The sequence below is a fragment of the Rhizobium sp. Root1203 genome (assembly GCF_001424945.1).
Lineage (GTDB): Bacteria > Pseudomonadota > Alphaproteobacteria > Rhizobiales > Rhizobiaceae > Rhizobium.
The window spans coordinates 56,958-114,485 of sequence record NZ_LMCW01000007.1 but is presented as its reverse complement, the minus strand read 5'-3'; the positions used below and the strand labels follow the sequence as shown (position 1 = coordinate 114,485).

The following is a 57,528-nucleotide window of genomic DNA, read 5'->3' as shown; positions in this document are numbered from 1 at the left end:
GTTTTCGAACGGAAAATCACCTGTTGCGTCGTAATGGGCGGCGCGCTCGGCAAAATCGGCGGCGAGACGCCGCGCCTTGTCCACCGGATCGATTTTTTCCTGAAGCATGGTCTTTTGGTCTCCCGGTTCAGGCCCTGGCGCGCTGGTCGAAAGCATCGATGTGACGGCGGTCGACCCAGTCGGCGATGTCGAAATCGGCGGCGAGGAAGCCGAAATCGCGCAGGAAGTCTTTGTAGTGGCCGATCGCGTCTACCAGTTCGGGCTGCAGGCCAAGGCCAAGGTGCTTGTGGATGTCAGGGCCATTGGCGGCGAGAACCTGCTCTTCCGTCGCGCCTGCTTCGCGCGCGACGAAGCGTCTCGTCTCATCAGGATGCGCCTCGGCCCAGGCGCTCGCCTTGAAGATCGAACCCAGCAGGCGCGCAACGAGATCAGGGCGCTCGTCGGCCAGCAGTTCGTCCACCGTCAGCACGCGCGGCGAGCCGGAATTGATGCGGATCTTTGGATCGGGGTGGAAGCCGAACTCGGCTACCTCTACGGCGCCGATCAGGTTGGCGACATTGATGCCCGCCGTGCCCTTCACATAGATGGCGTCCACGTCGCCGCGGATGAGGGCCGCAACCTCCTCGCCATAGGCCTGCCGGCGCTTCAATCCGAAAAGGGACCCGCCTTCCTGGGTTGAAAGCACGGAGTCCGGAAGCGCGATGTCGACGATCTCTACGTCGTCGAGCGCCATGCCCTCAAGCGAGAGGGCGGACAGCAGCCCCTTCAATGCGGTGGCTCGCATGAAGTCGACGATACCTTCCGGTCGGCGGGCGATGCCGAAGCGGCGGCCCTTCAGGTCCTTCGTGGTCTTGATACCTGTGTCCTGCAGGGTGATGATCGCCTGGAATTCATCGGTCCAGGTGATGCCGATGAGGCGTGTCTTGCGTCCTTCGGAGCGGGCGCGGATCGGCGGGACATTGCCGCCATGGCGGAACGACCAGTCGAGCGTGTGGTTGAAGTGGCTCTGGCGGATACTGCGATCGGGTGAATCGATGATAGATTTCAGTGTCACGCCGTCCTTGCGGAAATTCTCCTCGAGATAGCCGAGCTGTGCGGCAAGGCCGACGGGCGTCGGCACGGGGCAGCGCGTGTACCAGATTTCGGAAATGGCATTGCTTGTCATGGCGTTTCTCCTAGTGGCGCAGGCCGGCTTGCTTCATGAGGGGCAGGACGTCCGAGCCGAAGAATTCGAGGTCGTCGCGGAAGTCGAAGAAGCTGAGTTGCAGGCCGTCGACGCCGGCCTCCTTCAGTTTCACGAACTGATCGACCACCTGTTCAGGTGAGCCGATGACGCGGATATTGCCGCCGATGGCGCGGTAAGGATCCTGCGGGGCACGTCCCTTCCAGGCCTGCGCATCCGAGTTTAGCGACTGGAAGCCTTGCGGCGAGCGCTGATCGGCGTGGGCAACGATACGATCGGCGAGTTCCCACGCTTCCTTTTCGGTCGGTCGGCAGATCACCATCGGATTGAGCAGGGTGCGCACGGTGCGGCCGACGCCAATTGCTGCGTCCTTGACGCGCTTTGTGTGCGCCGGCAGCGATTCCAGCGCGCTGTCGATGTCGGCCCCCGTCGGACTGGTGATGAAGACGATATCCGAATAGCGGCCGGCAAAGGCAATCCCGGCATCGGAGCCCGTGGCGTTGACAAGGATCGGGCGGCCGAAGTTCGGCTTCGGCGTCACAAAGCCGCCACCGAGTTTCCAGCTGCTTTCTCCTTCGAAAGAGAAGTTCTCGCTGTCGCTCCAGAGGCGTTGGACGACCTCAAGGAATTCGGCCGCGAGTTCATAACGCTTGTCGTGCTCGATGCGCGGCCAGCCGAACATTTCGTGCTCGACCGCCCGGTGGCCGGTGACCACGTTGATGCCCCAGCGCCCGCCGGTGATATGATCGAGCGTCGCCCCGAATTTCGCCAGGTGCAGTGGATGCCACGGGCCGTACAGCACATGCATGGTCGAGATCAGCATGATCTTCTTGGTGAGCCCTGCCAGGGCCGCCGTCGATACGAAGCTGTCCAGCGCCTGGCCGTCGAAGACGCCGCCATAGCCGCCCTTGGGCAGCCATTGGGACAGTGCGAAGACCAGATCGAAGCCGAGTTCCTCGGCCCTCAGCGTCAGGGCCTTGTTGTAGTCGAAACGCCAGTCGGTCGACCGTTCAAGCGTCGATTGCGTCCAGCCGCCAGCCTGGATCGGCAGGAAGAGGCCGAGGAGAACCGGCTGCTTGAGCGCTTGCGACAGGGGGCTTTCAGGAAAATCGGTCGGAGCGGCGAATTTTGGCAGGCCGACGATCGATCCGGGTGGATGTTGAATGGACATGGATGGGCTCCGGTTTGCTGAACGATCAGGATGCTGCGACGTAGGCAAAGGCGAGGCTGCCTGCGACGCCTTCGCCACCCACCGTGTGATCGGAGATGCGCTTGTTGTAGATCGTCAGTTCCGGCTGGCTGACGATGTCGATCGCCGGGACATCCTCGACGAGGATCTGCTGGATCTGGCGCCACTGTTCGACACGCTTTGTCGGATCGACCTCGATGGCGGCCGCCTCAAGCAGTTCGTCGACCCTGGGGTTGCTGTAGGCCGCGCCGTTCGAGAACGGAACGCCCGGCTTGAAGTTCTTGCTCCAGTAGAGCCGCTGGACCCCGACCGTCGGATCGAAGAGGTTGCTCATGCCCTCGAAGGCGAAGTCGAAGTCGCGGTCGGTGTAGATGCGCTTCGTGTACGTCGCGAAATCCTGGCTGCGAACCGTGGCGTCGATACCGACCTTGGCCAATGCCTGGCGGATATATTCCGAGCCGCGTGGATAGGTTTCTCCACTCGGCACGTAGTCGAGATTGATGCGGGCGCGGATACCATCGGCGTCGCGCGGGTAACCCGCCTCATCGAGGAGCTTCTCGGCCGCGGCGAGATCGATCGGATAGGTCTTCAGGTCTGGCACGTACCATTTGGCGAGGTTGGGATTGATCGGGCCGGGGATTGCGGCGCCGTAGCCGTAGTTGATGGTGTTGAGGATGACGTTGCGATCGATCACATGGGCGAAGGCACGGCGCACCCGCACATCCTTGAAAAAGGGTCGCTCGAGGTTGAACTCGATGCGGCTCACTCCGTTCTGGTACTGATAGCCATTGGTCTCGAAAGCGAGCCCTTCGGCGCTCTGTAAACGCTCAAGATCGCTGAGCGGTACGGGCGTGGAAGGCGCGAGGTCGATTTCGCCGGTCTCGATCGCGATCGAGCGGGCGGCGGCATCCGGAATGAAACGGATGATCAACTGGTCGAGATAGGGGCGGGGCTGGTCCCAGTATTCGGGGTTGCGCTCATAGACGAGATGGCTGCCCCGCACCCATTCCTTGAACTTGAAGGGACCGGTGCCGATCGGCGCCAGATTGGCGGGGTTCTCGGCGACCTTGGTTCCCTCATAGACGTGGCGCGGCACGATCGGCGTTTCCGAGGCGGCAAGAGCCGTGATCAGATAAGGTGCCGGCTTTGACAGTTTGAGGATGGCCGTCAGTGCGTCGGGCGTTTCGATGTCGACGAGATTGAGGAAAGTGTTGCGCCCGCGCGGATGCACTTCCTTCAGCGTCTTAATCGAGAAGGCGACGTCAGCGGAGGTGAACGGCTGGCCGTCATGCCACTTCACACCCTCGCGCAGTTTGAAGGTATAGGTCAGGCCGTCGGGGCTGACGGTCCACTCCTTGGCAAGCAGCGGTTTCGGATTGAGCTCGAAGTCGTAGGTGAGAAGCCCTTCCGTCGTCTTTGGCGAGACGTAGACCGCATTATAGGCCGTATGGGCGATCGTTGTCAGGACAGGTGGCTCCGCTGCCAGAAGGAGCGTTGCCGTGCCGCCGCGTGTCGCGGCCGCCGCAAAGGCCGGAAGCCGTGCTGTTGCGGTGACGCCGAGCGCGACCGAGGCCAGGAGAAAGCTGCGGCGTGTGGGTGCGGGAAATAGTGACATCTTGTTCAACCCTCATGATCCAGGGCCGTTTCGGCCCGCTTCAGTGCCATTTCGCAGATCGATCCCGCTTTAGAGATTTTTTGCCCCATCACTGCTGTGAAGCGGCATTAAATTCTTTCAAGTCACGATATGCGGTACGATATTTCTAAAAGTTCGCTTTATAGCGATGCTGTTGGAATTATTTACCAATATGGATTTGACAAAACCCACAGAATTAGTCAACTACTAAGCGACAAGACGAGGTGAAATCTTTTCAGATCGCGAGGTAGGGCATGTCGGCTTACAGGCGGATCGGTCGAACGATCAGCAGGACGATCATTCAGGCTGTTCCTACAATGCTTGGGATCGTCATCTTGAATTTCTTCCTGTTGAAGCTCGCTCCAGGTGACGCCGCCGATGTGATGGCGGCGGAATCGGGTTCGGCGACGGTCGAGACGATGGCTGCGCTGCGCGAGCGGTTCGGGCTTGATAATCCGATCCTGGTTCAGCTCGCCAACTATCTAAACAACCTCGCCCATTTCAGTCTTGGCTTCTCGCCGCGCTATGGCATGCCGGTTGCCGATCTGATCGGTCAGCGTTTGCCGGGCACGCTTCTTCTCATGTTGACGGCCCTGGCGATCGCGATTGCGGTCGGTCTGCTGTTGGGTTCTCTGATGGCAGCCTTTTCCGGGCGTCTGCCTGACCGGATCATCTCCGTCGTTTCGCTGCTTTTCTATTCGATCCCCGGCTTCTGGATCGGCCTGATGCTGATCCTGCTCTTCTCGGTCAAGCTCGGCTGGTTGCCGAGCGGAGGTGACAGCACAATCGGTTCGCGGCTGACGGGCTTCCCTGAACTGCTCGACAGGGTACGCTATATGATCCTGCCAGCCACCTCGCTCGCGCTCTTCTATCTCGCGATCTACGCCCGGCTGACGCGTGCCTCCATGCTTGAAGTCAAGTCGCAGGATTTCGTGCGGACCGCGCGCGCCAAGGGTGTCTCGCCCTTCGTGCTGACGACGCGGCACATCCTGCGCAATGCTCTCATCCCAATCACGACCATGGCGGGAATGCACTTCGGGGGCATGCTCGGCGGCGCGGTCGTGGTCGAGACCGTCTATAGTTGGCCGGGCCTCGGCCGCCTTGCCTTCGAGGCCGTCATGGCACGCGATTTCAGCGTGCTGCTCGGCATCCTTTTGCTTTCATCCTTCCTCGTGATCGTCGCCAACGCGGCCGTGGACCTCCTGCAGGCGTGGATCGATCCCCGAATTGGAGCAAGCCGATGAACAGTCAGAAACTTGGAACACTGGCCGGCCGGGCGATCGACTTTGCGCCGCAGGCAAAGGCAGAGGCCAGTCAACCGGCTCCGCAAACGCCCAAGCAGCCACGCTGGACGCATATCCATGCGCCCGATGTGCGCGCCTCTGTTTCGGGCACGGCCTGGCGCGGCGTGCGCCGGGAGCTGAAAGTCTTCCTCGCCAACTACAACGCACTGTTCGGGACTGGCATCCTGCTCCTGGTCGCGCTGTCGGCGTTGCTTGCGCCGCTTCTCTACCCCGGCGATCCGCTGGAGATGGTGGCGCGGCCATTCCTCTGGCCCGGACAGAATGCCGCCTATCCGCTCGGCACGGACTCCATGGGGCGCGACGTGCTGGCGGGTATCGTGCATGGGGCGCGGATATCGCTGACTGTCGGGCTTGCGGCCACCGCGCTTGGGCTGACGGCGGGGATCACCATCGGTGCCGTTGCCGGATATTTCGGCGGCCTGATTGATGATGTGCTGGTCAAGTTCATCGAGATATTCCAGACCATTCCAAGTTTCGTGTTGCTTGTCGTTCTCGTCGCGATCGCCCAGCCGACGACGGGGACGGTGACCATTGCAATCGCGATCGTCAGTTGGCCGACGGTCGCGCGGCTGACGCGAGCGGAATTCCGTGCCATTCGCGAGAAGGACTATGTGCAGGCCGCGCGCAGCCTCGGCTTCGGCCACGCCCGCATAATCTTCCGAGAGATCCTTCCCAATGCGCTGCCGCCGCTGATCGTCACGTCGTCGGTGATGGTAGCAAGCGCGATCCTGATGGAATCGGCGCTCGCCTTCATGGGGCTTGGTGATCCCAATCGTGTCTCCTGGGGCTCGATGATCGGTGCCGGCCGCGATGTCATCCGCACCGCCTGGTACCTGACGGCGCTGCCTGGTCTGGCGATCGTCTTCACCGTGCTTGCGCTCAACCTGATCGGCGATGGCCTCAACGACGCGCTCAATCCGCGCTTTTCGGAGGATCGCTGATGGGTAAGCTTCTGGAGGTTTCCGATTTCTCTGTGCGCTTTGCGTCCGCCGAGCCTGTGAAGGGCGTCAGCTTTTGCGCCAATCCGGGCGAGATGCTGGCGATCGTCGGGGAATCCGGCTCCGGCAAGTCGCTGACGGCGCTCGGGCTGATGGGCTTGCTGCCGCAGCACGCACGCGCTGGCGGACAGATCCGCTTCGATGGCCGCGACCTCGTCGGTCTACCGGAACGGGAACTGCGCCGGATCCGTGGCCGCGACATCGCCATGATCTTCCAGGAGCCGATGACATCGCTCAATCCGGTGCTGACGATCGGCGACCAGATTATCGAGGTGCTGCGCATTCATGAAAATCTCAGCCGCCGTCAGGCTCGCGAACGCGCCATCGCGCTTTTGGACCTCGTCAGCATTCCCGAGGCCCGCCGCCGCATCGATGAATATCCGCATCAGCTTTCCGGCGGCATGCGCCAGCGCGTGATGATCGCGATCGCGGTCGCCTGCAATCCGAAACTGCTGATCGCGGACGAAGCGACGACCGCGCTCGACGTGACGATCCAGGCGCAGGTGTTGCAACTGCTCGATAATCTTCGCGCGCAGCTGAACATGGCCGTCATCCTCATTACCCATGATCTCGGTATCGTCGCGCAATGGGCCGATCGCGTCGTCGTCATGTATGCAGGGCGCAAGATCGAGGAGGGGCTGCCGGGCGAGGTATTCGAGAAACCATACCACCCCTACACGAAGGGCCTCTTGTCGGCCTCGCCGCGCCTGAAGGCCGATTACCACTACCGCGACGGGCCACTCTCGGAGATCCCCGGCTCGATTGTTTCGGCGGCCGGCGAAAAGGGCTGCTCGTTCCGGCCGCGCTGTCCAGTCGCGCGGCCCGCCTGCGCTTCCACGGTGCCGCAACTCATCGCACTTCCCGCCGGTCGGCAGGTGGCGTGCCCCTATGTTACAGCCATTGCGGAGAAGGCTCATGTCGCTTCTGTCGGTTGATCGGCTTTCTACCCATTACCCCGGGGCTTCAGGCACTGTCCGCGCTGTCGATGGCGTGTCGCTTGACATCGCCGAAGGTGAGACGGTGGCACTGGTCGGTGAATCCGGCTGCGGCAAGTCCACGCTCGGCAAATCACTGGTGCGGCTTGTCGATCCGTCATCCGGGAACGTCACCTTCAAGGGCAGGGACGTCACCGCCATGGCGGGACGCGAACTGCGGTCGGTTCGCCGCAGCATCCAGATGATCTTCCAGGATCCGTTCGCCTCGCTCAATCCGAGGCAGACGATACGCGCGATCCTGACTGCACCTCTGACGGTCCATGGCATTGGCGAGCGCACGCAACGCGAAGCAATCGCCGCGCAGATGGTCGCCCATGTCGGCCTACCGGCGGATTCGCTCGATCGCTTTCCACACGAGTTCTCCGGCGGCCAGCGCCAGCGGATCGGAATCGCTCGCGCCTTGATCCTGCAGCCGGAGCTCGTCATCTGCGACGAGCCCGTCTCGGCTCTCGACCTCTCGATCCAGGCGCAAATTCTGAACCTGCTGGTCGAGATGAAGACGGAGTTGTCGCTCTCCTATCTCTTCATTTCTCATGATCTCTCGGTCGTGCGCTACTTCGCCGATCGCGTGCTCGTCATGTATCTCGGTCGCATCGTCGAGAGCGCTCCAACGAGCGAGTTGTGGACGGGCGCCAAGCACCCTTACACGCAGGCTCTGCTTGCGGCAGTGCCCGATCCGTCGCGGCGCAAGCAGGCCGCGCCGATTACCGGTGACCTGCCGAGCCCGCACAATCCACCCTCGGGCTGCCGTTTCCATACGCGCTGTCCGCTCGCCACCGATATCTGCCGGGCTGAAGACCCGGCGTTCCGCCAGTTCGGCAACGGCCACGCCGCCGCCTGCCATCACGCCCAGTAAAAAGGAGAATACAATGGTCGACTATCGCTATCTCGGGCGCAGCGCGCTCAAGGTGTCACCGCTCAGCCTCGGAACCATGATGTTCGGCGGCCCGACGCCCGACGACGTCGCGTTCCGCATCATCGACAAGGCCCGCGAGCAGGGGATCAACTTCATCGATACAGCGGATGTCTATCACGACGGCAAGTCGGAAGAGGTTGTCGGCAAGGGCATCAAGGCGCATCGTGACCATTGGGTGCTGGCGACGAAGTTCGTCAACTCTCACAAGAAGGGCCCGAACCTTGGCGGCCATTCGCGCAAGTGGGTGATCGAGACAGTGGAGAATTCGCTCCGCCGCCTCAACACCGACTATATCGACATCCTCTATTTCCACCGTGCCGTCTTCGACGCGCCGCTGGAAGAGCCGGTGCGCGCGATTGCCGACCTGATCCGCGCCGGCAAGTTGCGCTACTTCGGTGTCTCGAACTTCCGCGGCTGGCGTATTGCCGAGATCGCCCAGCTTGCTGATGAACTCGGCATCGACCGCCCGGTGGCAAGCCAGCCGCTCTATAACATCGTCAACCGTACCGCTGAAGCCGAGCAGCTGCCGGCCGCCCATCACTACGGTCTGGGCGTCGTCTCCTACTCGCCGCTTGCCCGTGGTGTCCTGACCGGCAAGTACGAGCCGGGCAAGGAACCGGCGGCCGATACCCGCGCCGGTCGCGGCGACAAGCGGATCCTCGAGACCGAATGGCGCCCTGAATCGATTGCCATCGCTTCCGAGATTGCCGCCCATGCCACCCGCAAGGGGATTTCGCCGACCGAGTTCGCGCTCGCCTGGGTGCTGAACAACAAGCTGATCTCGGCCGCGATCACCGGTCCGCGCACGGAGGAGCATTGGAACAGCTATATCCGCGCGCTCGATGTCAAGCTCGACGCCGAGGACGAGGCGCTGGTCGACCGACTGGTCACAACTGGTCACCCCTCGACCCCTGGCTTCAACGATCCGAGCCATCCAGTCGAAGGCCGCGTGCCGCACAGCGCTGAAGGTGGTGCCGACAATGTCGTGCCGCTGACGCGCGCCGTCGCCTGATCATGACAGCCTGATCACAATACAGCGGATCCGCCGTGCCGGCGGATCCACCATCACTTTCTTTCCTTGGCCGTGAAGGTTCCCACATGCCGCATACCGCTCCTTCAGCACTGTCCGCCACGACCGCACCTGCGCAGGAGGGTGGCGATCGCTCGACGCTGCTCGCGAAGATCGCAACGCTGACGGCGGAAATCTCCAAAGAGGCGGCCAAGCGCGACCTGGAGCGGGAGCTTCCCTTCGAAGCGTTCCGCCTGTTCAAGGAAGCGGGGCTTGGCGCGCTGCGCATTCCCGCCTCGCTCGGCGGCCCCGGCGGTTCGGTTGCCGATTACATCGAGATGATCATGGCTATCGGGGCGGCTGACTCGAATGTCGCGCACGCGCTGCGCAGCCATTTCAACTTCACTGAAACCCTTGTTCTTACGCCCAACACGGCGATCGACCGCACGCAGCTCGGTCGCGTTTTGTCCGGCAAGCTTTTCGGCGGCGCGCATACGGAGCAGGGCACCAAGCGCCCGGGCGAAGTAACGACGCGGCTGACGAGATCAGGCGATCACTACCGTCTCAACGGCCGCAAATGGTATGCGACAGGCACGGCCTTTTCGGACTTCGCCTCCTTTAGCGCGAGGAACGACGATGGCGAGTTCGTGAGTGTTCTGCTGCCCGTCGACCGCCCCGGCATCTCCATTCTCGACGACTGGGATGGCATGGGCCAGCGGTTGACAGCAAGCGGCGGGGTCCTGCTCGAAGACGTCGAGGTCCTGCCGCACGAGATCTCCACGCGCGGGCTCAACACGCTGGTCGGTCGCCATACCTCGACCTTGCGGCAGCTTCACCTGGCGGCCTCGATGGCGGGCGCGGTGCGCGGCACACTGGCCGAAGGGACGGATTATGTGCGCCGGCAGGCGCGCTCGGCAGCCCATAGCGCGGCCGAAACCGCCGATGCCGATCCCTTCGTGCAAAAGATCCTCGGCGAGATCGCCGCCGGCTCCTTTGCCGTGGACACCCTGATCCGCGAAAGCGCGCGAGCGCTGGACCGGACGGCCGTTGCATTTGGTGCAAGTGATGCGGACAAGCTCGACGCCGCGCTGATCGAGAGCGCGCTGACGACGGCGCGCACGCAGATCGTCGCCTCGCAGATCGCGCTTGCTGCTGCCACCAGCGTCTTCGAACTTGGCGGCGGCTCCGCGACGTCGCGTCATCTCAACCTCGACCGTCACTGGCGTAACATCCGCACGGTGCTTAACCACAACCCGCTGCTGCACAAGGCCCGGGTGGTCGGCGACTTCTACATCAACGGAACCACGACGCACCTGGAGGAAGGCAAAGTCTTCTGAGACCTGCCGCGCAGCGATCGACACGGAGAAACCATGAGCAAGCTCGATATCGTCGATTTCCATACGCATTTCCTGCCTGAAGGCTGGGAAGTCTATCGCGCGCCGGGTCGCCCCCTCGATCCACTGTGGGCGCGGATTGGCACAAAGATCTCCGATATCGATGCGCTGATCGCCGACAGCGATGCGGCCGGTATCTCGCGGCGCGTGATTGGCGTTGCACTCTCCATGGTCGCTGCGCCGGATGCGGATTTCGGCGCGGTCAGCCGGAGGCTGAACGACGATCTCGCGGCGACGGTGGCGCGCCATCCGGATCGCCTCTTCGCTTTGGCGACCGTGGACGCATTCGACGGTGAGGCGGCCGCCGCCGAGGCGAGGCGCGCCATCATCGAGCTTAATCTGTCCGGCCTGTTTCTCGACAGTGCAAAGGGCGACAGACTGATCGACGCGCCGGAGGCTCGTCCTGTGCTGAGGGTCGCTGCGGAGCTCGGCGTTCCCGTCTTCCTGCATCCCATCAACCCCGAGCCGCTTACGACGCAGCTGTCCGGCCTTGGAAGGCTCGGCACCCGCCTGAGCCGCGGCACGATCAATGCGGCCGCCGCGATCTCGCTGGTGACGTCAGGCGTCTTCGAGGAGTTGCCGGACCTTCGGGTCGTCATCACCGCGCTTGGGGTTTTAGCGCTTGCGCTGACCGGCCCCTTCGGCGAACTGCCTTCCATTTTCACGAATGCACCAGCCGGGAAGCGACGTCATCTCTATATCGACATCATGCCCTCGGAGGCGCGGTTCATTCGATTCGTGACCAGCCTCGTTGGCGCCGATCATGTGCTGACCGGCAGTGACTGGCCGATCCTGGGGCACGACCCGACGCAGGACGGACTGGCTGCAGCCTTTCAGGCGGCTGGCCTGAGCGCGCGTGAGGCAGAGCTGGTTGCCAGCCGAAATGCCCTTGAACTGCTGAAAGGTCATCGCCGTAACCGGGACCGGCTGATCGCATAAGGCGCGTCCGCCCGTTTTCATAGCCCGACAGATCAAACCCCATCGACACCGGTGGGAGAGGAGGCCCATTGCGCATCGATCGTATTCCGCATCACTCCGTTGCCATCGTGGGTGGCGGCTTTGCCGGCGCGCTGACCGGACTCAAGTTGCTCGACCGAACCGAAGTGCCGCTGGCAATCACCATCATCGAACGGCGCGAGGAGCTCGGCCGGGGTATTGCCTACAGCACGACAGAGCCTGTCCATCTCGTCAACGGACCGGCGGAGATCTTCTCCCTCTATCCCGAAGATCCAGGGCATCTTTCGCGCTGGCTTGTAGAGAACGGCCCTGCCAATGGCTGGACGCCGCCTGCCGAGGTGAGTTCAAGCAGTCCGCCGCGCTATCTCTACGGCACCTATGTCCGCGACGAACTCGCTCGTGCGGTGGCCAACGCGCGGCTCGGCTCGACGTTGCGGCATATCCGGTCGTCGGCCGCAGCACTAGTGGCCGCGCCAAACCGGATCCGTATCACGACAACCAACGGCGCCGTCGTTGAAGCCGACGAGGCGATCCTCGCCCTTGGCGTCTTCCAGCCTGGCTTGTCGGCAGCCGAATCCCAGCTTGCCGGCTATCCGCGCTTTGCGGCCAATCCATGGGACGCACGCGCGCTCGATCGCCTGGTTGACTGCAATGAGATCCTGCTGATCGGTTCCAGCCTGTCGATGGTCGATGCCATCGCCAGCATGGAGGCGAGAGGTTATCGCGGGCGCTACCGCGTGATATCGCGCCGGGGCCAGTTCGTGGAAGGTCGCAGGACCGTCGAGGCGGCGCGCGACTTTCTGGCCGACGGCCCGTTGCCGGTCACCGCGCGCGAGCTGCTGTCGCGGGTCAAGGCGGAACGACGGGCGATTTCGGCCGATGGCGCGGACTGGCAAGGGCTGCCGCTGGCGGTCCGCCCTCACATTCTCTCGCTATGGCAGGGCGCGAGCGATCGAGAACGGCTGCGATTCACCAGGCATCTCAGAACGTTCTGGGACGTGACGGCACACCGCTCGGCGCCAGAAAGCCACCGGATCGTCGAGAGCGTCATTTCGGAAGGGCGGCTGGAGCACGGCCGGGCCCGTATCCTCGGCTTCGCCGTCGAAGGCAGCGGTATCGCCGCCAGGCTGAAGGCGAGGACGAGCGTCGAGACAGCGTCGTTCGACGGGGTGATCGATTGTCGTGGCCATCAGTTGCATGATTGGCGCCGGATCTCCGATCCGTTCGTGAAGAGCCTGCTCGCAAGCGGTGAGGTTCGTCCTCACAGCACCGGCTACGGCATCGATGCGACGCCGGCGGGCGATCTCCTCAATGAGGAAGGCCTTGTTCACCGCAATCTGAGCGCCATCGGGCATCCCCTGCGGGGCGTTGCTTGGGAATCGAGCTCGATCACCGAGCAGCGCGCTCAGGCGATCTCCCTTGCCGATCGCATCCTCGCGAAATTCACGCCGATCCGCGTCGCCTGATCTTATTTCTGAAAGCAGAAAGGGGCGCCTCGAGACGCCCCTTTCCTGTGCAGGGCTGGCCGCCGCACCTCAGCCTTCGCCGTCCTTGATGTAGACGTCCGCGAAGTTGGACTGTACGCCCTCGGCCCCGATAGTGTGATTCTTGACCCGTTTGTTGAAGACGGTGACGTTTTCCAGGGCAATCAGATTCACGACCGGCACTTCATCGGCAATGATCTTCTGGAAGGCAGAGAATTGCTGCTTGCGTTTCACATCATCGATCTCGACGGATGCGGCTTCGAGCAGCTTGTCCACTTCCGGGTTGGCATAGTGGCTGGCGTTCGAAAAGGGCAGGCCGAGCTTGAAATTCTTCGACCAGTAGATGCGCTGCACGCCGAGCGTCGGATCGAACTGGTTGCCGAGATATTCCGCCGTCACGTCGAAGGCGCGGTCGGTATAGACCTTCTTGATGTAGGTGGAAAAATCATAGGAATCGATCGTGGCGTTGATGCCGATGCGCGTCAGGTTCTGCTTCAGATATTCGGCGACCCGCTTGAACCCGTCATTGTAGGAATTATGGGTCAGCCGCAGGTTGAAGCGTACACCGTCTGCGGCGCGCTTGTAGCCAGCCTCGTCGAGCAGCTGCTCAGCGGCCTTCAGATCATAGGCATAAGGCTTGATCGAGGGATCGAGATAGCGCGGCAGGAAGGTGCTGATCGGGCTCGGCGAAACGTGGCCGTAGCCGTACCAGACGGTGTTCAGGATGACGTCGAGGTCGATCGCGTGGGCGATTGCGCGGCGAACGCGGACGTCCTTCAGATACTCGTTGTCGAGATTGAAGATCAGCTGCGTCTGGTCGCCCTTGGTCTCGTAACCACGTGAATCGATGCCGATGTTCGGTAGTGCCTTTACGCGTTCAAGATCGCTCAACGGGATTGGATTGTCACCGCCGATATCAAATTCACCGGTTTCGAAGCCGGCTGCGCGGGCTGCGCCATCAGGCACGAAACGAACGACAACCTGGTCGAGATAGGGCTTGCCGGCGTCCCAGTACTCCGGGTTGCGCTCCAGGATGATGTGCGATCCGCGCACCCACTCCTTGAAGACGAACGGCCCCGTGCCGATCGGTGCGCCGCCATTCGGATTGGTCGGCACGTCGGCAATCTTCACGCCGTCATAGACGTGCTTGGGGACGATCGGAGATTCTGCAGCGTAGAGCGCACTGAGGAGATAAGGTGCCGGCTTGGAAAGCCGGATCACGGCGGTCAGCGGGTCCGGCGTTTCGACCTTGATGACGTTGGCGAACGTGCCGCGCCCACGCGGGTGGACCTGTTTGAGAAGCTCGATGGAGTAAGCAACATCATCCGATGTGAAGGGCTTGCCATCATGCCACTTCACGTTCGGGCGAAGCTTGAAAGTATAGCTAAGTCCGTCGTCGCTGATCGACCATTCAGTGGCAAGCTGCGGCTTCGGCGTCAGGTCGAAGTTGTAGGTTAAGAGACCTTCGGTGATCTTCGGGCTGACCTTCTGGGTGCCGCCCGCTGTGTGGGCGAGCGCCAGGATCGTCGGCGGCTCCGGCTCGACAATGAAGTTCAAGGTCCCACCCTTTGTCGGCGCCGCAGTCTCGGCGAAAGCGGTGAAAGGGACCAGCGCTGTGAGGCCCGTCGCGGCGAGAAGCTTGTTGAGTTGGCGTCTGCTGATGTCCATGAATACCCCCTGAATTGCAATGGGACGCCTCCATCGAAGCGTGTCCCCGCAATCATCGGGCAGCGTGGTGCAAAACCGGAAGAATGTTTTTCTCCGCGTCTGGCAAAGGAAATCTTCGCGTCGGACACAGGGCTGATTTCATTAATCTACCAAAAATATAGACAATTTTTGAAAATGAGTTTTTGCATCCATGATCCACGCCTCCGGCGCAAGAAAATGTTCCGCGCGCGGGATTGGACGCAATACGCGTTCTCGTCTTCAGGTGCGGGTTTGTGGTGCTATCGCCCTATGAGCACCTTTGCCGACACGCGTAGAAAAGCAATCCAGCCCACACTTGCGCGGCTGCCACCGCTGACATCGCTGCGAGCCTTCGTCGCGACGGCGCGGCATTTGAATTTCGTGCGCGCCGCCGAGGAGTTGCACGTCACCTCGGCGGCTGTTGGCCAGCAGATTCGGCTTCTTGAGGATTACCTCGGTCAGCCGTTGTTCGACCGTGTCCGTGGCCAGCTGCATCTGACCCCGGCGGGGCTGGGGTTGGTGCCGGGCCTGACGGGCGCCTTCGACGCTGTTCTCGCCGCGGTGGCCCAGTTCGTTCAGAGCGATCATGAACAGCCGATCCGCATCTCGGTGGCTCCATCCTTTGCCAGCAAATGGCTGATACCCCGTCTCGATGCACTTCGACGTGCGGCCCCCGGCCTGGAGGTTCTGGTCGATGCGTCGACGCAGTTGACCAACCTCGATGCGGGCGATGCCGATTGCGTGATCCGCTACGGCAGCGGGCAATATCCCGGGCTTGTCGTCGATCATCTCTTCTCCGAAGCCGTGCTGCCAGTCTGCAGTCCGGAGTTCGCCGACGCCCAAGGGCTATGGGGCAATCCGCGCGCTATCGAACATGTGCCGCTGTTGCATGAAGAGGGAGCTGAGCACGATCAGTCCTTTCCTGATTGGGCCGGGTGGCTGCGCGCCGCCGGACTTTCCTATTATCCGTCCCAAGGCGGGTTCCGGCTCAACCAGTCCTCTCTCGTCCTTGATGCCGCTGCCGCCGGACAGGGATTGGGACTTGGCAAAATCAGGTTGGCGGAAGCCGAGATCCGCTCAGGGCGCCTAGTCAGCCCTTTCGGCGTCCCGCAACCGGTCAGTTCATCCTATTTCTTCGCCACCACTGCGCATGCGGCGCGGCAGATGCGTGTCGATCTGTTTCGCGAATGGCTGCTCGCCGAAGCGCGCGCCCTGCAGACGATGGAAGAGATCATCATGCGGCGCACCCGGCCGGCCGCCGACATGATGGCGGCCGAGTGAACTCTTCCTGGAAATCGGGCTGCGCTATTTGAGATGAAACCCCAGCCTGCGTACGACGGCTGCAAGCACGTGCCGACCCTTCAACGCCTCGGGGGTGCCGATGCGGTGGCGAACCTGATCGGTCCAGTCGACCGATGGCATGGCCTGCTCCGCCTGGAAGTTTTTCAACGCCTTGTTGTAGCTGACAAGATCCCGCGTGCGTGCGTCGCCAGCATATTGCTCGCGGTGTAGAACCGTCGACTGCGGCAAACGCGGTTTCACGCCGGCAGGCTGTGCCGGGTCGGGAAAGCCGACCGTCAGGCCGAAAACCGGGAAGACGCCTTCCGGCAAAGCCAGTTCTCGCGCCACCGTCTCCGGATCGTTGCGGATCGCGCCGATGTAGCAGGTTCCCAGTCCCAGCGATTCAAGAGCGACCACGGCGTTCTGCGCGGCGAGTGCCGCATCGATCACGCCAAGCAGAAAGCTCTCGGTGTAGTCGAGGCCTTCTCCCGCCGAGCCGCCTTGCGCGGCGATCGCACGCGGCCGGGCAAGATCCGCGAGCCAGACGAGCAGGAGAGGTGCCTCGGCGATCTGGCGCTGGCTGCCGGCAACGGCATTCAGCCGGCTGCGACGATCGGGGTCCTCAACGGCGACGACACTCCATGCCTGCAGGTTGGAGGAGCTGGCAGCCGATTGCGCGGCGGCGACCGCAAGTTCGACATTGGTGTGTGGAACAGGATCAGGCAAGTAGCTGCGCACGCTGCGGTGAGAAAGCAGCGTTTCGATCGTTTCGTTCCATTCGCTGCCGAGGCCCTTCACCTGGCGGTAGCGCTGGGCGGCGAGGGCCGCCAGCCGATCGGCGCCGGTTGGTTTTGCAGCAAGGGATGGCGTCACAAGATGTCCTTTCCGCGTCGTCATTCCGCCGCGTTGGCGTATGGATTGTGGGGTCGCGACAGGCCGAGGTGGTCGCGCAGGGTGAGGCCGGTATATTCTCGCCTGAAGAGACCGCGCCTGCGCAGGATAGGGACAACTTCGTCGACAAAGACCTCGAGACCATGTGGCAGCACATCTGGCATCAGATTAAACCCATCGGCCGCGCCAGCGCTGAACCAGGTCTCGATATCATCGGCAATGGCCGCAGGCGTGCCGACAATAGTGCGATGGCCTGTCCCGCCATTGAGCGCCCGGATCAGGCCGTGAACGGTCAATCCCTGCCGCCGCGCCAACGCCAGCGTGGCGCGGAAGAACGTATGCCCGCCGTCTGCCGGCAGCGGTATGTCGTCCGGCAGCGGCTTGTCGAGTTCGAGCCTCCTCTGGTCGACCTGCAACACGCCGGCCAGCCGGGCGAGGCTGTATTCCAGCGGAATGAGCTCCCGTAGTTCTTCCTGTCTCTGCCTGGCTTCCGCCTCCGTATTGCCGATGATGGTGGCGAGGCCCGCGAGCACAAGGATGCTGTTTTCCGGGCGCCCGAAACGGGCAGCGCGACGACGCAAATCCCTGGCGTAATCCAGGGCCTCCTCGAGGGATTGCGAAGCGGAGAAGACAGCTTCGGCATGTTCGGCGGCGAGTTCGCGTCCATCGTCCGATCCGCCTGCCTGCACGAGGACAGGGTGGCCCTGGGGTGGACGCGGGATATTGTGTGGTCCATGCACCGAAAAATGCTTGCCGCTGTGGGCGATCGGGTGGACGCGGCCGGGATCGACGAAGCGGCCTGTCGTGACGTCGCCCACAAAGGCCTCTTCCTCCCAGCTGTCCCAGAGCGCCTTGACCACGGTTGCGAATTCGCCCGCGCGTTCATAGCGGATTCCATGCGCCACAGGCCCTTCGAGGCCGAAGTTTCTGCTTTGCGCCAGGTCCGCACTGGTGACGATGTTCCAGCCTGCGCGCCCGCCGCTGGCATGATCGAGCGTGGCGAAGCGCCGGGCGATGTTGTAGGGCTCGTTGTAGGTGGTAGAGGCGGTGCCGATCAGCCCGATGCGATCGGTGTTGGCCGCGACCAAGGCGAGAACAATGGTCGGCTCCAGTGAGGTCAGCGGCCGGAAGTCGATGCGGTCCGATATGGCTGCCTGATCGGCAAGGAAGACGGCGTCGAAGGCGCCCCGTTCGGCTATCTTCGCCACCTTGATGTAGTGGTTGATGTCAAACGAGGCGCGAGGATCGCTGCCTTCCATCCGCCAGGCGGCGGGGGAAAACCCGGAGTGGAGGATATTGATGTTGAGATGCAGCTGCCGTCTGCTCATTGGAAAACCCCCGGCTCGGGATAGTCACCGGTCAGAAACCACGAGCCGACATTGCGTGTCTTGTACTCGGCCGGATTATGGAGCGTATGGATACGCACGTTGCGCCAGAAACGATCGAAACCGTGAGAGCGTATCGCGGAGCGGGCTCCCATCACCTCGAATATTTCGCTGGTGACCTCGAGCGCGACCTTGCCCGCCAGAACATTGGCCGAGGCAACCGCGATCGCCGTGGCGCCACGCTCCTCTGCCGTCAGCCCAGGGCCTTTGGTGTAGGCGGCGTCGATGGCGGTGGCGGCCCGGTCCGCGAGCGCGGTGGCGGCCTGCACCTTTGTCCAGAGTTCGCCATATTGCCGCTTGATCCACGGATCGTCGGCATGGCGCTCGACGCCTGAGTAGATCCATGGACGGGACTTCGTCACGGTATAGTCGCGTGCGGCAATGAGGGCACCCTGGGCGCTGCCGATGAAGACGTTGAGAAGAACGCTCTGCTGTTGCTGGGGCGTCAGGAGCGCAGCCGGATCCCTGGGGCGTTCCGACAGGATTTCGTCATCCGTAGTCGCAACATCCTTGTAGAAGACGCGGCCGCTGCCGGTCTGTCGCTGACCGATACCGTCCCAGTCGTCGGCAATCGTGATGCCGGGCCGGTTCGCGGGGATATAGGCAAAGCTGCGCGCGTTCGTTTCTTCATCCTCCCATGCGACCATCAGGTAGTCGGCGACATGCGAGCCGGAGGCGAATGGCCGGTAACCGTTCAACAGAACGCCGCCTTCGACCTTCCTGCCAAACAGGCTCTTGGAAAAGCTGTTCGTGGTGTTGCCCCAGAACCATCGGCCCTCGGCCGATTGCCGCAGGATCGCGGCTGATCGTGCGTCGCTGGCGCCCGTCAGCGCATTCTGGATCGGGCTGAAGTGATAGCCGAAAAGATGACCGAGCGAGCCGTCGACCTTGGCGAATTCGCGCACGATGCGCAGCGCGGTGGAGTAGGGCTGTCCTTCGCCGCCGAATTCTTTGGGAATGAGCAGATTGACCAGACCGCTTTCCTTGAGGAGCCGGACCTGCTCGGTGGGACGTCCGCCCTGTTGATCCCGCTCGACAGCATCGGTCGCGAAGATGTCGCGAAGTTCGGCGGCCTTGGCAAGATAGGGATCGGCTCGATCCGGCTCGAAGAGCAGGTGAGGGGATGCGGCTGGTTCGAAAGTTGCGGGTTTTACTGTCATCGTCGTTCCTTCGTCAGCCGTGCAGTCGCGGGAAGCCATGTCGCTCGGCAAGCAGCTCGAGAATGCGGCTGGTCTTGGAGACGAAGCGCTTGCCTCTCCAGTCCGCGGCGTCGGGCGGCGCGTTGGAAGCGAGCACCAGCACCGGCAAGGACTGGTTCTCCTCGCCCACTGCCTCGATCACACGGGTGCGCGGGCGAGGGAAGGGAACGCGCCGAACGTCGATCCGGCTTGCAAGCTCAGGGAAGCTCGCAAGCAACCCCTCGATCGCGTTGCAATGGGGGCAGACGAAGGTCTGGCCGGGGTGCTTCGGGTCCGAAAAGCCGGGGGCGATGAGAAAGAGCGTGTCGAGGCTCATGTCGGTTCCTTATTCTGCTGCGACTGCGCCGCGATTGGCGGCTCGCCTGTTCTCGGGGCGCTCGAGGCCAAGATTTTCGCGCAGCGTGGCGCCCTCGTATTCATGGCGGAAGAGGCCGCGCCGGCGCAGCTCCGGCACCACAAGCTCGATGAAGTCCGCAAGCCCGCCCGGCATGATCGGCGCCATGATGTTGAAACCGTCGGCGCCGTAGTTCTCGAACCGCTCTTCGAGTGCATCGGCGATATCGTCGGGTGTGCCGACGACCTGCCAATGGCCGCGCGCGCCTGCAATGCGCAGGTAGAGCTGCCGGATCGTGAGATTCTCGCGCCGGGCAAGATCCAGAACGAGCGCCTGCCGGCTCTTGCCGGCGTTTGTCGTGGGCGGGTTTTCGGGCACCGGGCCATCAAGCGGATAATCCCTGAGGTCGACGCCGGAGAGCTGCGAAATCAGGTTCAATCCGACCTCGGGCTGAATGAGTTCCTGCAGGGATTGGAACTTCTCCTGCGCCTCCGATCGCGTGCGGCCGACAACAGGGAAAATGCCGGGCAGAATCTTCAGGTCGTCGTGCGAGCGGCCGTATTTGGCAAGCCGCCCCTTGACGTCAGCGTAAAAGCTGGTGGCTTCCTCGAGGGTGATCTGGGCGGCAAAGATGGCTTCCGCGGTGCGGGCGGCGAGCTCCTTGCCCGGCTCGGAGGCGCCGGCCTGAACGACAACAGGTCGGCCCTGCGGCGAGCGCGGAATGTTGAGCGGTCCGCGGACCTTGAAGTGCTTTCCGCTGTGATCGAGGCGGTGCAACTTGGTCGGGTCGAAGTAGCGGCCGCTTTCGCGATCCCGCAGGAAGGCGTCGTCCTCCCAGCTGTCCCAGAGGCCGAGCACGACATCTGCGAATTCCTCCGCCCGCTCGTAGCGGTCGGAATGGGGGATTTGCGTTTCATGGCCGAAATTGAAGGCGGCGTCGGGGTCGGAAGAGGTGACCAGGTTCCAGCCCGCCCGGCCACCGCTCAGTCGATCGAGCGAGGCGAATTGCCGGGCGAGATTGTAGGGATCGGAGTAGCTGGTGGAGGCGGTGGCAATCAGCCCGATATTGCGGGTGACGGATGACAGCGCGGAGAGCAGGGTGATGGGCTCGTAGGGATAAACGCCGCTGTGAGCCTTGCGGCTTGCCGCCTCGACATCCTTGATGCGCGCGGCAACGCCGTCCGCGAAGAAGATCGTATCGAACTTCGCCGCTTCGGCGAGCTTGGCGAGTTCCACATAGTTCTCGAACTCGGTGCCGACGGAAGCCGTCGGATGACGCCATGCGGCGACGTGGTGCCCGGTAAAGAGCAGAAATGCGCCGAGCTTGATCTTGTCATTGCGTTTCGCCATTGCGGTTCCTTTCAGCGATAGATGGCCGGTACGGGGAATTCGCCGGTCAGCAGCCACGTGCCGACGGTGCGCTTCTTGTACTCGGCGGGATTGTGGAGCGTGTGCGTCCTGACATTGCGCCAGAAGCGGTCGAAGCCATTGGCAGTGGTCGCTGAGCGGGCGCCCATGACCTCGAAGACCTCGCTGGAAACGGCAAGCCCGACCTCTCCGGCATAGACATTGGCGGTTGCGATATCGATCGCGGCTTCGCCACGGCCTTCAGCGGTCAAGGAAGGCCCTTCAGCGTAAGCCGCACCGAGGCTGCGGGCGGCCTTGTCGGCGAGCTCCGTGGCTGCCAGGGTACGGATGTAGAGTTCGCCGTATTGGCGTTTGATCCAGGGGTCGTCGATATGTTGCTCGACGCCGGAATAGACCCAGGGGCGCGAACTCGTCGTCGTATAGGCGCGGCCTTCCTCCAGTATGCCTTGCGCGCTGCCGACAAAGACATTGAGTAGGACACTCTGCTGAAGGAGCGATGTGAGGGAGGAATAGGGCGTCAGCGGCACGTCAGGCGAACTGATCAGCTCGTCGTCCTGAACCTCAAGATTGACGAAGCGCACCGTGCCGCTTCCGGTCTGCCGCTGTCCGATGCCGTCCCAGTCGTTTTCGATGACGATGCCGTCGCGGTCGGCGGGAACGGCGGCAGTCAGTCGCGCGCCATCGGCATTCTCCCAGGAAATCTGGATATAGTCGGCGATATGTGAGCCCGAGGAGAATGGGCGGCTACCATTGACGACCCAGCCCGTCGCCATCCTCTCCCCGCTCGACGTTTTTGACAAGGCGTTTCCGGAATTGCTCCAGATCCAGTTGCCCGCCGCCGAGCCGGTCAGCCATCTTTCCCTCTGCGCGGCCGAGCCACGAAACAGGATGAGGTTGAGCGGCAGATGGTGATAGCCGAAGAGGTGGGCGAGTGATCCGTCCGTCTTGGCAAACTCCCTGACGATGCGCAGGATCGTCAGCCACGAGGCGCCGTGGCCACCATATTCCTTGGAGATCTGTGCGGAGGGCAGTCCGCTCTGCTTGAGGAGCCTGACCTGTTCGACCGGCCTGCCGCCCCGTTTGTCTCTCTCGACGGCATCGAGGTGAAACGCCTGCCGCAGCTCGGCCGCTTTTGCCAGAAGCGTGTCGTCAGTATCTGTTTCGAACGGCATGTGGCCTCCCGGAATGACAGTGGAGGAGGTCAGTATCCCCTCTATTCCCGTCAACGGTTGGCTGGCTGGCAGCTTAAGTCCAGAAATATCTAGTTGATTTTACAGAAAGAAATTCTTTCGGGGGCGCGCTCGAATCCTGCGTTTCGCGGCAGTGCCCTCCAACGGAAACATCATCCTGTCAAAGCATGGAAAGTGGGCAGCTGTTCCTCTGCGTCGCGCCGGCTGCGAACAATCGTTCAGACGCAATTATTCTTTCCCGGCCGAGAAGAAACTTTGACTTCGGCTTTCGGGACACACCACTGAAGCTTCACTCAGCGGACCACATTCCAACCCGAGAGGAGCTCTTCGCGTGTCCATCAACCGTCGCAGTTTCAACCAGCTGATGTTGCTTTCGAGCGCCAGCACCTTGCTTCCGTCGCTCACCTTTGGGCAAAGCGCCGCGCCGGCCACGGGCGGCACGTTGAACTGGCTCTACCGGGTGGATCCCGGCAACGCTCTGTTTGCCATCAACACGTCATCGGGGACCGGCCAGGCCATCGGCCCGAAGATCGTCGAGGGTCTTTTGACCTTCGATCTCGACGTCAGGCCACAGCCGCTGCTGGCAACGGAATGGTCGGTTTCCGATGACAATCTTCGCTACACGTTCAAGCTTCGCAAGGGCGTGAAGTGGCATGACGGCACGGATTTCACGTCCGATGACGTCGCCTTCTCGATCTTCAGGCTGAAGGAAGCGCATCCGCGCGGTCGCATTACCTATCAGAACGTGGTGACGGTCGAGACGCCTGATCCGCTCACCGCCGTCATCGTGCTGTCGAAGCCCGCCCCCTTCCTGCTTTCGGCGCAGTCCAGTTCGGAATCGCCGATCGTGCCGAAGCACATCTTCGAGAAACTGGCGCCAGGCGACGGACAGACGCTGCAGACCGCGATCGGCACCGGCCCGTTCAAGTTGACGGAGTGGGTGGCAGGCAGCCATCTGATCTTTGAACGAAACCCAGCCTATTGGGATGCGGGCAAGCCTTATCTCGACCGCATCATCCTGCGTGTCGTCACCGACCCGGCCGCCCGGTCGGCTGCACTGGAGACGGGCGAGGCCGATATCGGCGACAACCCGGTTCCACTTGCCGATCTCGACCGGCTGAAGCAGGTGCCCAATCTCATCGTCGACACGACCACCTATGCCTACTCCGGTCCGCAGCAGCAATTGTTCTTCAACTACGACAATCCGCTGTTTGCCAAGCGGGAGGTCAGGCTCGCCATCGCCCAGGCGATCAACCTGCAGGAAATCGTCGATGTCGCGCTCTATGGCTACGCGCAGGTGTCGCCGAGCCCCGTCAGCACCGCTCTGCCGCAGTGGTACGACAAAAGCGTCGTTGCACATCCCTATGACACAGCTGCCGCCGAAAAGCTGCTGGATGAGGCGGGCTATCCCCGCAAGGCGGATGGCAAGCGTTTCGATCTCCGGCTGACCTACAACTCCTACCTGCCGCAAGGCTACGCAGACGTCCTGAAAAGCCAGCTGGAAAAGATCGGTGTCGGCATCGAGATCAAGAAATACGACCTGCCGACCTTCCTGAAGACCGTCTACACCGACCGGGCCTTCGACCTGGTGGTGGAGTCGCTCTCCAACACGTTCGATCCGTCGCTCGGCATCCAGCGCGCCTATTGGAGCAAGAACTTCAAGATCGGGCTGCCGTTCTCGAATGCCAGCCACTACGCGAACGCCAAGGCGGACGCGCTACTCGAGGCGGCCGCGACCGAGCCGGATGAAAAGAAGCGCTGGGAGGTCTGGAGCAAATTCCAGCATCTCATCCATGACGAGGTGGCTTCCGTCGACCTCGTCGCCGCCGGCGCCCAGATCGTCGCCAACAAGCGGGTGAAGAACTACGTCACGGGATCGCAGGGGCTCAACTGGAGCTTCGGCGACCTGTGGATCGATCCGAGCGCTTGAGGAGGCAGCACCATGACAAGATATTCGATTGACAAGGCCACATTGATCGACTGGCTTGGTGACGGGCTCGAACTGGCGGTGCTTGATATCCGGCCGACTGAGGACGTCGGTTACGCTTCCCCGCTCTTTGCGACAAACCTGCCCGCGGCACGCCTGGACGCCGAACTGGACCATTTTGTGCCGCGTCGTGTCGTCCGCACCGTTCTGGTCGATGGCGGTGACGGCGCCGCTGAGGCGGCGACAACCCGACTGGCGCAGGTCGGCTGGACCGACATCCATTTCCTGGAAGGCGGCATACCGGCCTGGGTGGACGGCGGCGCGGGAGCACTTCCGACCTTCGATATTCCGGGCGTTTCCTTCGTAACGAAGGTGCGCGAGGAACGACAGACACCGGTGATTGCCGCTGTCGAACTCAAGGCACTGAGCGATAGGGGCGAGGACGTGATCGTTCTCGATACGCGCACGCTCAGCGAATATGAGAAGGCGCATGTGCCGGGTGCTTTCGGTGTGCCAGGTGCCGAGCTCCTGCTGCGCTTCGCGGATATTGTTCCCTCGGCGGAAACGAAGGTCGTGGTTTCCTGCGCCGGTCTGCCTCGAGCCATTCTCGGAGCCCAGACACTGATCGATGCCGGTGTCGCCAATGCCGTATCCTATCTGGACGACGGGACACGCGGCTGGACGGATGCGGGTTTCCAATTGGAAACGGGACGGACAGCCACCTACGGTGAGCCAACCGACGATTCGCGTCGTTTCGCGAGGGAGCGCGGCGAGAGCCTTTCGGCAAAGGATGGGCTGACGTTCATCGATCGGCAGACCGCCGAGAGATGGAATGCGAACCCGGAGCGCACGACCTATCTGCTGGATGTCCGCACACCGGAGGAATTCGAGCGCTCACACCTTCCGGGATCGATCTCCTCGGAGGGCGGACAGCTGCTCGGCGTGTCCTACCGGACCATTGCCGTTCGTGGCGCCCGGGTCGTCCTGGTCGACGATCTCCTGGGCTCGCGGGCCCGCATCGTCGCCCACTGGCTCGCCCGCCGTGGTTTCGAAATCGCGATCCTGCTTCACGATTTCGAGGCAGAGCAGCGGGCCGCCGCGTAGCAAGGCCCGGTCTTGGCCGGAGCGAGAAGGCGAGTTCCTAACACCGCCGTCGTCAGCCGGCGGTATTGCGGCTGTAAACAGGAAACAACACAATGACTGATATCAATGGGGCCTGGGGCGCACCGCCCAGCGAGCACTTCGAGCGTCTCGCGGAGACCTTCAGGCCTGTTTTCGCTCGCATCGGCGAACGGGCTGTCGACCGTGATCTTGCCCATGAATTACCTTTCGATGCCTATGAGTGGCTGAAGACCTCAGGCTTTTCGCGCTTGCGGCTGCCGGCAGCCCACGGAGGCCTCGGCGTGACCTTACCCGAGCTTTTCGGCCTGATCATCGAGCTTGCCGCAGCCGATCCAAACCTCACCAACGCCTATCGCAGCCACTTCGGCTTCACCGAGGATCTCCTGAATGCACCGAACAGCACCTGGCGCGACGGCTGGCTGAAAAGGCTCGGGCAGGGCGAGACGGTGGGGAGCGGATTTTCCGAGCTGGGCGAGACGCCACTCGGCAGCTATTCGACACGCCTTGTCCGCAATGGCGCCAACTGGCGGCTCGATGGCGAAAAATTCTACACCACCGGCTCACTTTATGCGGACTGGATCACGCTGGGCGCGATCGACGGGGACGGGCAACCGATCGGCGCGCTGGTGCCGACATCGGCCCCGGGTGTCGAGATCATCGACGATTGGGACGGATTCGGCCAGTCCCTGACAGCCAGCGGCACCGCTCGCTTCCAGGACGTCGAGATCGCCGACGAGCTGATCAAGCCAAGTTCGGTGCGCTTCAGCTACTCCGGCGGGTTCTTCCAACTGGTCCATCTAGCCTCGCTGGCCGGGATCGGTCGCGCCGCGGCGAATGACCTGGCGCGCCATGTAGCGGCACGGAGAAGGGTCTACAGCCGAGGCAACGCGTCGCGATCGGCTCAGGACGCGCAGGTTCAGCAGGTGGTCGGGAAGGTCAGAGGCGCCGCCTACAGTGCCGGCGCGATCGTGCTCCAGGCGGCGCGGGCGCTGCAGCGTGCCTACGAGGCCAATCAAAGCGGTGATGAGCAGCAGATCGCCCTGGCTGGCCGCAATGCCGAGCTCGAGGTCAGCCAGTCGGTCACCGTTATCACTTCGCTGATCCTGGACGCCAGCACGGTGCTGTTCGACGCGCTGGGCGCCTCCGCGGCCAAGCGCGGCCATGGTCTTGACCGCCATTGGCGCAATGCCCGTACGATCGCGTCCCACAATCCGCGCATCTACCATGATCGCATCGTCGGCGATTTCGCCGTCAACGGCACGATCCCAGGCCCGCAGGCGGGCGTGGGTGTCGCAAAGCAAGAGCAGGCTGAACGGACAGACGCATGAGCACTCAAAGACGTCGCATGAACCTCAATGTCGGGCTGAACTCCACCGGCTATCTTGCAAACGCATGGAAATACCGCAGCGGCAACAGGCACGATATCAACGATCCCGCCTATTACCGGCGGCTCACGGAAGTCGCCCATAGGGGGCTGTTCGATGCCGTGTTCTTTTCCGACCATCCGGCCCTGATGACGGAACCACTAGGGCGTCCCTTCCACACGATCGATCCGCTGATCCTGTGCACGGCGCTGGCCGCACAGGTGCCGGATATCGGTTTTGTCGTAACTGTGTCCTCCACCTACAATTCACCCTATAACTTCGCACGGCGCGTCCAGTCGCTCGATATCGTTTCGGGAGGCCGGCTGATCGTCAACATCGTGTCGTCCTTCAATCCCAACGTTGCAGCCAACTTCGGCAGTGCGGCGCTTCCGCCGCGCAACGAGCGCTATGCCCGTGCGACCGAATTTCTCGACGTGGCAAAGAAGCTCTGGTCGAGCTGGGATCCCCGGCGGGAGGGCGAGGTCGCGTCCGATCGCTTCTGGGATAGCACCAGCGCCGTGGCAATCGACCACGACGACGCCTTCTTCCAGGTCCGCGGTCCACTCAATGTTCCGCGCGGCCCGCAGGGACATCCCGTCATCGCCCAGGCAGGGGCGTCGGATGGCGGCATCGATCTTGCGGCGCGGCACGGCGAAATCATCTACTGCAACATTCTTTCCAAACCTGCGGGCAGGGCTTTCGGCAACAAGGTCCGGCAGAGGGCTGTTTCGCTCGGCAGGGATCCGGCAGACATTCGTATCGTGCCCGGGCTCGTTGTCATCCTGGGCGAGAGCCGCGAAGAAGCGCTTCGCAAGCACGAACTCTACAGTGGAGCCGGATCGGAAGATGGCCTGCTGCAACGGTTCGTGCGCGAGCATGGACTGGATCGCGATGGCTTCGACCCTGATGCTGTATTGGACTACGAGCGCTTCGTGCCTGATCCCAACCGGCAGCAGGCCGTGGGCATGGGGCTTGGCCTTTCCGACCTGCTCCAGCACGAGAGGTTGACAGCGCGTCAGGTGGTGCGCCGCTCCGAAGGCCACCACCGACTTCTGCTCGGCACGGCCGCGGAGGTGGCCGAGGAAATGATCGACCTGTGGGGGGACGGCACGGTGGATGGCTACACACTGCAACCGCCTCGGGCGCCAGATGACATCATCGAGTTCGTAGACAAGGTCATCCCGATCCTTCAGGATCGAAACGTATATCCCCGCCAGTATGAGGGGCGAACGATACGCGACCGGTACGGGTTCTCCTATCCGGCATGAAGTGCGCTAATAAGCATGCTTTCGTACGCAAAATGCCGTCGATCGCATGTACTAGCCCCCTAAATTGTAAGTCTCGCAACCAATACACTTGAAGCAAAGCTCCTCCCGCATAAGCGTCGAGGAGCTTTTTTGGTCTCTGCTCAGTGCCGAGCTCGCCGGCATGACACCCGGGCGAAAATAGTCGCGGTGCTTCAGGAGTTTGAAGCGCCGCCGCCAGTCGCGGCTCGCATCGACTACGACATAGCGGACATAGTCGCGAAGGGCGCTGGTCAACCCGTCATTCCATTCGCGCCCGCCTCTCGCTCTGCCTTCACGATGCCGTAGACCGTCAACCCGAGACTGACAACGTGATCTTTCGAATGTCAGGCAAGCCTGAACGTTGGTTGAGCATCTTCAAACTTGCCGTTCAGTCTGACGGCAACAAACAGGGGCTGATTGATCGGGAGAGCGTCAAGCTCCGGTTTTGCTATCAATGACAATACCCTGTCCGTGCTCGTAGAAGAATCATCAGCAACTATTTTGATTTTATAGGTTGACGCATCGGCGCTACCATCCGGGTTTGAAACGTCATCACCTCCGTCTTCTCTCGTAGATAGATACACGTATATCTCTTTGCTGAGGCCGTAGCCTATGAGTTTAAAAGACGTTGGCACGAGCAGGGGAGCAACCACAGTTCGCGGCTCCAAACGCTCGATTTTAACTTCGGGTTTCGTGGGCATCCTTAGCCTCCCTTCTCCGTGGATAGTTTAATCGTTGTCGCCCGATCTGCGAGGGATGAACCCGCCCGATCTTGACATCACGCCACCAGAGCGGGACAGGGCGCCACCCGATCTGGACAATCCGCCGCTCGTCATACCTCTGGGATCACCGGAAGCCTCGGCCGACAGCAGGATTTGCTCAAGGGTTCCTGTTTCTGCATCTAGTCTCAACGAGACGTCGCCCTTGTCATAGATCCAGACCCTCATATCCTTAGCCAGGGCTCCGACTTGCGAACCCAGGCCCGTTCGTCCACTCGAACCAGGGGACCGGTACAATCTGTCGTATTCGATATCACCGTCGACGTTCCTTGGAGGCGGATCGTCTGGATCGGCTCCGGGGCCGTGAACAACGAAGATTGCTGGCCTGCCGAGCTCAAGAAAAGCTCCTTCAAACGAGAAAGCGAAGATCCGCGCCAGAACCGCATCGGCCGCGCCAAGCTGGTCTCTCAGCGAGTGGTTTCTTCCCGCGAGAGGGACGCTTAGATTCTGGTAAATGGGTCCGCCTCTCAAGATGAGATCGCTAAGTGGGCGCCCGAACAGATACACCGCTGATACGCCGAGTAAGGTTTCATTGTCTGCCATTTCTCCCTCCGCCTAGCTGGCTATTGGCCGCTAATTAATCTCGACAGCAAAAATTGCTCGCGATAGGTCATCTTTGGAAGCTCTAGATAATCGATCGGCAGTAACGTGCGTGCAGAATGCGCATGGCTGTAATGTTCGCCGCCTTTGACGTGCACGCCGGCGTGCAGCTCGCCTATCTTCCGTCGCTTGAGGTTTCTACTGATAATCCTTGCGAATTCGCCGCCACTTTGGGTCCGATCAATCGCAATCATCGTTCTCGCGACGTCGCCGTAGTCCAGAAAGTCGGGAGCAAGAGCCCACAAGGTTTCGGCAAGATACATTCCGACGATATCGCGCGCATCGAGCAGCGCCTCGACAAATCCATCCGAATTCTGCGCAAAAGCGCGGTCGAATGCGTGACGTACCGGCGTTTCGGCAGCCGGATCGAACTCGGCAACATCCGCGAGATCTTCAATGGCACGCGAGATCAGGCCCCGGGCCACCAGGCTCTCATGAAAGATGTCGACAAGGATATCGAATACGGCTCCGGTCAGCGGTTGCGAGAGTTCATGCTCGTCCTTCCAACCACGGGTGAACTCGGCCATCGTCCGTTTGTTGTTTGCCGAACGTATCTGGCGATGCGGCGAAAATTCCGAAAAGCGCGATAGGCGATTTGCAAGGTAGAGGTTGCCGCGCGTCTCGGCGAGAACATTGTCGATCACGGATGGGAAATGCATCGCTGCGATAAGCGACACGCAATCGGAGAAGGCCTCCTGAAAGCCGAGATATTCGGGGTACTCGGTCCCCGGGCGCGGCACGCCAAGTACGCTGAAGATAATCGCGTGCCCGACTTCATGGGCGATGACGTCGAAATCCAGGCTGAAGGGAAGGACACGCCCATCCTTTTCGAACTGGCTCCCAACTTCGAGGAAGCCGTAACCATACTGAGCGTTGTTCCATTGCGGCAAGATGGTGATTTGCAGGCGGTCGTAATGTTCGCGAAAATGCCACACAAGTGGCTGACCGAGATAGCGCTCCCAAACATCAAGTGTGAACCGCACGCAACCGAAGAGATGGGCGGCCTCGAAGCCTGGCATCGAAGGCTGGAGGTGGTCGAAGTTGCCGCACCCATCGGGGGCGGCTGGCTCGAGGATTTTCCCGGTCCACGGAGGGAGATAGATGTACGGCGTTCCCAGCGGCCCGCGGTTCACGCCGTAACGACGGGCCTTGCCGACCGGCTCCACAACATACATGCGATCGTCGGCCGGCCCAGCAGTCAGGCTACCCAGCGGAGACGAGACCTCGACAATCTCGGGGCTCGACCGAGCGTCGTCAAACGGAGGCTGTACAAAAAGTCTGAACCGGGTGCCCATCCGCCTTCCCCAAAAAGACTTTACATCCGGCCAACTCAAGCTTCGCTGGCGGGCGCAATTTTAGCACACCCTAAAATAGTAGAAACCAGCTAAATGTACAGGGCAGTTATTCATCAAGCCCGATCAACTTCAAATAGCGCGGGTGGCTCCGAATGGAATCGAGGTCGGAATCGTTCTTGAACCACAGCCTCATCTCGGCGCCGACTTGAGGCATCCAGCCTTCAAGCACGTCTATCGCCCGCTCTATCTCACCGAGCAACGCATATGTGCAAGCAGCATTGTATTGAATGTTTATGTCGCTGGGATCGGTCGCCAGCGATCGGGCCAGCCATTCCAGTGCACGATCGCGGGCACCGAGAAATGCCAGCACGGTCGCTCCAAGGCAGGCAACGTTGGCATTCTCCGGATGCAGCCGGAGTTCTTCCTCAGCCTTCCCTATCGCGATCCGGGCATAACTCTCGGCCTTGTCTAGCTGCCCCAGTGAACGAAAGACATTCACAAGCATGATCGGCGCGCCATAATCCGCGGGCTTGATTGCCAGTGCACGCTGAAAGTATATGGCCGCCGGCTCAAACTGACCGTCGGTGACGCAGAATTCGGCATAGTACCGATTGGCCTCGTGGCAATCGGCGTCGAGCGACAAAGCCTGCTCGAAAGCAGAAACAGCCTCGGCGCGGCTGCCGGCGACGGCCAACGCAAACCCTCTGGCCGCATATGCCTCCGCCAAATCGGGATCGATAGCGAGCGCCTTCGCCGTGTTCGCAAGTATGTCATCCACCGGAATCTTCATGCCAAATTGTGACCGAAGACGGGCATCACATACCGCAACGCCGGCATAGGCCCGGGCATACTTCGGATCCAATTCGATGGCCCTGGCGAAACTCTGTCTAGCCATCAGATGATTTGAGCTCGAGGCAATGTGGTAATATTCGCGCCCCCTCAAATAGTGGGTATAGGCTTCCACGCTCTCCGTTGGCGCCTGCTCGATTGCCTCCTTCTCCTCGGGGAGCAACTTGACCTTAAGTTGCTCGACGATCGCCTTGGTGATGTCGTCCTGCACTTCGAAGATGTCGGTGAGATCGCGATCGTAGCGCGCGGCCCAGACGTGACCGTCGCTAGCTGCTTCGATCAATTCTGCATTGATCCTTACACGATTGCCTGCCCTGCGGACGCTCCCCTCCACGATAAAGGCAACGCCGAGTTCCCGGGCGATGAGCTGCAGGTTCTCGTTGCGCCCTTTCCACGTGAAGACGGTGTTGCGGCTCAGCACAAACAAGCCTGAGACATTCGACAAGTCAGTAATAATGTCTTCAGTGATGCCGTCGCTGAAAAACTCCTGCGTAGGATCGTTGCTGATGTTCGCAAATGGCAAAATTGCAACAGACGGCTTGTTGATGGACGCCTGAGTGTGGCCGCTTGCTGCAGACGGAACCTCTCCTGAAGCTACGTTGCCCCAATCGGCAAAATAGACATGTACTGGACGGGAAATGTTCTTAACTGCCTTGGCGCCTTGGTCTAGGAAATCAAGACCGAGCTTGTTTCCGACTTCGTGGCGCACAGCCTCCGAGCAGGCAATGCCACCAGGCGCTGCAAGGCCTTGTAGCCGGACGGCCACATTGATGCCGTCCCCATGAAAGTCATCCGCATCAAAGATGATATCGCCGAGATTTAGGCCAATCCGGAACGTGAAGTGCCTGGCGGGTGGAATGCCGAGGTTGCGCTCCAGCATGCCGCGCTGGATTTCAACTGCGCAGCGTGCAGCACTCAGCACGCTGCTGAATTCAACCAGGAAACCGTCGCCCATTACCTTGATTATACGCCCGCCATGAGTTGCGACGGCGGGATCAAAGAGCTCGCGGCGATGTTGACGAAGGGCATTGAGCGTGTCCTCTTCGTTGGCCTCCAGGAGACGGCTGTAGCCCACCACATCGGCAGCCAGGATAGCCGCCAATCGACGTTCAACATGCTCTGCGCACATGCCCGTCTCCCAAGGTTATGGTGGTAATATTACTCAATATTGCAGTTAGCCAGCAATGTTGACGGACGATTGTATTACTGACAACTAATTTTTCCCGGTCCCGTGAAACCGGCCAGCCGAAGTGCGCCAAAGTGCCTGGTCTCCTACTCTCAAAACAGTCTGATGAGCGTTGATGGACGGGTCATGTAGCGGCGATGGTGTAGACCTTGACTAGGAAGCTACACGACATGGAAAAAGCACTAACTTGCGTCTTGCCGCCGCCCTTTTGAGGTCAGTGACTAGGACGCTCGGCCGGTTGGCCTAAGCCGAGTGTTCCATAAATCGTTGTTATACCACGCGATCGACCCTTGCCTGGATTCGATCCGCTCAACAGCACTATTTACAAGTCGCGGTGCCTTCAGGCCCCGCAACCAAATCTTTCCTAATGAGATCGGGCCGAGTTGGCGGAGCCCGCGAGGGGCGTGAATTCCATGCCTCCGTGGTCAAGCGCCGATCCTTTGCTGCTCTGCAGTCGCGCATGAGATTGATAGACTTTTAACCACTCCGGGAACGTTTGGCACAGACCTGCTCATGAAGTGTGGTTGGTCTGCGCCTGATGCGACAAGCATGATGATCGCCGAAGATGTTTCGGCCGAAATACTGTCCGGGCAAAAGCATAGGTACCGAGGCATTCTTACCAGATAAGGCACCTCAAGCTGTTCAAAGTGTGCACGGAGAGAATGATAGGTTCAGCTCGAATGCCCGCGCAGCAAGGCGATGAGGGTATTCGAGCATTCGAACAAGTGAATAGCGACGATTGGATAGCGCTTCATGGTCAAGAGCCGCTAGGCCATCTGCGAACGACGATTCACGGCAAGTTTTTCGGTCTCCAGGCGCAGCGCTACCCTATACTGAATTGCCAGGCCCACCGCGAGCGTCGCGCACTCAAGGGCAGGAGAGAACACATACGCTTCTCTCAGAACCTGTAGCGAAATGCAGACAAGTGATCCCCAGGCGAATACAGCAAGGCCCTGCTTTCCAAGGAGCGACACAGCAGCCAGCATGGCACTTCCCGCAAGCGCACGGATCACTCTTATCTGCGAGATCACGTAGGTCAGCGCCAATATGTGCATCAGTCTCGGAAGCGGCAGTATCCCCTTGTCGAAACCGACCAGGAGAGCGGGATGACTACCCCAACTCGTAAGGTCGTAGTGCTGACCCTGAATGACGAACATTGCAAAGGCAAGGTAGCCAACCGCAGCCGCCATCAGCACCGGGCTGTAACCGACGAGACAATCGCCCTTTTTTGACGAGATGCCAGCGCACAGGCCAATACAGTAGATCAGCTGCCATGAGAACGGGTTCAGGAACCAGGACCCTTCGGTGGGAAAGTTCGGGAGATTGACGTTATTCCACCCGGCAATGGCCCAGATCGAAACCGACATTGCCAGCAAAAGAACCCGGCTGCGTGATGCGAGAGCGAGGAAAAATGGCGTCGCTGCCAGCAGCAACATGTAGAGCGGTAAAATGTTGAAGTAGCCCAGCTGATGCGTCATGCCGAGCACACCCAGGGCGGTCGTCCACGGAGCTTCAAGATAAGACACCATGTTGACACGCTCGGAGAGGGCCGTTGTGCCAAGAAGATTGTGGCCGGCCATAAGGATGACGACGGCAAGCACCGTAGTGAGTAGGTGAACGCTGTAGAGGCGGCCCGCGCGACGCAATATCAGGGCAATTGCGTGGATACGATCGCGGGCGTAGGTATTGGAATAGGCCAGACCTGCCGACATCCCTGACATCAGAACGAACGCTTCGGCGGCATCCGAGAACCCGAAATTCTTCGATGTGAACCCTTCCATCATGTTTTCCGGCACGTGGTTGATGAAGATCATAACCAGGGCTAGGCCACGGAAGAAATCAAGGCGGGGGTCTCGGCCGGCCGATGGAGCGGCAGGGTGCTGCATGGCTAATCTGTCCTGGTGGTTCATTGCTGTTGATGACGCACCCAAGTAGCAATTGCGCGATGAAGCCTACATGAACGAGCAGTTCACGTCCCTGACATCCAAACCTCCGGGCACAAGCCATCCGCTCCGCCACCGCCAGGCTCTATCGTCTGCCTTCCAAACGAGGCAAGAACACCGCCAGAAAGCCAGCAATCGGTATGAACGAGCATATCTGGTAGACGCCCTCTATCCCGATTGCGTCGGTAAGGCCGCCGAGAAACGCTGCCGCAATCCCACCGATCGCGAAGTTGAGCCCATAGAACATGCCGCCAATAAGGCCGATCCTTTTGGGTACGAGGTCCATCGCGTAGATCATGATGGAGGCGAATGCGCTTGCCATGATCAGGTTGATACCAACCGTCAACACCCCTGTCCAGAAGAGGTCTGCGTAGGGCAAGAGCATGGTGAGGGGCAGGGGCCCCAAGATGGAAATCCAGATGATCCGGTACCTGCCGATTCTGTCCCCCACGACACCGCCAAGCAGCACGCCTGCTGCGGACGAGATGAAAAACACGAACAACATCAGCTGCGACGTTGGCACTGAAACGCCGAAGCGATCCATCAAGTAGAATGTGTAGAATGAGCGGAAGCTCTCAAGGTACGTCAGCTTGGACGCCATGAGCAGCGTCAGAACCACTAGGCCGATGATGACGGTACGGCGCGAGTGATCCGGGCGAGCGTTTTTCGCGCTCCTACTACGAAACGCGGCGTCGAATTGTGACTGGATCGACCAGTATTGGCGAGCGCTCCAGGTGAGCAGAAACATCGCCAGAGCGATCATCGCCGTGAAGAACACCAGACTGTGCCGACCATTCGAAACGATGAAAACCGCAGCACAAAGCGGTCCGAGCGCGCCGCCTACCTGTCCACCGACTTGGAAAATGCCCTGAGCCAATCCCTGCCTGCCGCCGGACGCGTATCGCGCTGCCCGTGTCGCTTCAGGATGAAAAATGGATGAACCTATACCGACCAAGGTCACGGAAATTAGAACGAGGATGTAAGAGGAAGCGTAGGCAAGGCTGATGAGGCCAGCGAGCGTGAACATCATCCCGAACACCGCCGAGTAGGGCAACGGATGGCGGTCTGTGTAGAGGCCGATCGCGGGCTGCAGCAGAGCGCCTGCGATCTGGAAAACAAGGGTTATGACGCCGATCTGGACGAAGTCGAGGGCGAATTCGCTCTTCAAAATCGGATAGACTGCCGGAATGAGGGATTGGATCGTGTCGTTGCAGAGATGCGATAGGCCCAATGCGAGCAAGACCAACAGGTGGGCTCGAGGCCGAGCGATGCTCGACGTATCGGCCGAAGACGTCGCGTCCGAAACTGATGCAGCCATGAAACTCTCCCAAAGGGCTCGGTTGGCCCCGTTTCTCCTCCATTTTTTAGAACTCCGACGGAGGTGCGTCGAGGTCACATTTGAATGGAACGGTCCAGCCCAGTAATTTTTTCAATGGAGAGCTCGCTAGCGTTGATGTCTGTACTCTTTGTCTTTTCGCGAGGTGGCATCAGTAATGCGAAGCTTGATGAATCGACGTGGCGATCCCTTTCTTGAATCGCGAGCATCGGGTGTGGCCATTCTCCCGCTCCAGTCATCGACTAGACGCTTCGACGTCATCGAGCGGCGGCTCAGATTAAATTCACTGTGTCTTCGATTGAAGGAATCGGAAGGCTCTGTCACCATTCACAAGCTCCGTTCAGTTTGGGGCGAGTCGTCAATGTTGAGCGCGAAGCGCGGCGACTGATCCTGTCTACGCCAGAAACCGGAAAGGGCAAAAGCGATGACAGCTGCCGAGAAAGTGCCAGACACCCAATATGATGCCGTGGAACAAGCGATCGCTTGGCATCCAGGCGACATGAGGGCGACGATTTCCACGTTGATCGAAGACTTCAGACACCTCAGAGATCAACTCGACACGGTCCAGAAATGCATGAGTAGGGGTCTAACGCGCGGGTGGGTTCCAAGTCCGGAGCGCTAAGATGTCGGCGGTATTCGCACGCCGCAGGGCAGGTGCTCGTTTCCCGCTGTTCTTTAGTTGTCGCTAATCGTCTATATCGTCGCCGGCAGAAACGAAGGAATACGATGACAAAGAATTCGAACTCGTTGGAAGCGACAAGGGATTGTGTTTCGACTGCTCGTCCGTTCAAGGGAGCCTTCATGTACGTCGCAGTTGCCGCGGTTGCAGTGACGGCGTGGTCGGTGACGGAATCGCACAAAGCGCCAGCAGCCAAGGGCGAGCACGCCTCAGCGGTCATTCACTAGGGTCTATCAGGCGCGGGGATTTCGGGCCGGGGCGAACTGTGGGGGGAGTGAACAAGATTGCGGAAATGCTGCGCGATCCTGCCTTCGCGTCCAGCGTGTTCCGCTTCCCAACCGAACGTCCAGGCATCGTGGCGCGTCAATTGGTTGAGTAAATCATGGGGACGCCGCAGGCAAAAGCACATCTATGGGGAGAGCTACTGGTATGGGTTATCAACTCTGGGGCGCCATCGCCCTTCAATCCCTGCTCCAGGCCAAAAATGGCCGATAGTGTCGCTGTGCGATAAGCAGAGTCCGATCCGGTTGGATGATATAGATCTCCTCGACTTCTCGCCCCCTCTGATCAATGAACGTATGGGGGAACGATGAGCCGATGGGCGACCTCGTGAGCTTCGTCCGAGGCTGGCCGCCGTAGGTGATGCTGCCGGGAATGGGCGCGTAACCTTCCGACGGATAGGAACCAGAGACGGTTGTGCAGTTTGCGACAAGCACTGCCGTCAAGACCGCCGCTGCTATTTTCTGAATCATCTATTGACTTCCCGGTTCATCCGTCAGGTTCCTCCCCTATGGGAGCCGGCGCTTAGAGTAGCCGTTGTTATCAAGGCAATTTTTCTTTCCACTGTCTACCTAATGAGAGCGTTTGCGAGAATGATGCGTTTTCGCACGACGGCGGTGATGATGACTTGGCTGGCTTTTTGGATTCTACCAGCGCATTGAGGCCGCTTCGTCTAGGTTATGCGGACATGACTGGTTCGTCCAGCACGGTGTATTGGTGCTCTGCAGCTTCGGTTGGCGGTACGTTGCCGAGTTGCAAGACTGTACCCCTCGTCAAAAGGGCCAGATCGAGCGTTGTTTTTGGAGATGTCGATGCCGACGAAACATGCTGTTATTGCTGTCATCTTTTCCTGTCCTCGGCCAATTGAAGAATCAGTCTCTCAAAAAAATCGCAGTTGTCCTAAGTTTATCCCGACGCGGCGGCAACAGCAGATATAGCCTTACTCAGCGAGTGTGATTTTCATGACGACACAAAGGCGAATGCATCTCGGCGCGTTCATGCGGCCCGTCAGTCTCCACACAGGCGCCTGGCGCTATCCAGGTTCCTATCCGGATGCCAATTTCAATTTTAAGCATCTGAGGGCGTTTGCCGAGCGGCTAGAAGCTGCAAAGTTTGATGCCTTCTTCATGGCGGACCATCTCGCCGTCCTCAACATGCCCGTCGAAGCTCTCAAGCGTAGTCACACTGTGACATCTTTCGAGCCCTTTACGCTGCTTTCGGCGCTCGCCTCCGTGACGAGCCGTATCGGTCTCGTGGCAACGGCGTCCACCACCTTCGATGAGCCCTATCATGTTGCGCGCCGCTTCGCTTCCCTGGATCATATCAGCGGAGGCCGGGCCGGATGGAACATCGTCACCACTGCAAATCCGGACGCGGCGCTGAACTTCGGCCTGGAAGCGCATGTTGAGCATGGCGAACGCTATCATCGCGCCCGCGAATTCTATGATGTGGTAACCGGTCTTTGGGATAGCTTCGCCGATGATGCGTTCGTGCGCGACGTCGAGAGCGGCCTGTTCTTTGATCCATCAAAAATGCATGTGCTCGACCACAAAGGCGATGAACTGAGCGTGCGCGGTCCCCTAAACATCGCACGGCCCCCGCAGGGCTGGCCTGTCATTGTTCAGGCCGGCCAATCCGAACCCGGACGTCAACTCGCGGCGGAGACGGCGGAAGTGGTCTTCTGTTCGCCGCGAGACCTCGCCGCGGGCAGGGCGCTATATGGCGACATCAAGGTTCGTATGGGGGCAATTGGCCGCGATCCTGCCCATTTGAAAATACTGCCTGCCGCTTTCGTCGTCATCGGCGACACAGTTCAGGAAGCCGTCGCCAAGCGCGCTAAACTTGACAGCCTCGTCTATTATGAGAGTGGCGTCGCATCGCTTTCGATCGCTCTTGGCCACGACGTTTCGGCCTTCGATCCAGATGGCCCGCTTCCTGAAATCCCAGAAACAAACGCAAGCAAAACCGGACGGTCACAAGTTCTGAAACTTGCCCGCGACGAAGGTCTGACCGTGCGCCAACTTGCTCAACGCTATGGTGGCTATTCGGGCCTGGCGTTTGTCGGGACCGCCGAGAGCATCGCCGACGAAATGGCAGAATGGCTTATGACGGATGGGTCGGACGGCTTCAACGTCGTGTTTCCCTATTTGCCTCAAGGCCTTGACGACGTCGTTGATCGTCTAGTGCCAGAGCTGCAGCGCCGCGGTCTTTTCCGAACGGAATATTCGGGCTCGACCCTGCGCGAGCATCTGGGGCTTCCGCGTCCCACGAACCGCTTCTTTTCAAAATGAGCAATACTGGGCCGGCAGAGAATTCCAAGACGCTCAGTTTGGCAAATTTCTGTCTTCTGATATCGATGAACATCACTGCGGCGTTCCGGCGTTCGAGGTCCAGGTTCGCGCTCGCATCCTGGAGGTCGGAAACTACTGTTGGCGAGAAGAACCGGGACAGGTTCATGCGCCTTTGCTCGCCCCTTATCGCTTGCCGGCGCGCATGGTCGTGATCTCGGGCCAGCAGATAGACCGCCAGCGAAGGCGGAAACTGACGGTCAGCGCCGTCAGGTGGATTGCCCGGACCCCCAGGGAAGCCCGGGCAAGGCGCTTACTTCACCTGCGTTACGACGAGTTTGCCATTGACGCGCTCTGCGACGAACTCGACGTTCGAGCCCTCTTTCAGCTTGTCGAACACGGCCGGGTCGTCCACTCGGAAAACCATCGTCATGCCGGGCATGTCCAGGTTTTTCAGATCTTCATGCTTGATGGTGACTTTCTTCGCCTTCGCGTCGACCTTGTTGACCACGCCCTTGGTGAACTCCTGAGCAAATGCACCGAGTGCCGTACCAAGGGAGAGCATGACGGAAACGGTAATCGTCATTGCGGTTTTCATCTGTGCATTCCTTCCTAGTGGTTACTGTCCAGCGACAGTGACGTCGCCATGCATGCCGGCTTCAAAATGACCGGGGACGAGGCACGCGAACTTGAACTCGCCGCCGGTGGTGAACTTCCACACGATATCGCCGGATTCACCGGGTGCGAGCCGGATCGAATTGGGGTCGGCATGTTCCATTTCCGGGTTTTTTTCCATGACCGCCTTGTGTTCCATGATCTTGTCTTCCTGATCCAGGACGAACTCGTGATCGACGGTGCCGACGTTCTTGATCGAGATCTTGACGGTCTGGTCGCGACGAACCTTGATAACGTCAGGTGTAAAAAGCATCTTGCCGTCGTCTGTCTCTTTCATCATGACGCGGATGGTCTGGGTAACCTTGGCTTTGTCGCCGGGCTCGCCGATCGCCATCTTTTCAGCGTGGCCGCCAGAATGTGTGCCCGAGGCGAGCGCGGGACCGGCAAGTGCTGCAAGCACGAGCGCGAATGCATATGTCTTCATAGTGATGTCCTTGTTCAGTTGGGAGATTGTAACGCTCAGCCCTTCGGTGGCTTCGGCGTAATTCGGGTCTTGGCGTCTTTCGCCATGGTTGCGTCTGGCAGTTCGCCAGTCCACTCCCATGCCTGGGTACCGGGCGGGTTTTCGTACCAGCCCGGATCGGAGTAATCGTCCGCCGAGATGCCATCCCGGATTTTGACGACGGAGAACATGCCTCCCATTTCGATGGGGCCGTGTGGGCCCCAACCGGTCATCATGGGCACGGTGTTCTCGGGAATGGGCATTTCCATTTCGCCCATATCGGCCATGCCCTTTGTCCCCATGGGCATGTATTCAGGTTGAAGCTTCCTGATCTTCTCGGCGACCGCGGATTTGTCCGTGCCGATGAAGGTCGGGATGTCGTGACCCATCGCATTCATGGTGTGGTGCGACTTGTGGCAATGAATGGCCCAGTCGCCCGGATACTTGGCGTCGAACTCGTAGGCGCGCATCGCTCCGACGGGGATGTCGATGCTGACCTCCGGCCACCGCGCTTCCGGGCGAACCCATCCCCCGTCCGTGCAGGTCACCTCGAAGTCGTAGCCGTGCATGTGGATCGGATGGTTCGTCATGGTGAGGTTGCCGACGCGGACGCGGACGCGGTCATTCTTGGAGACGACCAGCGGGCTGATGCCCGGGAAGACCCGGCTGTTCCAGCACCACATGTTGAAGTCGGTCATCTCCATGATCCGCGGCACATAGGAGCCGGGGTCGATATCGTAGGAGTTGAGGAGGAACACGAAATCTCGGTCGACTGGCATGAACGTGCGATCTTTGGGATGGATCACGAAGAACCCCATCATACCCATCGCCATCTGGACCATTTCGTCCGAATGCGGGTGATACATGAAGGTGCCGGACTTCACGAGATCGAACTCGTAGACGAATGTCTTGCCGGCCGGGATATGTGGCTGCGACAACCCGCCCACGCCATCCATGCCTGACGGAAGGATCATCCCGTGCCAGTGTATGGTCGTGTGTTCCGGCAATTTGTTCGTCACGAAAATGCGAACGCGATCGCCTTCGACGGCTTCGATGGTCGGACCCGGTGATTGTCCGTTGTAGCCCCAGAGATAGGCCGTCATGCCCTCGGCCATTTCGCGTTCGACCGGCTCGGCGACAAGGTGAAACTCCTTGACTCCATTGTTCATTCGATGCGGAAGGGTCCAGCCGTTCAAGGTGACGACCGGCTGATAGTCAGGACCCGAGGTCGGCCGGATTGGCGGCTGCATGTCGGCCGAGTCCATGGTCGGGGCGTCGGGCAGTCCCATCGCTGATGTCTTTGTCCAGGCAGCCGTCGAAAGCAGAGCAGCGCTGGCCCCGATGATTTGTCTTCTGTTGAACATGTCGTGATCCTTAATGTCCTGTGCTGCCGCTTTCCGAAGCCGAGGCGGCCTCGGCTGGTCCGGCAGCTTCGCCGGCCCCACCGCCATAGATCGCCGGCAGGAGGTTGGCCTCAGCCAGCCAGAAGTCCCGCTTTGCGTTGACGGAGAGCAGGGTGGAGTTGATCTTGTCTCGGGTGTCGGAGAGCAGCTCGAACGTGTTCGTGATCATCCCGTTGTAGGACAGCAGCGACTCTTCCTCGATCTTGGTTCTCAACGGTAGGACGCTGTTGCGGTAATGCTTGGCGATCTCGTAGTTGGAGCGATAGGCTTCGTATGCCGATCGGGCCTCGGACCGAACGTTGACGGCCTTCTCCGCGAGCTGGTTGGCCGCACGCATATAGCCGAGTTCGGCTTTTCGCAGCCGGGCCTTCCCCGAGTCGAAAATCGGAATGACGAATTCGAGTTCGACCTGGCCCTTGGTGCCGACCTTCTTCTCCTCGTCCTCGATCTCTCGTTCGGTTTCGAAACCGGTGAGGATTTCGAAGTCTGTCACGTATCTGGTCGCGTCCGTCAGGCCATAGGCCTTGGCGGTCGCAGCGAGTTCGAGCTTGCTTACCCCTAGATCGACGCGCTTTTGCAACGCCTCGGCCTCGATGGTGTCCCGCTTCGCCAGCGCCTTGGGGAGAGGCGCGAGGCTGTTTTGTATCTGGTAGTCCGCCGAGGTGCCCCAAAGTCCCATAAGGCGAGTGAGTTCTTCCTTCGCCAGCCGGGCGGCAAGGCGAGCCCGCGCCGACTGAGCCGCAAGTTCGGCAGAGAAGACGTGTTCGCGAGCCTGTGAGGCCTTGCCCATCGCGCCGGTTTCGCCGAGCTTGGAGGCGAGTTCGGATGCAGCGTCCGCCGCAGCCTGGGCGCGTTGCAGCTGCCCGACACTCTCCAATGCAGAAACAGCATTGATCCATGCACGGCGTGTGTCGGCAGCCAGCGTCAAGGTGGCGACTGCAGCGCCGAGCTGCGCCTGCCGGAATCTGTCGTCAGCGATCTCGATGTTTTTCTTGCGCGTCGCCAGCGCCAGAATATTTGTCGCAACCATACCTTCAAAAGCTCGCCACGCCTCCAGTTCCGGCGTGCCGATGCCGGTGAGCCCGAGCGCGACTGTTGGGTTGATCAGCATCGTCGACTGCCATGCGTCTGCGGCGCCGTCGCCGAGGTACGCGTATGCGGCCTGAAGTCCTCGATTGTTCAGGAGGGCCACCTGAACGGCAGTGTCCACGTCCAGCGGCTTCCGGGCGACGAGGTCCTTCACCTTGTCCGAGATGGCCTGCGCCTGCTGCTTATTCTGGATCCACACGGTCTGCTTGGTCGCTGCGACCGCGACTGTGTCGGAGACCGTCGCGAAACCGGCATCACGCCTTGCATATTCCGTAGAAACACATCCGCCGAGACCGATCGGCAGAAGCAGGAGAACGGCCGTCTTGAGCTTGATTGTCATGATGCATCTCCCTTGGGCGGAGCCTGCAAATCGTTTTGCTTTTTCCACGGCTTGGGATCGACCGGCCGGCGATCGACATATCCGGTGACTGGCGTGCGATAGTTGATGGGCGGCGCGTCAGACAGGAGGAGGACGTCCGGCGTCGGAACGTCAGGAGGTAGCGTGGATGCGCAACCGCCGGAAATCAGCGGCAGTGCCACCACCAAAATGGTAGGATTCATGTTCTTTTCCGAATAGGAGAAAGTGGGGAGACATTGTCGGCGTATGTGCCGTCAACGAACCGAGGTGCGACCCGCGATGGGCCATCTCGCAATTCAGATATTCGGTGGAAGGTGCAGGGGCGGCATTTCTCCGAAGGAGCGCCTGTCGTCGATGAACTTGCGGATCGAAGAGACAACGCGTCCGCCGACAGCATCGTCCTCGGCCATGATTGCCAGGTTGCCGCAGAAGTCCTTGCAGCATTCCTGTTTCAGGCGTTTGTCGTTGTCGCCTGCATCGCTGACCGCATCGCCACTTGCATGATCGTGGGCGGACATCCCCGCCATATCGTGATCTTGCATTGAAGCGGTCGTTGCCGGATATGCCGGGCCGTGCATCGCTGCGCTGGCGCTGGCCACGCTGGAACCCGCCAGTGATGCGATGATCACCAGCCGCACGATAACGAGCATTTTGCCCAGTGCGGTTCGGTACATTCCGTTTCTGCTCCCTTGGGCCACCATCAATGCAGCCCGGGTTTACGATTGCGCGACTTCAGTCCTGATGAAGCAGGACGCGTTCATGATTGGTGGTGGTAAGCGTTCCAAGCGTTGGAAGGTCAAGGCCCTCGATCGTGATATTTTCCCGGATGACCAAATTTGTTTTCGTCTGTCGTCTGCTAGTCCGTCTTCATTCCATTAAGCCCAAAACGAGCATTGATAGGCGGGAGCGCGTCGTCTGTTGCTGTTGCGCTTGCGAACCCATCGATGATCGGGCAATCCGGGCGCTCATCGCCATGGCAATGAGTGGCGAGATGCTTAAGCGTGTGTATCATCGCGTGAATCGAGGCAGCCTTGCGCTCCAGCTCAGCTATATGCTCCAGCGCGATGCTCTTTACGTCACCGCTTGCGCGCGACCGATCGCGCCAAAGGGCAATCAGGGACTTCATCTGCTCAACTGAGAACCCGAGGTCTCTTGCGCGACGCACAAACCGCAGCGTGTTGACATCGCTGTCGCTGTAAGTGCGATAGGACGATTCCGTCCGGTGGGCGGGGATGATCAGCTTCATTTGTTCGTAGTAGCGGATCATTTTCGCAGTGAGACCGCTTGCGCTTGCTGCTTGACCGATGTTCACGTTCGTTTCTCCCAAATACAAGCGTGGCGAGCCTTCACCGTGCGGTCGAAGCGTCGAACTGATCGACTTGATAATCCTTCCCCCTACTGGAAGGTCAATAGCGTGTGGAGCGATCGACGTGGGGTTGCATGCGACCTCAGCCTTTGATCCCTTAGGGCTGACTGTGCACCTGATTAAAATGGGGAGCTGCGCCAGAACGGATTGTTCTGCTCAAGCGATCGCAGACCTGACGGAGCATTGCGCCGCGCTTGGTGCTCCGGGTGGAGCGACCATCCGGAGCAGCCGCAGGTTTATCTCGCGTCGACCTCTATCGTGCCGACCATGTTGGGGTGGTACCGGCAGTAGTATCGGATAGGACCCGCCTTCGTGAGAAGCAGCGTTCCTGTGCCACCCGCGGGGATCAGGATGTCGAAGGATCCATCAAGCGTTGCCGTATGATCCATGACGTCCTTGTTCGACCAGACGATCCTGTCCCCGACGGCCGCGTTTACCGTGCCAGGGCCGAAGGAAAGTTTACGGATCGTGATCTCGACCGTAGCGGCTTGCGCCGGCAGACATCCCACCGCGAAAATCGCGCACGCAAAGCCTGCGCCAAAAAATGCCTTCATCATAGCGCGGTCTACCTAAGCGTCGCTGCGACGTGTTCGGCGTGCTGTTCATGCCCTTGAAAGAGCTTCAACCCCGTCTCCAGGAGATCCTTGAGTTCGCCGTTCTTGGCAGAGGGAATGAGCAAGGTCTCCAACGCGCCGTTGACCTGCTTGTGGTAGGCCACTTCATTGTTGACGTAGGCCTTGTCGAAGGCGGCCCCCTTGAGCGCAGCCAGCGTCTTGCGCTCTTCGGTCGCGGCGGCCGACAGGGACTGGCTCGTACTGTTGTCTTCAGGCGTCACCTTGAGCTTCTTTACGAGAGCCAGCGCTTGCTTGTTCACTGCCTCGTGGTCCCTCAGCATGTCGTTCGCGAAGGCGACCACCTGTTTGTTCTTCGACTTTTCGAGCGCCAGTTTTGCGGCTTCGATATCGATCACGCCTGCCGTATAGGCAATGTGCGCGATCTGGGGATCTGTGGGAGGTTCACCCGCGGCAAATGCGACCGGCGTGACAAGGCAGATTGCGGCAAATGCCGCGCTCAAGCGGTTAATCATGGAATGTCTCCTCTTCGCCGGCGGCAATGCGCCGGACCCGTTGCTCACATTCCTTGGATGCTCGTCTCCACCCGACGTTCCCAAGAATTACGGCATGAAGCCCAATTTCTCCATGACGCGCTCCGTCAGGCGCGCGCACCTCTTGCCTGCGAAGGGAAAGGCATCGAGGAGGACAGGTCCGATGCGTTCGTCGATGTGCCTTCGCAACAGGATGCGGGCACGATAAAGCCTCGTCCTTACCGTCTCGGGCCTGATGTCAAGCAGTTCAGCGGTGTCTTCGACAGACAGACCTTCGATCACTCGTGCAACAAACACGAGGCGGAAATTGTCGGGAAGCTGATCGGTGGCTTCTTCGACCAATTGCAGAATCTGACGCTGGGCCATCGCTTTCTCCGGATCATCGGAAACGGCCCCATGCGGAAACCGCAATATCTCGGCCCCTGAGAGGTCGGATGGAAGAGGCGTCTCGAGGACGCGGGATATCTTGCGGAGCCGGGTCAGTGCCTCGTTCAGGACAATCCGATGCAGCCAGGTGGAAAGTCGGGATTCACCCCGGAAGCCGTCAAGATGCTGGAAGGCCTTGAGATAGGATTCCTGGACCACGTCCTCGGCTACGCTGTCGTCGCGCACGACCCCCCTTGCGATCCTGAACAGCCGCTGATTGAACCGCGTCATGATCGTGCGAAACGCATCAGGATCGTTGCGAAGAGCCGCTGCGACAAGCGCCTGGTCGTTTGACCAGTCCAGGGTGGCGGGCGCAGCCGTCGTTATTCTGCCCAAAGGGTTCATCGCGATCTCCAGTCGCTGATTAGATGCCGCAGGAGCTGCAGCGTTCCCAACGTTCAGCAAATATTGTTGCACGCGGCCATTCGCGCGCTTGAGCTTTTCAAATCATTTTTGTAAGGAGAACGTTAGATGAAGATCATTCTCATATCGAGATCTATCTGGTGGACTTTACTTCAATAGAAATATTCCTCGCGGTTGCGCGAGACCATAGCGTCACCAAGGCGGCCGTGGCAGTCGGGCGAGCGCCTTCCAATGTGACAACGAGAATCCAGCAGCTGGAAGAGGATCTTGGTGTCGCTCTTTTCAGTCGCGATGGCAAAAAGATGACTTTGACCCCAAAGGGAGCGAGTTTTCTCGGATATGCCAATCGGCTGCTGGCGCTCGCGCTGGAGGCGCGACAGGCGGTGGGGATGTTGACGCCGAGCGGAACGTTGCGCGTCGGGACGATGGAAAGCACGGCTGCAAGCCGTTTGCCTGCTGCGCTCTCCCAATTCAACCAGATGTGGCCCGACGTCTCGCTTCGCCTCAAGCTCGGTGCTTCGCGAGACCTCACGCGTGAGGTCCTCACCGACGCCTTGGATTGCGCGCTGATAGCGTGCCCACCAAAGGACCTGTTGGAGGCCGACAAGTCCTTTGACATGGATCTCAAGGCGCTGCAGGCAGAGCGAGTTTTCGTTGAAGACCTACTGATCGTGCTGCCAGCCGGGCATCCGCCCATCACGTCGGCGTCGGATCTTCAGGTTGCCAGCCTGGCCGCCCTGGAGCCGGGATGTACCTATCGTCGCATCGCCGAAAACTGGGCCGTCAGGTCGGCTTCCATCGAGACCGTCGAGCTAGGCTCCTATCATGCGATCATGGCGAGCGTTTCAACGGGGAATGCTGCCGGCGTCGTGCCGCGATCAGTCCTCGATCTGATGCATTGGCCGACGAAAACGCCGGTCCATTCGGTGGGGCTGGTCGAGACGTTGCTGGTCTATCGAAAAGACAACCTTCCGAGCGCATTCAGCGCGTTTCAACAGGTGTTGAACGCTACCAAGGGCCGAGACCGTCGTATGATGGCAGCCTGAAGCCTTTCTCTCAAACGAAACCCCATTACTGGTTCCAATCATGTCTTCTCCCAATCCAGGGCGCGCGGAAACATCCCGTCTCCGACGCTTGCGACTCTTCTCACCGATTCTGGCAGGGGCTACCCTCAGGGAGCGCTTGATCGCATGCCTTGGCGCGTTGGTCGGCATTGGATTGACCGGCGTCATCAGCGGCTACCTGTTCGGACAGGGTCCGGATCTTCCACTGATCGTCGCCCCTATGGGCGCTTCGGCTGTACTTCTCTTTGCCGTGCCTTCCAGTCCGCTGGCCCAACCGTGGTCGATCATCGGCGGCAATACGATCTCCGCCATGATGGGGATCCTCGCCGCATACTGGATACATGACCCGATCATCGCAATCGGCGTCGGCGTATCGCTTGCCATCGGAGCAATGTCCTTTACGCGAAGCCTTCATCCGCCAGGGGGCGCGGCGGCATTGACTGCCGTTCTCGGCGGTCCGGTCGTCGCGGGCTGGGGGTTTCTGTTTCCCTTCGTGCCCGTTGCTTTGAACTCATGCATTCTTGTCGGTTTGGGGCTCGTTTTCCACAAGCTTGCAAAGCGAAATTATCCTCACGTCGCGTCAAAAGTGTCGGAGAATACGCATCAGACCGCCGATCTGCCCTCCTCGTTACGGGTGGGCTTTAGGGAAGAGGACGTGGATGCCGCGCTGGCGACACTGGACGAGACATTCGACATCGACCGGGACGATCTGGCAAGGCTCCTTCACCAGGTGGAATTGCAGGCGGCAATCCGGTCGAATGCCGGCATCAGCTGTGCCGACATCATGTCGCGTGATGTCATCGCCGTGGATGAAACCGTGGCTCCGGCCCATGCGCGCCGTCTTCTTGTCAAACACAATATTCGGACGCTGCCGGTTAAGGATCGGGAGGGCAGGCTGGTTGGCACGGTTGGGTTGAGGGAACTCCTGGAAAGTGGAGACAGTCTCACGAAGATGGCTCAGCCGGCGACCGCAGCGCCAACCGATCATGTGCTTTCACTCCTGCCGGTCCTGACCGACGGACGGACACACGCGGTTATCGTCACAGACGGCGACGCTCGCATCCTGGGGCTCATTTCGCAAACCGACCTGCTCAGCGCTGTTGCTCGCCTTCTACCGACGGGAGCGTCGCACAAAACGGCATGAGGCGAGCAGATGTGCTCCCCGTCTGTCCAGGCTGGCGGGAAGCAAATGTCTAATGGCGCAGAGTTGCCTCCACCTCTTCGCGAGTGGTGCGTTCGAAGCGCTCGGAGATGTTTGCGACAAAGGTGATGCCCTGCTCCAGTAGAAGTTCGGCGGCGCGGAGATCGTGCTCTGCAAGATCGACGGCACAGCCTCGTACCGTCAGCGCAAGACACATCGAGTTCTGCGCGGATTGTACGTCTCCGCGCTCCTCCGCCTCTTCCGCAACCGCTTCCAGCGCATCTGCCACCATCACCATCATGTCGGAGCGCTCGCGTCGCGTCATTTCATTCAAGGTTCTTCCAAGCATGGCTTCCATCCTTTGTCTCGCGCACGGGCACGCGCGTGTGGCGCAGCGCCGCCGTCGGTTGTTGTGTGGTTGGAGACTATTGACGTGAATCTCGTCTGGTAGTGCTTAAATGGCGCTCGATGCGTCCGCGAACAAGGGCTGGATCCATGCCGCCAGCGCATCGCAGCAGTGCAGAGCATCCTGCACGGCAAAGATCACTGGTATCGATCCGGGCAGGCCTAAGGTCGCGCATTAACCTTGGCGATGCGCTCCGCGCTCCAGCAGAACGACATTCTCGTCCGACAAAGTAACAGAGGTCGGCACGCCCAATATCCGAACGGTGACCTCACCCCTATCAGTGTCGACATGGGTAATTTCGCCGAACAGGTTAACCCGGTCGCCTTGGCTGAACGTCCGGGCGACGTCGTCCGTTCGCCATGTCGCGCTGTCGTCCCAATATAGATCGAGCTCGGAGACGCCGATGCTTGCCAGAAAGGCGTCTTGGAGATTTTTCTCCAGCCATTCCGGCGAGCAACCCAGCGCGGTCGCTGCTTCAGTGGCGTCTCGATACTCGTTCTCGCCGCCGTCGCCCCAAGTCACCGTGACCGACTGGCCGCGATCTGGATTTCGGTATACGCGGATGTTCTTCTGCCTCATGGCTGTGCTCCTGCCGATCGTTTTCTCTGGCGCAGACGTGTCGCATCCATCTCAGCAGCGCCTTGCTGTCGGCTTTGCCCCCGCATTGCATTCGGATCAGTTGTCGAACGAGTGCAAGCAGAAATCGCATCTTGCCTGGAAGCGTTCGCCAGTCATAGCGGAGGCGCGCTGCGTCCTACATTACTCGATTCCGTCGGTTCGGACGATACGTCGACCGAACCGTTTGGGACGGGCCGGACCAGCTTCAAGAGAACTCTGCCGCTCCTCACCATGGGTGTGATAAATGCGCCCTTGATTGTATTGAATTTTTGCAGCGAATTGTCGCTGTAACCGGAAATGCCGAACACAGCCTGCTCTCCCTTTGCCGGTCGATATCCAGTTCGGAAAAGCCAATCGAAGATCGAGAGATTTGTCCCAAAATTCCTGTCCCAATGCGGCTGCAGCTTACTATGGTGGATTTGGTGCATGTGCGGGCTGATGAGGAAGCTGTCGAACCATCCGAGGCTGACGGGAATATGCGAGTGCTTGAGCGGATCGAGTGTCCAGACGGTAAAAATCTTGCTTGCCACGGCTTTGAGAAGCACTGCTTCCACAAGACTGATGCCAAACACGTACATGAATACGCCGGCTGTCGGGCCGGTAATCATTCCGGCCATGGCTCCCCCATAGAGGAGTGGAAGCGAATGGCCTCGCTTGGACGTGAGCGGATTGAGGAAGTCCGCCGAATGATGGACTTTGTGCAGTTCCCACAGCACAGGGACCTTGTGTTCGAGATAGTGAACAACATAGTCGGCGAGTTCCGCGGCGAGGAAAATTCCAATCGTGCATATGACCGTCGCCACGTAGCCAACATGATAAGGAGACATGTCGCCAAACAGGCGTCTCAAAGCCAGATCCGTAAAGGCGGCGGCGAAGGCCATGAGGGCGACACCGGGGGCGGCGAAAACAAAGTCGGTGAATTTCCGGTAGACGTATATCAGCACGTCCATGTGGAAGCTCTTCGATGTCCACGGGCTGAACGGAACGCAGTGGACGAACATTTCCTTGATCGAGAACTGACGACGATTGCGGTACAGCTGGAAGGCAAAGGTCAGTAGTCCAGCCCCGAAGAACATCCCCCAGGTGAGGGCAAACTGCGGAAAGCTGATGAAATAGGAGTACAGCGTTTCCAGGTGCTTCACTCTGCTTTCCTCACATTGGGATCTCGCGAATTAGCGGCGGTCTCTCGGTGACGCAGTCTACTGCAGTGGTGATTTGCCCGGGTCTCGTACGACGAAGACGGGGCTGCAACCGTTCGGCAAGTCTCTATGCAATATATGCAAAGCGCTTCTGCACTCTGGCTCTAAATGGAGCCAATTCAGAAGTCTAATGCAATCGTTGCTGGAATTCCGTATGTTGAAATAACACCAACATTAAGTAGGTGTCAAATAAACGTTGTCTATGTTCGACTCGCGCAAGGAAATTGATGCTTTTCTACACTTAGTTAAAGGTAGAATTGCTTTAGACCACTTTGAGGTTGGTGACATTCATCATGGCGGCGATTTAAGCTTCCAAGCGTCCTGACGTTGCGCTATCCCCGACATTGTGTTCCTCCCACGTTCTCCTAGAAGTGCAGGTGGGCCGACACCCTCCGCACGATATGGGCAAATTCCAGCGCTGGAAGGAGTGCCGACTTCAGGAGGGGGAAATCGCGGGCGATCGCGCCTTCCCGCCAAAGCTGAGACTTCATCGATGTCAGCCGGCGCGCGAAATCTGTGTTGTCCGTCTGCTCCAGCACACGGACGCTTTCCCGGCGGCCAAAGTCGACCGAGCGGGGGCCGACTCCCAGCACTCCCATATCAGAAGCGCTGGGGTTGGTGATCGCCCGCTTCAGGCGTGGCCATGCAATGTCGGCGTCCTTCATCACCTGGCCGCCGTTCCCCAGGCGGTCGATGTAATCGAGTGCGCCCGAAAGCAGGGCGTTCCCGGCAGCTGCGTCGATCGTGCCATAGCTTATGTCGCCGGCGTTGCTGCCGATGGCGCCACCTTCGCCTTCATTCAAATGGCGGACCGACGGGATAGCAGGTTCGAAGAGGCTTTCGATGATGTGCCAGTATCGAAGGATAACCGTTTCGATCCTCATCGGATTATACCGGTTCTCTTCTACGACCAGTCCGCTGACCTCAGGGAAGTGCTCCTCGCTCATTCGCTTGTAGTTGCATCGGGCAAATTGAATGGTTTCGAAATTCCTTTCCGGGATCCCCGCTGCCAGAAGTCGTTGCGTGCTTCCGTAAAGACCAGTGTCGCAGAGGACGATGCGTGCCGCAGGCGCAGAAAACGCATCGAGATGCCGTCTGAACAGTTGATTTTGTCGGGTGATGTCTTCGACCACCTGTTGCCCGTCGGGCCTGTCGAGCATTGCGAAGAAGCGCGCAGGGGCAAAGGGTTCGTGCCAGGCGTTCGCAAGGTGATACTCGCCACCGCCCAAGGCCAAGGCGACCTCGGCAAAGGTATTCGTTGCAAACTCTCTGCCGAGTTCGTCCAAGACGGTGGAACTGCGCATTTCCAGGGCAGTGCGTGCCGCCACCAATCTTGAAACGAGGATATTTTCGCGCGGAATGGAAAGCGGGAGCTGAAGCCGTGCCAGCACACGTTCGAAAGCCTCTCGAATGCCAATCCCACCCCTGGCACAGAAGGCCAGTACGCAATCGCCCCGTGCCTCGGCCTGTGACGCGTACAGCCACACATAGAGGCAGAACTGCGCAACGATGGGTCCGAATACCTCGCGACCGAACGAGCGTCCGTCATGCGTCACAGAAGCGGAACTGCTGGGCGACGACAACTGCCGCCGAACTGTTCTGAATGCTTCGGCGCAGGCGCCATCGGCACGCGTGGCAAGGTGCCGGATGCGACCCTTTGGCAGGTGCACGGTATGGATGCCCATCGCGCTTGGGACAATATGGTCGGCAACATTGTCGTCGCCGATATGAAGCACCTCTGAGGGTGAGACGTTCTCCGCCGAAAGGACTGCGGTAAACAGGCTGCCGAAGCGCTTGCTGGCGCCGATGTCGGCGCTGGAGTAAACCCTGTCGACGAGGCCGGTGCCGTGAAAGTGGTCTATAAGCTCCATCAACCGATCGGCAGGCAGGGCAGTGTCGGAAACCGCGACAACGCGCATTCCGGCCTGCCGCTGTTGGCGCAAGACATCTGCCAGCGCGCGGTTGGCGCAGAGCGATGCCTTCTCGACTTCCATCTCCAGCCCGAGCCGCTGTTGCATCAGATCTGCGGGGAGCCCGAGCATTGCCAACTGGCGCGCGATTATGTCGCTCAGCCGAACCTCTCCGATGCCACCTCCGACATTGAGCGCACGATAGGCGAAGCCTTCAGCCAGCAAACGGATCCGAAACAGCTGTTCGGCATCTATGGGAAACCCTTGCTCTCTCAGAAGACGCGCAAAACGCCGCTCTCCCTCCATGAGGCGTGTGCGGTGCGATCGCGGCCGACGGAGTAGCAAGGTATCGAACACGTCGCTGGAAATCAGACCAATTCCATCCAGCGGCCTTCTGAGACGATCGAGGTTTCGCCTGTACATCCCTACGCTATCTCCATTTAGATTCATCCCAGTAGCAAGTCGCCGTCTTCTGGACGAGAATACGCCATCCCACGAGCGGATGGCAGTCAGTATATAATCGCACAAAAATATACGCATCAAGACAAAAAGGATGGTTCGCTTAAACAAGTAACTTGCACAGGAAACATTATTCGTGATCAGGTGGATTATCTTCTTATCATTTCGGAGTGGGAACCTAATCGCCTAGATAATACTACCGATCTCCTAAACAAAAAATAAGTAGAAGCGCATTCAATGGGTTGATATGAGGCAGAAAATACCCCGTCGATGGACAATTCGGGAATTTGATGCGGCCGGGTTGACGCCCATTTCGGGTGAGGCTGGGGCAAATGCCATCCAGGGAACGCCTGCCTGTTCCCCTCCACCGCCAAGCAGCAAGAGTGCTTTTTGGAAAATATCCTCAAGTAAAACCCAGGGATGTATGTCTGTCCGGTGCCGAAATTCCGTCGTATTACAGTAGACTGATAATTTGCAGGATGGTATAGGGCGCGTAGGAGTGAATTGACGATGCGAGGTGTGTAGTGCATGCGGAAGCTCCTCTTATCAGTATAATAATTACGTGCTTCAACTACGAATTGTTTATTCGGAAGTGCATCGACAGCGCGCTGCAGCAGAAATATCCGAACCTTGAGGTCATCGTCGTCGATGACGGTTCGACGGATGGATCCTGGCAGCGAATTCAGGAATACCAGGACAGGATCATCGCTCTTCGGACCGAAAATCGAGGTGCCTTGGGATGTTCGCTCACGGGGTTCTCGTTGTCGAAGGGCGATTTCGTCCACTTCCTGGATGCCGACGATATCCTTTTGCCCGATGCGCTACAGCACATTGCGACACATCTGCGGCCAGATGTGTCGAAGGTTCAATTTATGCTGCTGCCGATCGACCACACGGGAAATCCCATCGGCGATGCCTTCCCACAGTTGGCGGCGTCGGAAAGCTCGCTATCCCTGATCCAATCAATACATCGCCGCGGTTACTACAATACGCCGCCGACCTCCGGTAATGTCTATCGTCGTGACGTCTACGAGAATCTCGGCGACCTCAGCTACGAGCGGGCAATTGACGGCGTGCCGTACCTGCTGGCTCCCTTTGTCGGCAATGTTGTTTCGATAGCTAGGCCGCTGGGGAAATATCGGATCCACAATGCGAACCTTTCGTCGTTTTCGACGCTAACCCGGGAACGAATGAACGGATATGTAGACCGATTTCAGGGGCGGCTCCGGCATCTGGTAAAGCTGATCGATGCCCGCGGCCTGCGCTATGAGATGACGCTTCGCGACGATTATGGCTATGTCCTGGAAATGAGAATGCTCGGTGTCGTGGCCTCCGGCAGGCGCCCCGATTGGGGGCTGGCTTCTTCTTATCTCTCGGCTGTGAAGCGGGAACATCAAGGCGTCCTTCGAAGAATTATGCACGTCGCGTTTACGCTCGGCTTGATCGTTTTGCCTGACACCGGGCGCCAGCGACTGGCAAGGTTCCGACTGGACCCGGCACAGTTCCAGAGGGTCCGGAAGCGATTGAAACAATCGCTTTCAGTTCCACAATGATCGGTCTCGGACCTGGGTGCGATCTCAGGTCCCTCACGTGTCCGACTAGGAAACCGCGGAAACCGAGCGGGCGATTTCGAAGAATGCCCTGACAAGCTTTCCTCCGCTTCGCTCTCGCAGGCATATGAGGGCCTCGTCCATCAGCATTTCCGGACCGTCGATTTGAATTGGCACGAGACGGCTGTCCTGCCCGAATTCGGCCGACGATACGAACCCCACGCCGCCGCCGGATGCGACGATCTCCCGGACGGCCTCACGTCCCTTTGCCTCGATGCGCGGGGTCAGCACAACACCGCGTTCGGAGGCCATGGCCTCCAGCTTCTGTCGTGTCTTCGAACCCTGTTCGCGCAGAACGAGCGGGTGTTTTGCCAGTTCGTCAAACGTCACCCTTCCGGCCGACGCCAGGGGGTAGTCGTGGCTCGCAAAGGCGATGATAGGCGTTGAATTGAGTTTGAGGACGTCGAAGTCGCCGCCTTGTGGGATCTCGCCCAGGACGCCGATATCGGCATCATAGGAGTGGAGGCTTGTGATGACGGTTTCGGTATTGCCGGCATCGACCGAAATCTGAACGTTTGGATAGGTCTTGCGAAAGACCGCGAGGATATGAAGCAGGTGATGAGCAGCATCAGCAACGATGCGCAGTTTGCCCGAGCGAAGTGCGCGTGACTCCGACAGAAGGTCAAGTGCCTGCTGCTCGGTATCGAACATGCGCCGCGTCACTTCAAGGAGTTGCTGGCCCGCATGGGTGAGGGTCACCTGCTTCTTGGTCCGGTTGAAGAGCAGTACGTCATACTCTTCCTCGAGCTTGCGTACCTGGTCCGAAATGGCCGGCTGTGTCAGGAAGAGAGCTTCCGCTGCACGAGAGAACCCTCCGTGGATCGCCACATTGTGAAAGGCGCGCAGCTGCACGTAACGCATGTCTTGGTTCCCCTGTGATAAGCTCAGCCACTGAAACAATCAAAACGAACGATTTGATTTATGTAAATAGAGCGGCTGGAAGTTCGGTCGTCTTTTTGACTTGGCTGCCGCATCATACTCCTGTTTCAATATAAGTTCAGCTTATTGTTTTATACAAAAGAACGATTTTACATATATATCGCTTTGGTCGCATTGTCCTTGCAGAAACTCGAATGCGAGGACGGGACATGCCGATCGAAAATATGAACTCCAGGCCGGAACCATTGGAAGCACCGAGGCTTGGCGAACCCTATCTGCTGACGCCGGGGCCGCTGACAACCGCTTACGAAGTCAAGGAAGCGATGCTGCGCGACTGGGGCTCATGGGACGGCGACTTCCGTGCCATGACGGCCGAGCTGCGTCGTGAACTGCTCGACATCGCGGGCGACAAGCAAGGTGAGTTCGACTGCGTGCCGATGCAAGGCAGCGGATCGTTTTCGGTGGAAGCTCTGCTCGGCAGCTTCGTCCCAAGAGACGGGAAAGCGCTTGTGCTGATGAACGGCGCGTATGGAAAGCGCATCGCGCAGACGCTTGGCTATCTCGGCCGCAACCACGTCACGATCGACAAAGGCGACTACATGCCGCCAAGGGGAGCAGAGGTTGCAGCCGCTCTCGATGCCGATGCGAGCATTACGCACGTCGTCGTCGTCCACTGCGAAACGAGCTCCGGCATTCTCAATCCGCTGAAGGAAATATCGGACGCCGTATATTCCCGGGGTCGCAAGCTTCTGGTTGACTCGATGAGCGCATTTGGAGCCGTGCCAGCCGGGATTGCCGATTTCCGGTATGAAGCGATCGTGTCCTCTGCCAACAAGTGCATCGAGGGCGTTCCGGGCTTTGGCTTCATCATCGCGCGCAGGAGCGAACTGGAGGCCGCAAAAGGCCGCAGCCATTCGCTGTGCCTTGACGTCCATGCCCAATGGGACGCCATGAACAAGACCGGACAGTGGCGCTTTACGCCGCCCACCCATGTCGTGGCGGCTTTCATCGAGGCATTGCGCATACATCGCGCGGAAGGCGGTGTCGCAGGTCGGGGACAGCGGTATGCGCGCAATCGCGACGTCATGGTCGCAGGGATGAGGGAAGCGGGTTTCGAGACGCTGCTGGGTGACAGCTGGCTCTCACCCATCATCGTGACGTTCTTCAGTCCCGCCCACGCGAAATTCCAGTTCGAGACCTTCTACGAACTGATGAAACAAAAGGGCTTCATCATCTATCCGGGCAAATTGACGGTAGTCGACAGTTTCCGCGTCGGCTGCATAGGCCGGATGGACGAGCATGTCATGCGCCGTGTCGTTGCCGCCGCGCAGACTTCGCTTGCCGAGATGGGCGTCGATGACGCCGCACCGCCCGAAATAGCACTTGCCGAACGCAACCGTCTCGCCGCCTGAACAATCAATGCTCCCGGAGGTTCCAATGAACCAGATTTCGAAAATTGCCGTAACCGTCAATCGACGCGCCTATCCCTGGCCGCTGGTTCCCGCCATCGCGATCTGCCTTGATGGCTGCGAGCCGGCCTACCTCGATGAGGCGATCAAGGCGGGGTTGATGCCCACGCTAAAGCGGATCAAGGGGAGTGGCACCGAGCGACAGGCCCTGAGTGTCATCCCGAGCTTCACCAACCCGAACAACATGTCCATCGCCACTGGCCGCCCGCCTGCTGTT

Annotated in this window: 53 protein-coding genes (2 of these 53 running past the window's edge); 20 read left to right on the top strand and 33 right to left on the bottom strand. The window is 59.9% G+C overall.

Annotated elements, in window-relative coordinates; all coding sequences use genetic code 11:
* The 4 genes in view from ASC97_RS07860 to ASC97_RS07845 are tightly spaced (at most 25 nt apart) and all read right to left on the bottom strand, a layout consistent with a single transcriptional unit that may run on beyond the window.
* Positions 1-108, bottom strand: partial view of an acyl-CoA dehydrogenase family protein gene (locus ASC97_RS07860; protein ID WP_057467794.1) — the beginning only. The gene continues 1,047 nt to the left of window position 1, outside the view; 108 of the gene's 1,155 nt are visible here — the first part of the coding sequence; the start codon lies at positions 106-108; its stop codon lies beyond the left edge, outside the window.
* Positions 109-127: 19 nt separating this feature from the next.
* Positions 128-1,165, bottom strand: a complete 1,038-nt coding sequence (locus tag ASC97_RS07855) for an ABC transporter substrate-binding protein (protein WP_057467793.1) — start codon at positions 1,163-1,165, stop codon at positions 128-130.
* 10 nt (positions 1,166-1,175) lie between these two features.
* A complete protein-coding gene (locus ASC97_RS07850; protein ID WP_057467792.1) occupies positions 1,176-2,354 on the bottom strand; it encodes an LLM class flavin-dependent oxidoreductase in 1,179 nt (392 codons plus the stop codon).
* A 25-nt stretch (positions 2,355-2,379) separates the two neighbouring features.
* Positions 2,380-3,987 (bottom strand): ABC transporter substrate-binding protein, encoded by a 1,608-nt coding sequence (locus tag ASC97_RS07845; RefSeq protein WP_057467818.1) that lies wholly within the window; start codon positions 3,985-3,987, stop codon positions 2,380-2,382.
* A 272-nt stretch (positions 3,988-4,259) separates the two neighbouring features.
* Between ASC97_RS07845 and ASC97_RS07840 the strand changes: the two genes are divergently transcribed.
* The 8 genes from ASC97_RS07840 (at position 4,260) to ASC97_RS07805 (ending at position 13,044) form a co-directional block, all read left to right on the top strand.
* Positions 4,260-5,249 carry an ABC transporter permease gene (locus ASC97_RS07840; protein ID WP_057467791.1) on the top strand — a complete coding sequence of 330 codons (990 nt, stop codon included), beginning with the start codon at positions 4,260-4,262 and terminating at the stop codon, positions 5,247-5,249.
* Positions 5,246-6,250, top strand: a complete 1,005-nt coding sequence (locus ASC97_RS07835) for an ABC transporter permease (protein WP_057467790.1) — start codon at positions 5,246-5,248, stop codon at positions 6,248-6,250. Before ASC97_RS07840 ends, ASC97_RS07835 begins: the two co-directional genes overlap by 4 nt.
* On the top strand, positions 6,250-7,242 hold the full coding sequence (locus tag ASC97_RS07830) for an ABC transporter ATP-binding protein (RefSeq protein WP_057467789.1): 993 nt from the start codon (positions 6,250-6,252) through the stop codon (positions 7,240-7,242). Before ASC97_RS07835 ends, ASC97_RS07830 begins: the two co-directional genes overlap by 1 nt.
* Positions 7,223-8,158: an ABC transporter ATP-binding protein gene (locus tag ASC97_RS07825; protein ID WP_057467788.1), complete on the top strand. Its 936-nt coding sequence runs from the start codon at positions 7,223-7,225 to the stop codon at positions 8,156-8,158. The genes ASC97_RS07830 and ASC97_RS07825 overlap by 20 nt, the downstream gene beginning before the upstream one ends.
* 13 nt (positions 8,159-8,171) lie before the next feature.
* On the top strand, positions 8,172-9,230 hold the full coding sequence (locus ASC97_RS07820; protein ID WP_057467787.1) for an aldo/keto reductase: 1,059 nt from the start codon (positions 8,172-8,174) through the stop codon (positions 9,228-9,230).
* Between the two features lie 86 nt (positions 9,231-9,316).
* Positions 9,317-10,564: an acyl-CoA dehydrogenase family protein gene (locus ASC97_RS07815; RefSeq protein WP_057467786.1), complete on the top strand. Its 1,248-nt coding sequence runs from the start codon at positions 9,317-9,319 to the stop codon at positions 10,562-10,564.
* Positions 10,565-10,597: 33 nt separating this feature from the next.
* Positions 10,598-11,560: an amidohydrolase family protein gene (locus ASC97_RS07810; protein ID WP_057467785.1), complete on the top strand. Its 963-nt coding sequence runs from the start codon at positions 10,598-10,600 to the stop codon at positions 11,558-11,560.
* Positions 11,561-11,628: 68 nt separating this feature from the next.
* Complete coding sequence (locus tag ASC97_RS07805; protein WP_057467784.1) at positions 11,629-13,044, top strand: FAD/NAD(P)-binding protein; 1,416 nt, start codon at positions 11,629-11,631, stop codon at positions 13,042-13,044.
* Positions 13,045-13,113: 69 nt separating this feature from the next.
* On the opposite strand, the gene ASC97_RS07800 is transcribed toward ASC97_RS07805, so the two are convergent.
* Entirely contained in the window at positions 13,114-14,730 is a 1,617-nt protein-coding gene (locus ASC97_RS07800; protein WP_057467783.1) for an ABC transporter substrate-binding protein, read from the bottom strand.
* A gap of 288 nt (positions 14,731-15,018) precedes the next feature.
* On the opposite strand from ASC97_RS07800, the gene ASC97_RS07795 reads away from it, so the two are divergent.
* Positions 15,019-16,029: a LysR substrate-binding domain-containing protein gene (locus ASC97_RS07795; RefSeq protein WP_057467782.1), complete on the top strand. Its 1,011-nt coding sequence runs from the start codon at positions 15,019-15,021 to the stop codon at positions 16,027-16,029.
* A gap of 24 nt (positions 16,030-16,053) precedes the next feature.
* Here ASC97_RS07795 and ASC97_RS07790 read toward each other — a convergent pair whose 3' ends face one another.
* The 6 genes from ASC97_RS07790 to ASC97_RS07765 are packed head-to-tail and all read right to left on the bottom strand — an operon-like array spanning position 16,054 to position 22,378.
* The gene (locus tag ASC97_RS07790) at positions 16,054-16,902 is read right to left on the bottom strand and encodes an NADPH-dependent oxidoreductase (protein ID WP_244481406.1); all 849 of its coding nucleotides are present in this window, start codon (positions 16,900-16,902) and stop codon (positions 16,054-16,056) included.
* Positions 16,903-16,922: 20 nt separating this feature from the next.
* Positions 16,923-18,248, bottom strand: a complete 1,326-nt coding sequence (locus tag ASC97_RS07785) for an LLM class flavin-dependent oxidoreductase (protein ID WP_057467780.1) — start codon at positions 18,246-18,248, stop codon at positions 16,923-16,925.
* Positions 18,245-19,465 (bottom strand): acyl-CoA dehydrogenase family protein, encoded by a 1,221-nt coding sequence (locus ASC97_RS07780; RefSeq protein ID WP_057467817.1) that lies wholly within the window; start codon positions 19,463-19,465, stop codon positions 18,245-18,247. The genes ASC97_RS07785 and ASC97_RS07780 overlap by 4 nt, the downstream gene beginning before the upstream one ends.
* Before the next feature lie 13 nt (positions 19,466-19,478).
* Positions 19,479-19,820 carry a DUF3088 domain-containing protein gene (locus ASC97_RS07775; RefSeq protein WP_057467779.1) on the bottom strand — a complete coding sequence of 114 codons (342 nt, stop codon included), beginning with the start codon at positions 19,818-19,820 and terminating at the stop codon, positions 19,479-19,481.
* Positions 19,821-19,829: 9 nt separating this feature from the next.
* Positions 19,830-21,188, bottom strand: coding sequence for an LLM class flavin-dependent oxidoreductase (locus ASC97_RS07770; RefSeq protein WP_057467778.1), 1,359 nt, complete (start codon positions 21,186-21,188; stop codon positions 19,830-19,832).
* A gap of 11 nt (positions 21,189-21,199) precedes the next feature.
* Positions 21,200-22,378, bottom strand: a complete 1,179-nt coding sequence (locus ASC97_RS07765) for an acyl-CoA dehydrogenase family protein (protein WP_057467777.1) — start codon at positions 22,376-22,378, stop codon at positions 21,200-21,202.
* A gap of 349 nt (positions 22,379-22,727) precedes the next feature.
* Between ASC97_RS07765 and ASC97_RS07760 the strand changes: the two genes are divergently transcribed.
* The 4 genes from ASC97_RS07760 to ASC97_RS07745 all read left to right on the top strand — a co-directional run bounded on the left by ASC97_RS07760 (position 22,728) and on the right by ASC97_RS07745 (position 28,077).
* Entirely contained in the window at positions 22,728-24,326 is a 1,599-nt protein-coding gene (locus tag ASC97_RS07760) for an ABC transporter substrate-binding protein (protein WP_057467776.1), read from the top strand.
* A gap of 12 nt (positions 24,327-24,338) precedes the next feature.
* Positions 24,339-25,427, top strand: coding sequence for a rhodanese-like domain-containing protein (locus ASC97_RS07755; protein ID WP_057467775.1), 1,089 nt, complete (start codon positions 24,339-24,341; stop codon positions 25,425-25,427).
* 92 nt (positions 25,428-25,519) lie between these two features.
* A complete protein-coding gene (locus tag ASC97_RS07750; protein ID WP_057467774.1) occupies positions 25,520-26,773 on the top strand; it encodes an acyl-CoA dehydrogenase family protein in 1,254 nt (417 codons plus the stop codon).
* On the top strand, positions 26,770-28,077 hold the full coding sequence (locus ASC97_RS07745) for an NtaA/DmoA family FMN-dependent monooxygenase (RefSeq protein WP_057467773.1): 1,308 nt from the start codon (positions 26,770-26,772) through the stop codon (positions 28,075-28,077). Before ASC97_RS07750 ends, ASC97_RS07745 begins: the two co-directional genes overlap by 4 nt.
* A 362-nt stretch (positions 28,078-28,439) precedes the next feature.
* Here ASC97_RS07745 and ASC97_RS07740 read toward each other — a convergent pair whose 3' ends face one another.
* From ASC97_RS07740 to ASC97_RS07715, 6 genes are all read right to left on the bottom strand, one after another.
* Positions 28,440-28,796, bottom strand: coding sequence for a hypothetical protein (locus ASC97_RS07740; RefSeq protein WP_057467772.1), 357 nt, complete (start codon positions 28,794-28,796; stop codon positions 28,440-28,442).
* A 27-nt stretch (positions 28,797-28,823) separates the two neighbouring features.
* The gene (locus tag ASC97_RS07735) at positions 28,824-29,417 is read right to left on the bottom strand and encodes a hypothetical protein (RefSeq protein ID WP_057467771.1); all 594 of its coding nucleotides are present in this window, start codon (positions 29,415-29,417) and stop codon (positions 28,824-28,826) included.
* 20 nt (positions 29,418-29,437) lie between these two features.
* Positions 29,438-30,769 (bottom strand): hypothetical protein, encoded by a 1,332-nt coding sequence (locus ASC97_RS07730; protein WP_057467770.1) that lies wholly within the window; start codon positions 30,767-30,769, stop codon positions 29,438-29,440.
* Positions 30,770-30,875: 106 nt separating this feature from the next.
* Positions 30,876-32,747 (bottom strand): adenylate/guanylate cyclase domain-containing protein, encoded by a 1,872-nt coding sequence (locus ASC97_RS07725; protein ID WP_057467769.1) that lies wholly within the window; start codon positions 32,745-32,747, stop codon positions 30,876-30,878.
* An 824-nt stretch (positions 32,748-33,571) separates the two neighbouring features.
* The gene (locus ASC97_RS07720) at positions 33,572-34,690 is read right to left on the bottom strand and encodes an OpgC family protein (protein ID WP_057467768.1); all 1,119 of its coding nucleotides are present in this window, start codon (positions 34,688-34,690) and stop codon (positions 33,572-33,574) included.
* Positions 34,691-34,832: 142 nt separating this feature from the next.
* Positions 34,833-36,065 carry an MFS transporter gene (locus ASC97_RS07715; protein WP_113001306.1) on the bottom strand — a complete coding sequence of 411 codons (1,233 nt, stop codon included), beginning with the start codon at positions 36,063-36,065 and terminating at the stop codon, positions 34,833-34,835.
* A gap of 744 nt (positions 36,066-36,809) precedes the next feature.
* Between ASC97_RS07715 and ASC97_RS07705 the strand changes: the two genes are divergently transcribed.
* A complete protein-coding gene (locus ASC97_RS07705) occupies positions 36,810-36,989 on the top strand; it encodes a hypothetical protein (protein WP_057467766.1) in 180 nt (59 codons plus the stop codon).
* A 234-nt stretch (positions 36,990-37,223) separates the two neighbouring features.
* Here the strand turns inward: ASC97_RS07705 and ASC97_RS35065 are convergent, their stop codons facing one another.
* On the bottom strand, positions 37,224-37,514 hold the full coding sequence (locus ASC97_RS35065) for a hypothetical protein (protein WP_057467765.1): 291 nt from the start codon (positions 37,512-37,514) through the stop codon (positions 37,224-37,226).
* Positions 37,515-38,003: 489 nt separating this feature from the next.
* Here ASC97_RS35065 and ASC97_RS07695 point away from each other — a divergent pair, with 489 nt between their 5' ends.
* The gene (locus ASC97_RS07695) at positions 38,004-39,332 is read left to right on the top strand and encodes an LLM class flavin-dependent oxidoreductase (RefSeq protein WP_057467764.1); all 1,329 of its coding nucleotides are present in this window, start codon (positions 38,004-38,006) and stop codon (positions 39,330-39,332) included.
* Positions 39,333-39,642: 310 nt separating this feature from the next.
* Here ASC97_RS07695 and ASC97_RS07690 read toward each other — a convergent pair whose 3' ends face one another.
* The 10 genes from ASC97_RS07690 to ASC97_RS07645 form a co-directional block, all read right to left on the bottom strand.
* The gene (locus tag ASC97_RS07690; RefSeq protein WP_057467763.1) at positions 39,643-39,927 is read right to left on the bottom strand and encodes a copper-binding protein; all 285 of its coding nucleotides are present in this window, start codon (positions 39,925-39,927) and stop codon (positions 39,643-39,645) included.
* Positions 39,928-39,948: 21 nt separating this feature from the next.
* A complete protein-coding gene (locus ASC97_RS07685) occupies positions 39,949-40,428 on the bottom strand; it encodes a cupredoxin domain-containing protein (protein ID WP_057467762.1) in 480 nt (159 codons plus the stop codon).
* Positions 40,429-40,463: 35 nt separating this feature from the next.
* Positions 40,464-41,810 (bottom strand): multicopper oxidase family protein, encoded by a 1,347-nt coding sequence (locus ASC97_RS07680; protein ID WP_057467761.1) that lies wholly within the window; start codon positions 41,808-41,810, stop codon positions 40,464-40,466.
* Positions 41,811-41,820: 10 nt separating this feature from the next.
* Positions 41,821-43,278, bottom strand: coding sequence for a TolC family protein (locus tag ASC97_RS07675; RefSeq protein ID WP_057467760.1), 1,458 nt, complete (start codon positions 43,276-43,278; stop codon positions 41,821-41,823).
* Positions 43,275-43,499, bottom strand: a complete 225-nt coding sequence (locus ASC97_RS07670; RefSeq protein WP_057467759.1) for a hypothetical protein — start codon at positions 43,497-43,499, stop codon at positions 43,275-43,277. The genes ASC97_RS07675 and ASC97_RS07670 overlap by 4 nt, the downstream gene beginning before the upstream one ends.
* Before the next feature lie 93 nt (positions 43,500-43,592).
* On the bottom strand, positions 43,593-43,970 hold the full coding sequence (locus tag ASC97_RS07665) for a hypothetical protein (RefSeq protein ID WP_057467758.1): 378 nt from the start codon (positions 43,968-43,970) through the stop codon (positions 43,593-43,595).
* A 182-nt stretch (positions 43,971-44,152) separates the two neighbouring features.
* A complete protein-coding gene (gene cueR, locus ASC97_RS07660; RefSeq protein WP_057467757.1) occupies positions 44,153-44,608 on the bottom strand; it encodes a Cu(I)-responsive transcriptional regulator in 456 nt (151 codons plus the stop codon).
* A gap of 290 nt (positions 44,609-44,898) precedes the next feature.
* Complete coding sequence (locus ASC97_RS07655; RefSeq protein WP_244481405.1) at positions 44,899-45,219, bottom strand: amicyanin; 321 nt, start codon at positions 45,217-45,219, stop codon at positions 44,899-44,901.
* A gap of 8 nt (positions 45,220-45,227) precedes the next feature.
* Positions 45,228-45,749, bottom strand: coding sequence for a DUF4142 domain-containing protein (locus ASC97_RS07650; protein WP_057467756.1), 522 nt, complete (start codon positions 45,747-45,749; stop codon positions 45,228-45,230).
* An 87-nt stretch (positions 45,750-45,836) separates the two neighbouring features.
* Positions 45,837-46,538, bottom strand: coding sequence for an RNA polymerase sigma factor (locus ASC97_RS07645; protein WP_057467755.1), 702 nt, complete (start codon positions 46,536-46,538; stop codon positions 45,837-45,839).
* Between the two features lie 158 nt (positions 46,539-46,696).
* Between ASC97_RS07645 and ASC97_RS07640 the strand changes: the two genes are divergently transcribed.
* On the top strand, positions 46,697-47,602 hold the full coding sequence (locus ASC97_RS07640) for a LysR family transcriptional regulator (protein WP_057467754.1): 906 nt from the start codon (positions 46,697-46,699) through the stop codon (positions 47,600-47,602).
* A gap of 40 nt (positions 47,603-47,642) precedes the next feature.
* Positions 47,643-48,764, top strand: a complete 1,122-nt coding sequence (locus tag ASC97_RS07635) for an HPP family protein (protein ID WP_057467753.1) — start codon at positions 47,643-47,645, stop codon at positions 48,762-48,764.
* A 49-nt stretch (positions 48,765-48,813) separates the two neighbouring features.
* Here the strand turns inward: ASC97_RS07635 and ASC97_RS07630 are convergent, their stop codons facing one another.
* The 4 genes from ASC97_RS07630 to ASC97_RS07615 all read right to left on the bottom strand — a co-directional run bounded on the left by ASC97_RS07630 (position 48,814) and on the right by ASC97_RS07615 (position 53,317).
* The gene (locus ASC97_RS07630) at positions 48,814-49,110 is read right to left on the bottom strand and encodes a hypothetical protein (protein WP_244481404.1); all 297 of its coding nucleotides are present in this window, start codon (positions 49,108-49,110) and stop codon (positions 48,814-48,816) included.
* A 231-nt stretch (positions 49,111-49,341) separates the two neighbouring features.
* Positions 49,342-49,746, bottom strand: coding sequence for a hypothetical protein (locus ASC97_RS07625; protein ID WP_057467751.1), 405 nt, complete (start codon positions 49,744-49,746; stop codon positions 49,342-49,344).
* Between the two features lie 152 nt (positions 49,747-49,898).
* Positions 49,899-50,927, bottom strand: a complete 1,029-nt coding sequence (locus tag ASC97_RS07620; RefSeq protein WP_057467750.1) for a sterol desaturase family protein — start codon at positions 50,925-50,927, stop codon at positions 49,899-49,901.
* Positions 50,928-51,349: 422 nt separating this feature from the next.
* Positions 51,350-53,317 carry a hydrolase gene (locus tag ASC97_RS07615; protein ID WP_057467749.1) on the bottom strand — a complete coding sequence of 656 codons (1,968 nt, stop codon included), beginning with the start codon at positions 53,315-53,317 and terminating at the stop codon, positions 51,350-51,352.
* Positions 53,318-53,877: 560 nt separating this feature from the next.
* Here ASC97_RS07615 and ASC97_RS07610 point away from each other — a divergent pair.
* On the top strand, positions 53,878-54,906 hold the full coding sequence (locus tag ASC97_RS07610; protein ID WP_057467748.1) for a glycosyltransferase family 2 protein: 1,029 nt from the start codon (positions 53,878-53,880) through the stop codon (positions 54,904-54,906).
* 45 nt (positions 54,907-54,951) lie between these two features.
* Here ASC97_RS07610 and ASC97_RS07605 read toward each other — a convergent pair whose 3' ends face one another.
* Positions 54,952-55,824: a LysR substrate-binding domain-containing protein gene (locus ASC97_RS07605; protein WP_057467747.1), complete on the bottom strand. Its 873-nt coding sequence runs from the start codon at positions 55,822-55,824 to the stop codon at positions 54,952-54,954.
* Between the two features lie 227 nt (positions 55,825-56,051).
* Between ASC97_RS07605 and ASC97_RS07600 the strand changes: the two genes are divergently transcribed.
* Both ASC97_RS07600 and phnA read left to right on the top strand, forming a co-directional pair.
* Complete coding sequence (locus tag ASC97_RS07600; protein WP_057467746.1) at positions 56,052-57,254, top strand: 2-aminoethylphosphonate--pyruvate transaminase; 1,203 nt, start codon at positions 56,052-56,054, stop codon at positions 57,252-57,254.
* Positions 57,255-57,279: 25 nt separating this feature from the next.
* Positions 57,280-57,528 carry the 5' end (the start) of a phosphonoacetate hydrolase gene (phnA, locus tag ASC97_RS07595; RefSeq protein ID WP_057467745.1) on the top strand. It continues 1,014 nt past the right edge of the window, so only the first 249 of its 1,263 coding nucleotides appear in the window; its start codon is at positions 57,280-57,282; the stop codon falls past the right edge of the window.

Coding starts and splice junctions, on each gene's coding strand:
- ASC97_RS07855 (WP_057467793.1), bottom strand. CDS start 1,165: ATGACAAGCAATGCCATTTCCGAAATCTGGTACACGCGCTGCCCCGTG.
- ASC97_RS07850 (WP_057467792.1), bottom strand. CDS start 2,354: ATGTCCATTCAACATCCACCCGGATCGATCGTCGGCCTGCCAAAATTC.
- ASC97_RS07845 (WP_057467818.1), bottom strand. CDS start 3,987: ATGTCACTATTTCCCGCACCCACACGCCGCAGCTTTCTCCTGGCCTCG.
- ASC97_RS07840 (WP_057467791.1), top strand. CDS start 4,260: ATGTCGGCTTACAGGCGGATCGGTCGAACGATCAGCAGGACGATCATT.
- ASC97_RS07835 (WP_057467790.1), top strand. CDS start 5,246: ATGAACAGTCAGAAACTTGGAACACTGGCCGGCCGGGCGATCGACTTT.
- ASC97_RS07830 (WP_057467789.1), top strand. CDS start 6,250: ATGGGTAAGCTTCTGGAGGTTTCCGATTTCTCTGTGCGCTTTGCGTCC.
- ASC97_RS07825 (WP_057467788.1), top strand. CDS start 7,223: ATGTCGCTTCTGTCGGTTGATCGGCTTTCTACCCATTACCCCGGGGCT.
- ASC97_RS07820 (WP_057467787.1), top strand. CDS start 8,172: ATGGTCGACTATCGCTATCTCGGGCGCAGCGCGCTCAAGGTGTCACCG.
- ASC97_RS07815 (WP_057467786.1), top strand. CDS start 9,317: ATGCCGCATACCGCTCCTTCAGCACTGTCCGCCACGACCGCACCTGCG.
- ASC97_RS07810 (WP_057467785.1), top strand. CDS start 10,598: ATGAGCAAGCTCGATATCGTCGATTTCCATACGCATTTCCTGCCTGAA.
- ASC97_RS07800 (WP_057467783.1), bottom strand. CDS start 14,730: ATGGACATCAGCAGACGCCAACTCAACAAGCTTCTCGCCGCGACGGGC.
- ASC97_RS07795 (WP_057467782.1), top strand. CDS start 15,019: ATGAGCACCTTTGCCGACACGCGTAGAAAAGCAATCCAGCCCACACTT.
- ASC97_RS07785 (WP_057467780.1), bottom strand. CDS start 18,248: ATGAGCAGACGGCAGCTGCATCTCAACATCAATATCCTCCACTCCGGG.
- ASC97_RS07780 (WP_057467817.1), bottom strand. CDS start 19,465: ATGACAGTAAAACCCGCAACTTTCGAACCAGCCGCATCCCCTCACCTG.
- ASC97_RS07775 (WP_057467779.1), bottom strand. CDS start 19,820: ATGAGCCTCGACACGCTCTTTCTCATCGCCCCCGGCTTTTCGGACCCG.
- ASC97_RS07770 (WP_057467778.1), bottom strand. CDS start 21,188: ATGGCGAAACGCAATGACAAGATCAAGCTCGGCGCATTTCTGCTCTTT.
- ASC97_RS07765 (WP_057467777.1), bottom strand. CDS start 22,378: ATGCCGTTCGAAACAGATACTGACGACACGCTTCTGGCAAAAGCGGCC.
- ASC97_RS07755 (WP_057467775.1), top strand. CDS start 24,339: ATGACAAGATATTCGATTGACAAGGCCACATTGATCGACTGGCTTGGT.
- ASC97_RS07750 (WP_057467774.1), top strand. CDS start 25,520: ATGACTGATATCAATGGGGCCTGGGGCGCACCGCCCAGCGAGCACTTC.
- ASC97_RS07745 (WP_057467773.1), top strand. CDS start 26,770: ATGAGCACTCAAAGACGTCGCATGAACCTCAATGTCGGGCTGAACTCC.
- ASC97_RS07740 (WP_057467772.1), bottom strand. CDS start 28,796: ATGCCCACGAAACCCGAAGTTAAAATCGAGCGTTTGGAGCCGCGAACT.
- ASC97_RS07735 (WP_057467771.1), bottom strand. CDS start 29,417: ATGGCAGACAATGAAACCTTACTCGGCGTATCAGCGGTGTATCTGTTC.
- ASC97_RS07730 (WP_057467770.1), bottom strand. CDS start 30,769: ATGGGCACCCGGTTCAGACTTTTTGTACAGCCTCCGTTTGACGACGCT.
- ASC97_RS07725 (WP_057467769.1), bottom strand. CDS start 32,747: ATGTGCGCAGAGCATGTTGAACGTCGATTGGCGGCTATCCTGGCTGCC.
- ASC97_RS07720 (WP_057467768.1), bottom strand. CDS start 34,690: ATGCAGCACCCTGCCGCTCCATCGGCCGGCCGAGACCCCCGCCTTGAT.
- ASC97_RS07715 (WP_113001306.1), bottom strand. CDS start 36,065: ATGGCTGCATCAGTTTCGGACGCGACGTCTTCGGCCGATACGTCGAGC.
- ASC97_RS07705 (WP_057467766.1), top strand. CDS start 36,810: ATGACAAAGAATTCGAACTCGTTGGAAGCGACAAGGGATTGTGTTTCG.
- ASC97_RS35065 (WP_057467765.1), bottom strand. CDS start 37,514: ATGATTCAGAAAATAGCAGCGGCGGTCTTGACGGCAGTGCTTGTCGCA.
- ASC97_RS07695 (WP_057467764.1), top strand. CDS start 38,004: ATGACGACACAAAGGCGAATGCATCTCGGCGCGTTCATGCGGCCCGTC.
- ASC97_RS07690 (WP_057467763.1), bottom strand. CDS start 39,927: ATGAAAACCGCAATGACGATTACCGTTTCCGTCATGCTCTCCCTTGGT.
- ASC97_RS07685 (WP_057467762.1), bottom strand. CDS start 40,428: ATGAAGACATATGCATTCGCGCTCGTGCTTGCAGCACTTGCCGGTCCC.
- ASC97_RS07680 (WP_057467761.1), bottom strand. CDS start 41,810: ATGTTCAACAGAAGACAAATCATCGGGGCCAGCGCTGCTCTGCTTTCG.
- ASC97_RS07675 (WP_057467760.1), bottom strand. CDS start 43,278: ATGACAATCAAGCTCAAGACGGCCGTTCTCCTGCTTCTGCCGATCGGT.
- ASC97_RS07670 (WP_057467759.1), bottom strand. CDS start 43,499: ATGAATCCTACCATTTTGGTGGTGGCACTGCCGCTGATTTCCGGCGGT.
- ASC97_RS07665 (WP_057467758.1), bottom strand. CDS start 43,970: ATGTACCGAACCGCACTGGGCAAAATGCTCGTTATCGTGCGGCTGGTG.
- ASC97_RS07655 (WP_244481405.1), bottom strand. CDS start 45,219: ATGATGAAGGCATTTTTTGGCGCAGGCTTTGCGTGCGCGATTTTCGCG.
- ASC97_RS07650 (WP_057467756.1), bottom strand. CDS start 45,749: ATGATTAACCGCTTGAGCGCGGCATTTGCCGCAATCTGCCTTGTCACG.
- ASC97_RS07645 (WP_057467755.1), bottom strand. CDS start 46,538: ATGAACCCTTTGGGCAGAATAACGACGGCTGCGCCCGCCACCCTGGAC.
- ASC97_RS07635 (WP_057467753.1), top strand. CDS start 47,643: ATGTCTTCTCCCAATCCAGGGCGCGCGGAAACATCCCGTCTCCGACGC.
- ASC97_RS07630 (WP_244481404.1), bottom strand. CDS start 49,110: ATGCTTGGAAGAACCTTGAATGAAATGACGCGACGCGAGCGCTCCGAC.
- ASC97_RS07625 (WP_057467751.1), bottom strand. CDS start 49,746: ATGAGGCAGAAGAACATCCGCGTATACCGAAATCCAGATCGCGGCCAG.
- ASC97_RS07615 (WP_057467749.1), bottom strand. CDS start 53,317: ATGTACAGGCGAAACCTCGATCGTCTCAGAAGGCCGCTGGATGGAATT.
- ASC97_RS07605 (WP_057467747.1), bottom strand. CDS start 55,824: ATGCGTTACGTGCAGCTGCGCGCCTTTCACAATGTGGCGATCCACGGA.
- ASC97_RS07600 (WP_057467746.1), top strand. CDS start 56,052: ATGCCGATCGAAAATATGAACTCCAGGCCGGAACCATTGGAAGCACCG.